39 protein-coding genes are annotated in these 50,834 nt (G+C 59.7%); 19 read left to right on the forward strand and 20 right to left on the reverse strand.

Features of this window, described 5'->3' with window-relative positions:
• The 4 genes from ONB25_07425 to ONB25_07440 all read left to right on the forward strand — a co-directional run.
• A partial coding sequence (locus ONB25_07425) for a MoxR family ATPase (protein ID MDZ7392704.1) occupies positions 1–458 on the forward strand: 458 nt, incomplete at its 5' end.
• A gap of 6 nt (positions 459–464) precedes the next feature.
• Positions 465–1,373 (forward strand): DUF58 domain-containing protein, encoded by a 909-nt coding sequence (locus ONB25_07430; protein ID MDZ7392705.1) that lies wholly within the window; start codon positions 465–467, stop codon positions 1,371–1,373.
• A 46-nt stretch (positions 1,374–1,419) separates the two neighbouring features.
• Positions 1,420–4,359, forward strand: coding sequence for an ATP-dependent helicase (locus tag ONB25_07435; protein ID MDZ7392706.1), 2,940 nt, complete (start codon positions 1,420–1,422; stop codon positions 4,357–4,359).
• A 4-nt stretch (positions 4,360–4,363) separates the two neighbouring features.
• Positions 4,364–5,401, forward strand: a complete 1,038-nt coding sequence (locus ONB25_07440; GenBank protein ID MDZ7392707.1) for a DNA recombination protein RmuC — start codon at positions 4,364–4,366, stop codon at positions 5,399–5,401.
• Positions 5,402–5,496: 95 nt separating this feature from the next.
• Here the strand turns inward: ONB25_07440 and ONB25_07445 are convergent, their stop codons facing one another.
• On the reverse strand, positions 5,497–5,907 hold the full coding sequence (locus ONB25_07445) for a hypothetical protein (protein MDZ7392708.1): 411 nt from the start codon (positions 5,905–5,907) through the stop codon (positions 5,497–5,499).
• A 185-nt stretch (positions 5,908–6,092) separates the two neighbouring features.
• On the opposite strand from ONB25_07445, the gene ONB25_07450 reads away from it, so the two are divergent.
• The 3 genes from ONB25_07450 (at position 6,093) to ONB25_07460 (ending at position 9,292) form a co-directional block, all read left to right on the forward strand.
• Entirely contained in the window at positions 6,093–6,950 is an 858-nt protein-coding gene (locus ONB25_07450) for an RNA polymerase sigma factor RpoD/SigA (GenBank protein MDZ7392709.1), read from the forward strand.
• A gap of 221 nt (positions 6,951–7,171) precedes the next feature.
• On the forward strand, positions 7,172–8,092 hold the full coding sequence (locus tag ONB25_07455; protein MDZ7392710.1) for a M23 family metallopeptidase: 921 nt from the start codon (positions 7,172–7,174) through the stop codon (positions 8,090–8,092).
• A 90-nt stretch (positions 8,093–8,182) separates the two neighbouring features.
• Entirely contained in the window at positions 8,183–9,292 is a 1,110-nt protein-coding gene (locus ONB25_07460; protein MDZ7392711.1) for a hypothetical protein, read from the forward strand.
• A gap of 18 nt (positions 9,293–9,310) precedes the next feature.
• Here the strand turns inward: ONB25_07460 and ONB25_07465 are convergent, their stop codons facing one another.
• The 12 genes from ONB25_07465 to ONB25_07520 form a co-directional block, all read right to left on the reverse strand.
• A complete protein-coding gene (locus tag ONB25_07465) occupies positions 9,311–9,682 on the reverse strand; it encodes a hypothetical protein (protein MDZ7392712.1) in 372 nt (123 codons plus the stop codon).
• Positions 9,683–9,730: 48 nt separating this feature from the next.
• The gene (locus ONB25_07470; protein MDZ7392713.1) at positions 9,731–10,630 is read right to left on the reverse strand and encodes an isoaspartyl peptidase/L-asparaginase; all 900 of its coding nucleotides are present in this window, start codon (positions 10,628–10,630) and stop codon (positions 9,731–9,733) included.
• 148 nt (positions 10,631–10,778) lie between these two features.
• Positions 10,779–11,141 carry a hypothetical protein gene (locus ONB25_07475; GenBank protein ID MDZ7392714.1) on the reverse strand — a complete coding sequence of 121 codons (363 nt, stop codon included), beginning with the start codon at positions 11,139–11,141 and terminating at the stop codon, positions 10,779–10,781.
• Positions 11,142–11,189: 48 nt separating this feature from the next.
• Positions 11,190–12,665: a sodium:solute symporter family protein gene (locus tag ONB25_07480; GenBank protein ID MDZ7392715.1), complete on the reverse strand. Its 1,476-nt coding sequence runs from the start codon at positions 12,663–12,665 to the stop codon at positions 11,190–11,192.
• A gap of 51 nt (positions 12,666–12,716) precedes the next feature.
• The gene (locus tag ONB25_07485) at positions 12,717–15,203 is read right to left on the reverse strand and encodes a phosphodiester glycosidase family protein (protein MDZ7392716.1); all 2,487 of its coding nucleotides are present in this window, start codon (positions 15,201–15,203) and stop codon (positions 12,717–12,719) included.
• Positions 15,204–15,237: 34 nt separating this feature from the next.
• Entirely contained in the window at positions 15,238–17,646 is a 2,409-nt protein-coding gene (locus ONB25_07490) for a DUF5686 and carboxypeptidase regulatory-like domain-containing protein (GenBank protein ID MDZ7392717.1), read from the reverse strand.
• A 102-nt stretch (positions 17,647–17,748) separates the two neighbouring features.
• Positions 17,749–18,129, reverse strand: coding sequence for a four helix bundle protein (locus tag ONB25_07495; GenBank protein ID MDZ7392718.1), 381 nt, complete (start codon positions 18,127–18,129; stop codon positions 17,749–17,751).
• A 42-nt stretch (positions 18,130–18,171) separates the two neighbouring features.
• A complete protein-coding gene (locus ONB25_07500; GenBank protein MDZ7392719.1) occupies positions 18,172–20,184 on the reverse strand; it encodes a dipeptidyl peptidase 3 in 2,013 nt (670 codons plus the stop codon).
• 432 nt (positions 20,185–20,616) lie between these two features.
• On the reverse strand, positions 20,617–21,681 hold the full coding sequence (locus ONB25_07505) for a DUF4340 domain-containing protein (GenBank protein ID MDZ7392720.1): 1,065 nt from the start codon (positions 21,679–21,681) through the stop codon (positions 20,617–20,619).
• A gap of 25 nt (positions 21,682–21,706) precedes the next feature.
• A complete protein-coding gene (locus tag ONB25_07510) occupies positions 21,707–23,482 on the reverse strand; it encodes a GldG family protein (GenBank protein ID MDZ7392721.1) in 1,776 nt (591 codons plus the stop codon).
• A 2-nt stretch (positions 23,483–23,484) separates the two neighbouring features.
• Positions 23,485–24,213, reverse strand: coding sequence for an ABC transporter permease subunit (locus ONB25_07515; GenBank protein ID MDZ7392722.1), 729 nt, complete (start codon positions 24,211–24,213; stop codon positions 23,485–23,487).
• A 15-nt stretch (positions 24,214–24,228) separates the two neighbouring features.
• The gene (locus ONB25_07520) at positions 24,229–25,203 is read right to left on the reverse strand and encodes an ABC transporter ATP-binding protein (protein MDZ7392723.1); all 975 of its coding nucleotides are present in this window, start codon (positions 25,201–25,203) and stop codon (positions 24,229–24,231) included.
• A gap of 321 nt (positions 25,204–25,524) precedes the next feature.
• Here ONB25_07520 and ONB25_07525 point away from each other — a divergent pair, with 321 nt between their 5' ends.
• On the forward strand, positions 25,525–26,514 hold the full coding sequence (locus ONB25_07525; GenBank protein MDZ7392724.1) for a hypothetical protein: 990 nt from the start codon (positions 25,525–25,527) through the stop codon (positions 26,512–26,514).
• Positions 26,515–26,547: 33 nt separating this feature from the next.
• Here ONB25_07525 and ONB25_07530 read toward each other — a convergent pair whose 3' ends face one another.
• From ONB25_07530 to ONB25_07560, 7 genes are all read right to left on the reverse strand, one after another.
• Positions 26,548–27,948, reverse strand: coding sequence for a hypothetical protein (locus tag ONB25_07530; protein MDZ7392725.1), 1,401 nt, complete (start codon positions 27,946–27,948; stop codon positions 26,548–26,550).
• A 22-nt stretch (positions 27,949–27,970) separates the two neighbouring features.
• Positions 27,971–29,095, reverse strand: coding sequence for a hypothetical protein (locus ONB25_07535; GenBank protein MDZ7392726.1), 1,125 nt, complete (start codon positions 29,093–29,095; stop codon positions 27,971–27,973).
• A 22-nt stretch (positions 29,096–29,117) separates the two neighbouring features.
• Positions 29,118–30,431 (reverse strand): hypothetical protein, encoded by a 1,314-nt coding sequence (locus ONB25_07540; protein MDZ7392727.1) that lies wholly within the window; start codon positions 30,429–30,431, stop codon positions 29,118–29,120.
• 35 nt (positions 30,432–30,466) lie between these two features.
• On the reverse strand, positions 30,467–31,168 hold the full coding sequence (locus tag ONB25_07545; protein MDZ7392728.1) for a CsgG/HfaB family protein: 702 nt from the start codon (positions 31,166–31,168) through the stop codon (positions 30,467–30,469).
• A 303-nt stretch (positions 31,169–31,471) separates the two neighbouring features.
• Positions 31,472–32,800, reverse strand: coding sequence for a type I glutamate--ammonia ligase (gene glnA, locus ONB25_07550; protein MDZ7392729.1), 1,329 nt, complete (start codon positions 32,798–32,800; stop codon positions 31,472–31,474).
• Positions 32,801–33,195: 395 nt separating this feature from the next.
• The gene (locus ONB25_07555) at positions 33,196–34,245 is read right to left on the reverse strand and encodes an LD-carboxypeptidase (GenBank protein ID MDZ7392730.1); all 1,050 of its coding nucleotides are present in this window, start codon (positions 34,243–34,245) and stop codon (positions 33,196–33,198) included.
• A complete protein-coding gene (locus tag ONB25_07560; protein MDZ7392731.1) occupies positions 34,242–35,384 on the reverse strand; it encodes a phosphodiester glycosidase family protein in 1,143 nt (380 codons plus the stop codon). The genes ONB25_07555 and ONB25_07560 overlap by 4 nt, the downstream gene beginning before the upstream one ends.
• A gap of 158 nt (positions 35,385–35,542) precedes the next feature.
• Between ONB25_07560 and ONB25_07565 the strand changes: the two genes are divergently transcribed.
• The 11 genes from ONB25_07565 to ONB25_07615 all read left to right on the forward strand — a co-directional run.
• Entirely contained in the window at positions 35,543–37,270 is a 1,728-nt protein-coding gene (locus tag ONB25_07565; GenBank protein ID MDZ7392732.1) for an Ig-like domain-containing protein, read from the forward strand.
• A 1-nt stretch (position 37,271) separates the two neighbouring features.
• Positions 37,272–38,513 (forward strand): diaminopimelate decarboxylase, encoded by a 1,242-nt coding sequence (lysA, locus tag ONB25_07570; protein MDZ7392733.1) that lies wholly within the window; start codon positions 37,272–37,274, stop codon positions 38,511–38,513.
• Positions 38,514–38,662: 149 nt separating this feature from the next.
• Entirely contained in the window at positions 38,663–39,460 is a 798-nt protein-coding gene (dapF, locus tag ONB25_07575; GenBank protein ID MDZ7392734.1) for a diaminopimelate epimerase, read from the forward strand.
• 140 nt (positions 39,461–39,600) lie between these two features.
• Positions 39,601–41,772 carry an adenylate/guanylate cyclase domain-containing protein gene (locus ONB25_07580; GenBank protein MDZ7392735.1) on the forward strand — a complete coding sequence of 724 codons (2,172 nt, stop codon included), beginning with the start codon at positions 39,601–39,603 and terminating at the stop codon, positions 41,770–41,772.
• A gap of 5 nt (positions 41,773–41,777) precedes the next feature.
• The gene (locus ONB25_07585; protein ID MDZ7392736.1) at positions 41,778–43,295 is read left to right on the forward strand and encodes a DUF488 family protein; all 1,518 of its coding nucleotides are present in this window, start codon (positions 41,778–41,780) and stop codon (positions 43,293–43,295) included.
• Entirely contained in the window at positions 43,270–43,782 is a 513-nt protein-coding gene (locus ONB25_07590; protein ID MDZ7392737.1) for an NYN domain-containing protein, read from the forward strand. The genes ONB25_07585 and ONB25_07590 overlap by 26 nt, the downstream gene beginning before the upstream one ends.
• Positions 43,779–45,125, forward strand: a complete 1,347-nt coding sequence (locus tag ONB25_07595; GenBank protein ID MDZ7392738.1) for an ATP-binding protein — start codon at positions 43,779–43,781, stop codon at positions 45,123–45,125. The genes ONB25_07590 and ONB25_07595 overlap by 4 nt, the downstream gene beginning before the upstream one ends.
• A gap of 138 nt (positions 45,126–45,263) precedes the next feature.
• Entirely contained in the window at positions 45,264–48,182 is a 2,919-nt protein-coding gene (locus ONB25_07600) for a hypothetical protein (GenBank protein MDZ7392739.1), read from the forward strand.
• A 25-nt stretch (positions 48,183–48,207) separates the two neighbouring features.
• Positions 48,208–49,323 carry a PQQ-binding-like beta-propeller repeat protein gene (locus ONB25_07605; GenBank protein ID MDZ7392740.1) on the forward strand — a complete coding sequence of 372 codons (1,116 nt, stop codon included), beginning with the start codon at positions 48,208–48,210 and terminating at the stop codon, positions 49,321–49,323.
• Between the two features lie 311 nt (positions 49,324–49,634).
• Complete coding sequence (locus ONB25_07610) at positions 49,635–49,892, forward strand: hypothetical protein (GenBank protein ID MDZ7392741.1); 258 nt, start codon at positions 49,635–49,637, stop codon at positions 49,890–49,892.
• A 338-nt stretch (positions 49,893–50,230) separates the two neighbouring features.
• On the forward strand, positions 50,231–50,834 hold a 604-nt coding region (locus tag ONB25_07615), incomplete at its 3' end, for a trimethylamine methyltransferase family protein (GenBank protein MDZ7392742.1).

Below are 50,834 nucleotides of genomic sequence, written 5' to 3' on the forward strand. Positions count from 1 at the left end.
TCATGTTCAGTCTTTGGGTGGATTATCCCGCTGCAGACGAGGAAGTACAAATCGTCCGGTCAACGACCAGCGCCTACAGTGCTGACCTAAGCAAGGTATTGAACGCGGCGGAGATTGTGGCCCTCCAGGACCTGGTGCGGCGCGTGCCAGTGGCCGATGCGGTGATTCGCTACGCCGTGGAGCTAGTGCGGAAGACGCGCCCAAACCATGACGGGGCACCCAAGTTCATTCGGGACTGGATAAGTTGGGGTGCCGGCCCCCGCGCCTCGCAGTACCTCATCCTCGGCGCCAAGACGCGAGCCATTTTGGACGGCCGCCCCACGCCCGACATCGCCGATGTGCGGGCAGTGACCCTGCCAGTCCTCCGGCATCGGCTGGTTACCAACTTCAATGCAGAAGCAGACGGCGTGGGCACCGAGGAGATCGTGCGCCGACTCCTAGACAGCACTGAAGCATGACCCGCCATGCCCAAGGCATCCCAAGACTATCGCCGGTTCCTGCAGCCGGAAGTCGTCTCCAAGTTGGCCACCATGGACCTGCGCGCCAGGCTCGTGGTGGAGGGCTTTATCGCCGGTTTGCACCGAAGCCCTTACCACGGCTTCAGCGTCGAGTTTGCCGAGTATCGGCAGTACATGCCCGGCGACGAGATCAAGCACATCGATTGGAAGGTCTACGGCCGCACCGACCGCTTCTACGTCAAAGAGTTTGAGGAAGAGACCAACCTCAAGTGCTACCTGCTGCTGGATGCCTCTGGTTCCATGGGCTTCACCTCCGGTGAGCTCACCAAGCTCCAGTATGCCTCCTACCTTGCGGCTGCGCTCACGTACCTGATGCTTCAGCAGCGGGATGCGGTAGGCTTAGTGACCTTTGACCAGAAGATTCGTACGTTTCTGCCGCCGCGCTCGGTGTCCAGCTACCTGCATGTTATCCTGCGGGAGCTGGACCGTGCGCGCAGTCGCAGTAAAACAAACGTCGCGGCCACCTTTCACGAACTTGCCGAGCGCATCAAGCGTCGTGGGCTGATCGTCATCTTTTCGGACCTGTTTGACGACCCGAGCAGCGTGCTGGCGGGGCTGCAACACTTCCGCCACCGCAAGCACGAGGTCATCGTCTTCCACGTCCTCGATCCACTGGAGCGCAGCTTCAGCTTCCGGCAGGACGCGCAGTTCAAAGACATGGAGACGGGCGAGACCATCAGCACCCAGCCGTGGCACATTCGGGGCGAATACAGGACCCTGGTGGAGCAGTTCGTCGACGCGTACCGAAGAGGCTGTCGGGAGCATCAGATCGATTATGTGCTGATAGACACCGCAGCGCCGTACGACCGGGCGTTGTTGGAGTATCTGCTCAAACGCCAGCGTATCGGCGGATAGGCGCACACCGTCGCAACGGAGGAAGGTCGTCACAAGGAGCCAAGCAATGCGCACCATGAGTGAGGAGGCCATCCTGGATCGACTCAACCCTGAGCAGCGGGAAGCGGTCACCTTTGGCGAAGGGCCGCTGATGGTCGTGGCCGGCGCCGGTACCGGCAAGACGCGCGTCATTACGCACCGCATCGCTTACCTCATTGCCACCAAAAAGGCTCGGCCCGAAGAGATCCTGGCCCTCACCTTCACCGACAAGGCCGCCGCCGAAATGGAAGAACGGGTGGACGTGCTGGTACCCTACGGTTTTGCCAACGTGTGGATCGGCACCTTTCATTCCTTTGGCGACCATCTGCTGCGCCAGTACGCATTCGAGCTCGGCCTGACTCCAGATTTTCAGGTGCTGGCCGAGGCCGAGCAGAACATCTTCTTCCGCCAGCACCTCTTTGCCTACCCCCTGGACTTTTATCGGCCCCTGGGGAACCCAACTCGTTTTATCTCCGCATTGCTCACGCTCTTCAGCCGCGCCAAGGACGAGGATGTGAGTCCGGAAGAGTACTTGGCCTTTGCGCAACGCCTAGCCAAAGAGGCGGAGGAACACCCAGAGGACAAGGAATTGCAGGAGCGCGCGGCCAGACAGATGGAGTTGGCGCGCACCTATGCCTGCCACCAACGGCTTTTGGCCGAGGCGGGAATGGTGGACTTTGGCGATCAGGTGGCTCTGGCGCTCAAGCTCCTCCGCGAACATCCGTCTGTGCTGCAGGACCTCCGCCAACGTTACCGGTACATTCTGGTGGACGAGTTTCAAGACACCAATTATGCCCAGTTCGTGCTGGTGAGCCTTTTGGCGGGTGCCAACGGCAACATCACTGTGGTGGCGGACGACGATCAGTCGATCTACAAGTTCCGCGGTGCGGCGATCAGCAACGTGATCAACTTTCTCAAGTCCTATCCACAGGCGCGTCTGGTGGTTCTGACTGAAAACTACCGTTCCACGCAGCAAATTCTGGATGCCGCCTACCGGCTGATCCGGCACAACGATCCCGAACGCCTAGAGGTGCAGCGAAGCATCAGCAAACAGTTGCGGGCCCAGCGCACCGATGGGGCACCGGTTATGCACCGGCACTTCGACACCTTGTCCAGCGAGGCAGACGCGGTAGCTTCTATCATCGAGCAAAAAATGAAGGCCGGCGGTTACTGCTACCGCGACTTTGCCATCCTCGTTCGGGCCAATAACCACGCCGACCCCTTCTTGCGCTCGCTCAACATGCGCGGCATCCCATTCCAGTTTAGCGGAAGCCGTGGCCTCTATAGCCGCGAGGAAGTGCGCTTGCTGGTCAACTTTTTGCGCACGTTGAGCAATCCGGATGACTCGGTGAGCCTTTTCCACCTTGCCCAATCGGAGGTCTACCAATTCCCGCCCCTTGACCTTGCGCGGTGCACTGCTTATGCCAAGTTGCGCAACATCTCGCTGTTCCAGGTCTTTGAGGCGCTGCCGCAGCTCCCGGACCTCGTCGTATCGGCGGAGGCACAGGCCACAGCGGCCCGAATCGTCGAGAACACACGCAAATTCTTGGAAGTGGCGCGCACCAACAATGCCGGTGTAGTCCTCTATCGCTTTCTGACCGAGAGTGGCCTATTGAAGCGCCTTACTAGCGCGCAGACCGTGGAAGCGGAAGTGCAAATCCTTAACATCGCCCGCTTTTTTGACATCGTGCGCGAGTTTTGTGCCATGGCCACCGAGGACCGCGTGCAGGAGTTTGTGGCCCATTTGGATGCGCTCATCGAGGCGGGCGACGATCCGCCCACGGCCCAGGCCGACACCGATCTCGATGCCGTTAACGTGCTGACGGTGCACAAGGCCAAGGGGCTAGAGTTCCGCGTTGTCTTCATGGTGAGCCTGGTGGAGGATCACTTTCCCTCTCGCGCCCGCGGGGAGGCGCTCTCCCTGCCACCGGAGTTGGTCAAAGACATCGTGCCCCCTGGCGACACGCACTTGCAAGAGGAGCGGCGTCTCTTTTTTGTGGGCATGACGCGGGCCAAAGAGGAACTCTACCTGACCAGCGGTCGCGACTACGGTGGAAAGCGACCGCGGAAAGTCAGCCGCTTCGTGCTGGAGGCCCTGGACACCGTGCGCGCCGACGAAAGCTACGAGCGCGCCTCTGCGCTGGAGGTCATCCATCGCCATGCGCCACCGGCAGAGGCGGCACCGGATCTGTCGGCGCCCATCCCCGCACACCAAATCCTCACCATCAGTCATCGGCAGGTGGACGACTACCTGACCTGTCCCCTCAAGTACAAGTACATCCACGTGCTGCGCGTGCCCCTCCTGCCGCACCACACCATCGTCTACGGCAATGCTATCCACAAGGCGCTGGAGGAATACCATCGCCGCAAGCTTGCAGGACAGGACGTGAGCGTCGACCATCTGCACGAGGCCTTTCGCCGCGCCTGGAGTAGCGAGGGCTTCCTGTCGCGGGAGCACGAGGAACAGCGCTTCGCGGCCGGCCTTAAGGCGTTGGAGCTTTATTTTGCACAAGAGGAACAGAGCGGGCTGGTCCCTGCACTGGTGGAGGAAGAGTTCAGCTTCGTCCTGGATAATGATCGCGTCACCGGTCGTTGGGACCGAGTGGACGTGAGGGACGGCGCGGTCTACGTGGTCGATTTCAAGTCCTCGGCGGTAGCGGACCAGGAGAAAGCCAACAAGGAGGCCAGGGATAGCCGGCAACTCTCCATCTACGCCCTGGCCTATCTGCAGGTCCACGGGCGGGCACCTGACTTTGTGGAACTGCGCTACGTCGAAAGTGGAGTCACGGGGCGCGCGGCCGTGAGCGAGAAACTCCTTGCTAGAGCCCAAGCGGACATCAAGAAGGCAGCACAAGGGATTCGCCTGCGGAAGTACGCCGCCACGCCGGACGAATACAATGCGTGCCCCTACTGCGCCTACAACCAGATCTGTCCGGCGACTTCCACCAACCACCCAGCTGCGGAGTGAGCACGTGTCTGCGGTCTCCCTTCTTGTCCTTGCCTGCGCCGTAGTTTTGGTGCTCGGGGCGCTGTGGGTCGTGAATGCGCGCCAGGAACGGCGCTGGCGGGAGCTCGAAAAACGCCAGCCGGACGCCTCCGCGCTCGCCATCGTTACCCAGTGGCTCCAGGACATGCGCGGGAGCTTGGAACGGAGCACCAGCCTCATGCAGCAACAGATGCAGGCGACGCAGCGCAGCATCGCCGAGCGACTCGAGGCGGCGGCACAGGCCTTGAGCATGGTGCACCACGAACTAGGACAGATGCAAGAGATCGGCCGTCAGATGCGCGAGTTCCAGGATTTCTTCCGCTCCCCCAAGCTGCGAGGAAACATCGGTGAGCAGGTCCTGCGCGACCTGCTGGAGCAAGTGCTGCCCAGGACGTGCTTTCGCCTGCAGCACCGCTTTGCCAACGGCCAGGTGGTGGACGCGGTTATCGTCAGCGACAAAGGGCTCATTCCTATCGATGCGAAGTTTCCCCTGGAGGACTATCGCCAGATCCGCGCCGCGCGCAGCGAGGAGGAAAGGGCCACGTACCTGCGCGCCTTCGTGCGCACCATCAAGCGCCACATCGAAAGCATCGCCGAAAAGTACATCGTGCCCGCCGAGGGAACAGTGGATTTTGCCCTCATGTACGTGCCCTCAGAGGCAGTCTACTACGAGATCATCGCGGGCGAACATGGGCTACTCGCTCATGCCCAGGATCGACACGTCGTGGTAGTCTCTCCCAATAGCTTCTACTTTTTCTTGCGCGTGGTGCTCATGGGGCTGGAGGGACAACGAATCGAGGATACAGCGCGACGCATCTTGCAGGCCATTGAAGGGCTGCGGCAGGATGCTGGCCGGTTAGGCGAGAGCCTACGACTGCTGAACACGCACCTCAACAACGCCCGCAGCGCCCTGGAGCGAGCCAACACCGACTTCCTCCATCTGACCGGGAAGATGGAGGCGATGCGCCAGCTCCAGGCCGCTCAGGAAATGGACCGAACTGCCCTTCCGCCACAGGAGCAATAGAGATACGTTGGGGATTGGCGGAGGGGAAAAATCCTGCCCGAAAACAAAAAAGCCCACTGATCACAGCGGGCTCATTCTCTGCAAAGCGACAATTCTTACCGAAACATAGCCTTTATGCTCCCCCACGTGTGCCGTACATTGGAGATCTGCGGGGTCACTGAGACGACTTTGTCGTAGTAGACAAAGCTCCCGTCAAAGTCGACGAGCTTCAGACGATAGTAGAAAACGTGACCCGTGGACTTGAACACCGTCCGGTCCTCGTAAACATAGTCCCGGGGCGCAGAAGAATTGCCCGCTGCCTCTACCAGGGCGACAAACTGGAAGGTCTTGCCGTCAAAGCCCCGTTCTACCTCAAAGCCCTTCAGATTGGACTCCACTGCGGTAGTCCACCGAAGTGTGACCTTGTTGAGACCGGGCTCCGCCTCGAAGCGGGAAATGACCGCGCCTCCAAAGAGCACCCCAGCAAGGACAATCGACGCTAAGGCAAGGACTACTGCAGCACGCATACGAACTCCCACGCTCGTTTATCACTGCCCTAAGATAATCATTTTCGCGAAAAAAGCAAGCACTTTTTTGACTTTTTCGCCTCTGTTGAGGGAGCGCGCCCCCAGGGAGCGAATTCGATTGACAGACTACCGCAGATTGTCTATATTTATGTTGGGCTGCAATGAAAGGCTAATGGACGGCCAGAATGCCTTCTCCTCGAAAACTGCGAATGGGCGGAGAGGCCCATTCGCTGGAACGCTATCTTCGTGAGATCGGACAAGAGCCGCTCCTTTCTCCCAACGAAGAGGTGGAGCTTGCCCGAAGGGCACGGGAGGGAGACTCGGCTGCGTTGGAACGACTCACAAGAGCCAACCTGCGTTTTGTCGTGTCCGTGGCCAAGCAATTCCAGAACCAAGGCCTTTCACTCGGCGATCTCATCAATGAAGGCAACCTGGGGCTCATCAAGGCGGCCACTCGTTTTGACGAGACCAGGGGTTTCAAGTTCATTTCTTACGCGGTGTGGTGGATACGACAATCCATCCTCCAGGCCCTGGCTGAGCAGTCTCGCATTGTTCGGCTCCCCCTGAATCGGGTAGGTGCCCTCATGCGCATTGGGAAGACTTTTTCTTTGCTGGAACAGCAGTTTGAACGTGAGCCCACGGCTCAGGAAGTGGCCGGCGTCCTGGAGCTCAACCCGTTGGACGTCACCGACGTGCTCCAATTGGGTGCCCCGCACGTCTCGCTCACGGCTCCATTCTTCCCCGACGAGGAAGGCTCTCTTGAAGACGTCATAGCGAGCCACGATATCCCCGCACCCGATTCGCCTCTCATGGCCCAGTCTCTGCGCGAAGAAATCCAGGCGGCCCTCAACGCCCTTTCGCCGCGCGAGGCCGAGGTCATCCGCCTCTACTACGGCTTTGACCAGGAGAGGGCACTGACCTTGGAGGAGATCGGAGCCAGACTGGGCCTGACGCGCGAACGTGTCCGACAGATCAAGGAGAAGGCGCTCCGCCGCCTCAGGCGCCTGGCAAAAGGGCGGGGGCTGCGCTCCTACCTGGGGTGAGCCGCTTGCCGGTAGCGATCACTGGCCATGACACAAACTGAGAAACAGACCAAAAATTTTACAGAGCCGAAATTTTTTTCTTGACAAATGAGCATTTCTTTATTAAATTGCCACGCACCCTTGCTTCAGAAACGTGCTCTCACCCATAGGAAACGCCTGGCGGAGCGCGCCAAGAGCCCCGTCCGGGCAGAGGAAGTGACAGGAGACCGAAGGAAGCACAGATGCGCGGAAAATCGATCAAGTTGATCTTCTTCTCCCTCGGGGGATCGGAGGTGAAGGAGATCAACCTCGGATGGAGACACGCAGTGCTCCTGGGGGTTTCTGCTGTTGCTCTGATGGGGCTGTTGGTGGCGGGTGTGTTGGCGGTGTTCACCGACTTTTTCCACGACGCGCGGCTCAGGAGTCTTGCCAGCGCTAACATGGCCCTCAACATCAAACTGGCCGAGATGGGGGAGCAGATCGACCGAATTCAATCCAAGATTGTCGAGCTGGAAAAAACCGACAACGAAATGCGCCTGTTCGTCGACCTAGACACTCTGGGCCGTGGTGTAAGGGCTGCGGGTGTGGGAGGATTTGCCACCGGACTTGAGTACCTCACGCCCTCGAAGGATACACCCTTGGCCACAGCTGAGGCTTCGAAAGAGCTGCTGGATGAGCTGGAGCGCCGAATGCAGCTCCTTAAGACCAGCCGCGAACAGATTGAAGCCAAGTGGCAGAGCAAGCAAGACCTTTACAATCACACCCCGTCGATCGCGCCAGTGGAAAACTATCGCGTCACTGACGTGTTTGGCATGCGACGCCACCCCTTTACCGGACGATGGGGGATGCATGAAGGGATGGACTTCGCTGCCCACCGCGGCGAACCTGTCTACGCTACTGCCGACGGGGTAGTGGTCTCTGTCATTAACGTCTACCGGCCCAACAGTGGCTATGGGAAGGAGGTTGTAATCGATCACGGCTACGGCAAGCAGACACGCTACGCGCACCTGTCCAAAACCTTGGTCGTGGAAGGGCAGCGCGTTTTCCGCTGGGACGTCATTGGTCTTTTGGGGGACACCGGACAAGCTACAGGTCCCCACGTGCATTATGAAGTGATAGTGGACGGAAAGCCGACAAATCCCAGGGACTTTATCCTCGAATAGCCATCGGCCAGCTATTTGGCAGAAACCCTTAAGGCCCACCGCACAGTGGGCCTTTTTGCTGAAAGCTGCTTCGCGCGCGACGAATCAAAGATGAAGAGCGAAAAAGAGGAATCCACCGCTGCGCGCCTTAATCCTGGCGCGCGTGAGTTTGTGAGGGACTCATCGCGGGCCTTGTGGACCCTGGCGCTGGGTGCGATGCTATGCATTTCCGCCGCATGGGCCCGCTCATCCCCTTTGGACACCTCGCATACTAACGCGCTGGTGCGGCGGGGTATCGCCTTCACGGTCATCCACCACTACCAGCAGGCCCAGGCCTGCTTCGACTCGCTGGCGACAGCCTTCCCAACCGACCCGGCAGGCCCATTCTTCCAGGCAGCGCTCTTGCACAGCCGCATGTTAGACTATGAGACAGACGAAGGACGCACCGCCTTCGCGGGACTGACCCTCAAGACCATCCGTTTGGCGTCGCAACGCATTGGCAGCAACCCTATGGACGCCTGGTCCCACTTCTTCCGAGGCGCCGCTTATGGCTATCGGGCCTTCCACGCAGCGCGGGAGGGGAGGTATCTGGCAGCCTGGCAGGACGGACAATCATGCCTCCGGGATCTTGAAACGGCCGTGCGCCTGGACTCCTCGCTCGCCGACGCCTACCTGGGTATAGGCAGTTACAAGTACTGGCGCGGGAAGCTGCTGCGCTACCTCAGTTGGCTCCCGTTCGTCCCCGAAGAGCGCGAAGAAGGGATTCGCTTAGTCCGCACGGCTATTGAAAGGGGACGCTACTCACGCCTCACTGGTCTCAGTGACCTTGCCTGGATACTGATGGACGCCGGCCACCTGGATGGTGCTCTGGCCTGCGCCCATGAAGGGCTCGCACTGGCTCCGCAAAGCCGTTTCTTCCTCTGGCCGTTGGCAGAGGCCTATTACAGAAAGAGGGACTACCGCAACGCTGTGCACTGGTACGAACAATTGCTCGCGTCGTTGCTCCAGGAGTCGGAAAACAACCATTACAACGAAATCGTCTGTCGCCTCAAACTCGCCGAAGCCTACACTGCACTGGGCGAAGAGGGGATGGCACGTCTCCACGCCCAGGCCATGCTCAACCTCCCATTAGATGAGGGAATCCGTCGCAGGGCAGGCAAGAGGTTGGCGCGAGCCCGAGCACTCTTAGAACGCTGCTCGGTCTCCGGCGATCCTCGGTAGCCTAGACGAAAAAGCGGTTCAGAAGCTGTAACGCACCCCGATTTGGTTGATGGGCTTGCCCACGAGGGTGCCATGTACTCGCTGGTAATTCACGGCCAACCTGCGCAACACATACTTCAGGACACCTGCCTCAAGGTAGTAATCGCTCACATGGCCGGGATTGAGGTGACGGTTGAAATCTGCGGTGAACTCGACCTGAAACCACCATTTGAGTTTGATCTGATTGATGGAGATAACCTGCAGGGTGTGCCCCCCGCTTGCACCCGAGTCGAAGAAGTTCTTGTACGCTGAGACATCATTCACCAGGGCACGAAAGTCGAAGGTGCGGTCTCCTGCTCCTACACGTCCAACTACGAGAAAAGAAAGCAGCACGGCGATTAGGTTGCGCATCGGTTCCTCCAGAGGGCACATCCAGTTGCTGCAGGGACGAGGTTGCGGTCAGATGCCGGTTACGATTTCGCCGCCATGGATCATGTAGGCATAGGCCATCCTGGGGGTATTAAACCCCCACCCCACTTGTCCGCGGGAGTTGATGGCGATGGCGCCGCCCAGGCCCTGCACCTTCCTGCCCAGAATGGCAATACCCTCGCGCACGGCCTCCCGGCTATCGAAGCCGGCGCCCATCAGGTCGCAGATGGTCTTGGCCAACACCACGCGCATGATCGTCTCGCCCCAGCCACTAGCCGAGACTGCTCCTGTGGCGTCGTCGGCGTAGGTACCGCAGCCTATGAGAGCAGAATCTCCTACCCTTCCCGGGGCCTTGAGAGGGGTGCCACCCGTCGAGGTCGCGGCGGCCACGTGGCCGTGCCAATCGATGGCCACTGCCCCGACTGTGCCTCGAGGTGGACGTTCGAAGAAGCTTCTGGTAGGTTGGTGCCTTTGGCGACGCAAGCTTCGGTAACGTTGCAGTTCCCGCTCCACCACCAGCTCCTCAGGCGCGCAGAGGGCGATGCCCTGGCGGGCGGCGAACTGCCAGGCACCTTCCCCCACGAGCATAGCATGGGAGCCCTGCTCCATGACGGCACGGGCAAGGACTATGGGGTTACGGACAAAACGGACGGCGGCCACTGCCCCCGCCCGCAACGTCGCACCGTCCATGAGCATGGCATCTAACTCCACCTCGCCTGCGGCATTGAGGGTCGCGCCATATCCGGCATCAAAGGTGGGGTCATTTTCCATGACCGTTACCGCGGCCTGCACCGCATCCAGGGCGCTCCCCCCTTCATCCAGCACTTCCCAACCGGCCGCAACAGCCTTGCGACATCCCTCCCGATGCGCCTTCACCTCCTCATCGGGGATGTCCCATGCACCTCCATGTACAATGATCGCAGGTTTCACCACACGCTCCTCACGGCGGCATCATGCCTCTGACTAACTCTAATCACAGTCACTCGCTCAGGCTCGGCTTTTCTCCTCCTCCACAAGCTCAGGCCCACGCGAGCCGGATTCTCCACCCGAGCCAATCCATCAGTACTCTTGTGCCCTTTCAAGGCCCCGCCTGTGGCCCCACCTTGAAAATGAACGTGGCAATCGCCTCGATGAGCAGCGCGTACACGATGCCCATCACCACAAAGGCGAAGGCGGTTCCCGCGCCCAGTGCCGGGGCATCTAAGAAAGGAACAGCCAGAGGAAGGCTGAAAATGAGCCCCATGACTAGGGCATGCAGCCACCATGGTATCCGCAACCCGCTGCCTCCTAAGGCCCACCCCATGGCTGTTCTACTCAAGATTACACCGAGACCCAGTCCCGTGCTGAGCAATGGGTATTTGGTGCTCAGCATACCCCAACAAACAACCCCAAAGACGCCCCCCAACACTGTGCAAAGCACAAGGCGCTTCTTGCTCACCATGACTACAAACTCCTGCAAAGTCCTTTCTGCATCGTGCCTGGAGCCGGCTTACTTTTGCTTCGGGAAAAGCTTAGCAAGGCTTTCCTCGCTCGGGGGAGGGGTAAGTAGGCTCCCCACTATCAGGCCCAGCAGCGAAGCAAGAAATGCCGGATAGATGCTGGGAATCCCCCAAGGGTCACCTCCTCGAAGTACAGATGGGAAGGCGTATGGCACCACCACCTCCAGAGCCAAGGCAACGACCGCGCCAGCAACGATGGAAGCGACGCCACCCGCTTTGTTTGCGCGCCGCCAGGCCAGCGCAGCAACCAGTGCGGGGGTGATGGCAACTCCGTACATGGTGTAGGCAAAGTACGAGTACTTCAACACAGAGATGGGTAAATGCAATACCGTGGGGACGAAGATCATCAGAAAAGCGCATAGGCCCAAGATGACGATGAATGTCTTTTGCAGCGCCACCATGCGCGCCTGGGGCGCATGCGGGTTGACAAAGCGCTGGTAGATGTCGCGCATAATGCTCGTCGTGGGCGAGAGGAGGTAGTTCATGCCTGTGGAGATGACCACTGCGCACGCAGCAGCCAGCAGCAGCAACCCCACCGGCGCCGGCACCATGTGTCTCGCTGCCTGCAACACTACCGACGCCGGATCGATGTTCTTGCCCCAGAAGTAAGTCGCCCCATAGATGGCGATTACTACCACGACGGTCTCTACCACGATGGTGCCGAGAATCCAGAAGATGACCGCCTTGCGCGCCTCCCGCGCGCTCCCTGCGCTGTAGAACTTTTGGTACATGCTCTGAACCCCCAGCAGAAGGAGCATCGTGGCTAGACAGTAGCTGATTGCCTTCAGCGCCGGATATTGCCCAAAGTCCGGGGAAAAAACTGCCATGTGGCCTGGTGGGAGGGTCTGGGCCGCACTGGACCACCCCCCTGCGGCCGCCACCGTAAACGGCGTGGCCACGCAGCAGGCCACAACGATGATAATCCCGTTGGGCAGGTCTGTATGCGCCACGGCAACCATTCCCCCAAGGCCGACGAAGAGGATTACAAAACCCGCGGCGAGGGCCTGTCCCACCTCCACACTCACCCTGCCATCGGTCACTACGTTCAGGATATAGCCGCCCGCCCTAAACTGGTAGGAGACGATCGTGGTAAAGGCAATGATCAGCGCAATCGCCCCAAAGAGTCGCGCAAACTTGCCATAGCGCTCCTCGAGAATATCGCCCACCGTGTACTGGCCAAAGGTGCGAATCTTGCCGGCCAAAAAGTAGATGATGGCGATTCCGACCCAGGCCCCTGCGGGGAGCCAAAGGGAGCTCCACCCTGCTTTGTAGGCATACTCGGCGCCGGCAATGAACGTGCCTGAGCCGATCCAGGTGCAGACGAGGGTGAAGACCATTTTGGTGGTGTTCAGGCTCCGCCCCGCCACCATCATGTCCTCCTGCGTCTTCACCCTTCCTGCCCGATAGAAGTTGAGCACCGTTAGGACAATGAGATACCCAAGGATGACGTACAGATACCAGACCATTCCGTGCCCTCCAATTGGTGTGCACTGCTTTCCAGGTGGCCAAGTCTTCCCTTAGCGAATGAGAATCATCTTTCGGTTTTGCATCTCACCGGCACCGATAAGCCGATAAAGATACACTCCGCCGGCCAGATTGCTCCCGTCGAAGCAGACCCGGTGCTGCCCAGGTGCCAATTGCTGGTCCAAGAGGGTGCATACTCTTGCCCCCAGAGGATTGATTACTTCCAATCTTACCCGGCCCTCGCGTGGCACGTCGAAACAGATTTCTGTGCTCGGGTTGAAAGGATTGGGGAAATTCTGGTACAGCCGAAAGCTCTGGGGCAACGCCCCGCCACGGGGTGGCTCCACCGCCGTCTCCAGGTAGTGAGCGGTAAAGTCATCGAAGTAGAGGACACCGCTATCCTTGCGGCTGTCATTGGTTTCGGCCAGGTAGATACGCTTCCAGGTGATGGGAAACGTGAGCACAGCAGCCGGATTCCCCCAGTGGACGATGACGCTGTCCATGGACACGCGCAAGTAGCGCCAGGTTCCTGCCCAATCGATGCCAGGGGTGGCCTCTGTGAAGTTAACCAGGAATTTCTCACCATCGGCGTCGGTGAATTCGCCCCGCAACCAGTGGCCTTTGCCGTCACCGAAGACATGGATTCCCACGGCGATGGGCGTGCCAGATAGCGGAATCGAGCACTCCATGTAGAGGGCGCTTGTCCCGCCGGTGCTCAGCTGGTAGGAGAGGCGCGCGGAGGTGGGTGGCGAAAAGGCCACCGCACTATCCAAGGCAAGACTACATGCCGGAAGATTAACGCGCACGCCGGTCAAGTTCCACCGTGCCAAAGAGCTAAAGTCTTCTACAATCACGTCCGTGGGCAGACCCACGTACACATGAGCGGTACCCACCACACTGCCGTACGCCGCCCTTATTTCCCCCTCCCCCTGCTTGGTGGCTGTGAACACACCTCCTTGAGTGATTGTGCCCACATCCCCTACCACTGACCACTGATAGTCGCTAGCCTGGAGACTGACCGGGTTTCCGAAACTGTCTGTGGCGCGCGGGGTCATCGTCTGCTTCTGCCCCACGCGCAACACCACCGGATTGGGAGTCAACGTTATCTGCGCGACCCTGGTGATATGCACCCGTGCCGAATCCCGTACCCCGCCTGCGCTTGCGTACACGTACCCCACCGTGTCGTAGAGCCCAGCCACAAACTGCCCCTGTGCATCGATGGCACCAATCCATGGGTCGCAGCTCCAGTTGACTGTGCCTGCCGGCAAGGAAACAGGGTTGTAGTACTCATCAAAGCCTTCCACTGTGAAGCGAAGTGTACCTTCCGAAAGGAGAAAGGCTTCGGGCGGCGAGATGCGCAAAAGATGCAAAGGTCCGGTTGGCGCGCTGCTGACCACCAGCAGCGCGTTGGCTACCGGCCGTTCGCTGCCGTCCGATGGACTGTTCACCACACGCCCACGGACCACCATCGTGGTGGAGCCGCCGCCGTCCAGGTTGACCGCCTCATGAATTCCCCATTCGCGCATGTACTCAGCAAGTTCATAGAGCGACATGCCCACGCTGTACCCTGCCTGCCGCCCATCCACGGTGACAAAGAATAGCCTGGTCGAGTCAGCCGAAAAGCCGACTGCCGTGCGGGGATGACGGTCGGTGGCGAAACTCCTATTCGTAAGACCCTCCTCACTCCACTCGACCGACACGGCGCCATTACGAATAATACGGGGCACTCCCCCTACCAGCTCAATGATCCTTTGGCGCGTGGGCGGCAGGCGGAGGACCACCGCCACCGTGTCCCCGACAAACACGTGAGCGTTGAGAAAGGCTGCCGCCTGCCCGTGCCCTGAGAGCACTACACCGTTACGCGGAATGGGTGCATTGCCATGGCCCGCAGCCATCACGCTATCCTTGGCCGTCGCCACGAGCCAAACCGTATCGTTCACCGCGCAGCTGAGGCTGAGGTACTGAGCGACCACCTCAGTTCCCCAGTAGTTGGTACCCGTGGTGCTTCCGCGGAAAGAATTGTACACGATAAGCTCGTCGGTGTCCCTGCTTTCGTTCACTCCGTGAATAACCTGCTGTTGGCCTTTCGCGACCAACGTCCCGGTGAAGGAGACCACGTCAATGAGTGGTCGGCGCTGGTCTGTGTAGGCGAACACGGAGCGGCTTACCGGTCGCTTGACCAGCACACCCTTCACCACTTGTGCCCCGACAGGTGTGCCATCGGTCTGCCAAAAGTCGGCATTCATGGCTCCCACTACCCGGTGAGCCTCGCGGTCATTGCGGGCAGCCATGGCGGAGGTCAGCTCCCTCCCCCCAGGCAAGAGGTCGTTGGACTTGATGCTCTCAATGCTGACCCAGGGGTTGGTCAGATCGATTTCCAGCACGTGAAAGTGCCATGGGCCAGCGGAACGGAATTCGTGGTGATGTACCACCCCAGGCCCAACCGGCGTGCTCTCCTTCCAGTCCGCACGCGCACTGCCGGCCAGTACTGCCACTGCGACCATAAAGATCGTCACACGCGTTGTGTCATGCATCCGCATAGACCTGCACCTCACTGTTGTATTTTTGCTTTCCTTAGTACAGGCGCGCCAACCCCAGGCCGATGCTCCACCCGCGCTGATCGAGCCTCCAACTCACGTCACACCGCCCCACGCCCAGCAGTCCCGTGAGCGACAGGCCGATTTCCTGATGAAACCTGGCCGGGACGCGCGACTGCGTCTGTGGAAACTCTGACATTCCCGCACCCCATGTCCTGGCCGTAGCCCCGTGCAGTACGACGCCCACGCCTTGCACCACGAGCCACCTCAAACCCACTAGTTCGAAGGGCAAAGTGCGGAAATTGTGCTCCCAGAAAAGCCCCAAATACTTCCTGCCATGGTACCAGCCCTCCAGCGTGCGCAGCACGCCAAAGGGAGCGAGAAAGGCCATCCGTCCTTCAACCGTCCCCAATCGTTGCACCGGGGCATGCCCTTGGATGAGGCCCCCCAGGACCACGATATCAAGGCGATTGGGAAGCATGCGCCGGCGCAGGAAAGTGGGCGTCCCAAACACTGCCCGAAAACGATAGCTGACGAACGAAAAATCGCTGCCGAAGAACCCTTGTCTGCACTGTTCCATCTCCACTTCGGCGCCGCGCTGCGCGATGATGCCCCACGCCGAACTGGGATCTCCAACCCGCAGGTTTAGGCGAAGCAGTCCCAGTCGACCCTCTTGTACCGGCGGATTTAGGGTTGCCTCCTCCCTCCTTCGGAACAGCGAAAACCCTGTACACGCGCGAGCCGACCGATCCCTTTCGGCACCGATACCCACTTGCATGCGCAAATGCCACCGAGGGACGCGGCTCTCCAGCGAAATCCCCGTCTTGGAAAGCCAAAAGTAATCAAAGTACTCCCGCGGCCCCATGATACTGAGAACGGAATGGAGCACCTGCGGGTACACGCTCAGCCCTGGTCTTGAGACCACATCGTGCATATGCTGCACGGACAGACGATGGTTCTTGGCCAGCTGCACTCCAAGACCAAGTGCGTATGACCACTTGTGTGGCCCAGTCTTGTACCCGGCCGCAGTCTGCGCTTCCCATCGCTTTGCCAGGCGAAGAGCGTACCTCGCACCCAGATGGAGCGCCTCTACACGATTGAACCGTAGGTCCGGGGCGAAATGGATGAGCCTCCTTTTGCTGCCCCCACTCTGGGCTTCTGCAGGGCGGGCGCCATCATCTTCCACCCGCACCGAGGTCTTGACCAGCCTGGCCAGTGGCCCCTTGGGACGATACATACGCGACAGCGTCCAGGTGCTGTCCACGCGCTCGTAGGCGACCAGTTCAGGTTCAGTGAGTGGGACAGCCCGTACACCATGGGCCAGAAGCGTATCCTGGCGCACGGCTACCGAGTCCACCGATACAACGCGGGGCCTGGCATAAAGGGTATCAGGCAGGGGTACATTGATTTGGTAGTCGGCCAGTCCCACGAGCCGCTCATACATTATGTCTGGAAGGTAGAGTCCGGGCACTCCCACGCGCAGCGTTCCCCGCTCATAAGCGTCCACGGGGAGCCAAAATTCCCGCTCGAAACTACCAAAGTGTTGCTGATGCCGCACCGCCCATTCCTGCACCGGGAAGGGCAACGGCAAGGTACCCAGAGGCCGGAGATCCACCGCAATCAGCGCATACACGGAGTCCAGGACCGAAATCGTTCCCTCAAAACACGGCTGCAATTGGCCTTTAGGCTTCACGGCAATGTCGAACACCACCAAACGATCCACCCCCCTCGTGCCCTGCAGGTGGAACTGGTAGTAGTCCAGGGCATCAGGGTGGGTCACGCCCACAAACCTGTTTCCCAGCACTTCCACGTCGTCGTCATAGAAGTTGGGGAAACCCATGGCGAAGATCGTTGCCGGCGCCGGCACGTTCTTTGTCTGGCGCCGCGAGCGGACAATTTCCCGCACGCCCCGATCTCGGTCCCAAAACAGGCGGGAGGTGCTTTCCATCACCATCACCACCGCCGTATCATTAGCCACGGACAGGCGTGAATAGGCTTCGGCGGCGAAAGTGCGCACCTGGCTGCGCCAGTGCTGTTTGCGGCGGATCACCTCGCGCATGATGGCCACCGCCGGGTCCTCGCCCGTCACCACCACCGGCGGCAATTCCACAAGTACCGGCTCCAGATCAAAATTCACCTGCTCCCCGGTGTGGGCGGTCACCGCCAGGCCCTGGGAGCGATAGCCGATGTAGCGTACCCTGAGCGTGGCTGGCACAGACGGGATCTCAAGCACGTACTCGCCCTGAGAGTTAGTGGTAGTGCCGCGGTAAGTCCCTTCGACCCAGATGTTTGCCAGGGCCAATGGCTGTCCAGTGCGCGCATCACGCACGGTGCCGTGAACCCTTGCCCCCTGCGCGCTCACGCGCGATACCACGTTCGACTCGAGCAGGAGCACCAGCCACAACGCTGCCCACCGCTCGACAAACCATCCTCTGCGACCCACCACGATGACCTCGGAACGGCTGTGACCACAGAAACTGACTTGATCAGCCCCATCAAGAAGATGCCCAGCTCCGGCTCAGGCGTTGAGAAAGAGAGGTTCGTGGCCTTACTGACCACGGTTTTGCTGGGAACGGGCCGATCGGGCGAGACGGCCTAACATTCTCCCCACCTCCTCCGCCAAATTCCACAACGCTTCATAGTCTTTCAGAAACCCGAGGTCACGGGTCAAAATCAGGTAGTAGCGAGTACGCTCCAATGCCGCAAGGCTCTGGTTGTACAGGTGGAACTTCTCCGGTTGAACCCGGCTGCGAAACCCCGCAGCGATGTTTGCAGGTACCTCAGCAGCCGCATGCCGCAGCGTTGCGCCAAGGGCATCACGCTCCTCTTTGGGGAACTTTTTTGTGGCCCTGTACACGTCCATCGCGAGCTGATGGCTCTTTTGCCAGACAACGAGGTCCTGAAACGTGAGTCGTTTCTCTTGTTCCATAGCCGCCACCTTCAGGTTAGGGTGCGCGCCGCATTGGGCCTCCTACCGCGTCACGTATCCGGCATAGCCCAACATCTGGCGCTGCAGATCACAGGGATAGGTCACCAACACGTCGATGGGATTGCCTTGTGCGTCGGTGACCAGGGACAACTCAGGATTGACGTAGGCCGTGTAGGTAGGAAGGTCTAACGTGGTGCATCGCGCCACCACTTCGTCACGCAGGGTGGGGTCAAAGACGCTCCCGTAGGTCGTCACAAGCTCTTTTGCAGCTGCATAGTCCCCTTGCGCCTTGATCCGCATGATCTCCGCCAACAGACGCCCCACTCCCGCGCGCATCGCCTGGTAGTCAGCAACCCGCTGGTAGCTCCTCCCCCCCTTTCGGACCAGGAGCACTGCCCCAGTCGTTTGCCGCAGGTAGCTCACAATGAGATGCGCGGCTCGATCGTGGTCTTCCTCGATTGTGGTGGCGTACGGGTAGAGGCGAAGCAGGATCAAGTCATCGCGCACATAGTCGTCATAGGCGGCCTTGCCCACCTCCTGACTATCGGAGACCATGCCGATTTCCACCAACTTGGGATCGAAAATGTTCCACAGGGCCATCAAGTCAGCGCGAGCTTCCTCTAGGGTTGAGTAGTATTCGCGCAAATAATCAGAAGGGTCGCCGGCCAGTTTCGGGTCAACCTTGCCGCTCCCATGGCCGACGATTTCGTGCAGGGCCAAAACGGCATCTGCCGCTTCGTCCCCGTAACGCTTGGCCCGTACAAGCTCTGCCCGCGTGGCGCAGAACTCGCGTAGCAACGCATCCGACTGTGCCTTGCGCCGTGCCGCTATCAGGTTTTGCAGGGTGATGCTTTTGCTCCCATGCTGTTCTCGAATCCACTGCTCATTAGGCAAGTTAATCCCAGCCCACCCTATCGGCCCTTGATCCCCAGTCTGGGTCAGCACTTTGATCGCATTCGCCACAGGCGGCTGCACGCCCTGCTTCTTGTAGGCGTCCTCCCACGGGGCCCGATCCTCGAAATACTGCGCGGAGGCAGCCAGTGCATGCATTCTGGCCGTGGTCTGTTCATCGACAAAAAACACAATCCCTTCCCAAGCCCCCTTCACGGAGCGCGGGTCCAAATAGGTCTCCACAAAACCGTTGATGGTGTCCACCAAGGGGTTGTCGCGAACCCAAATGAGGTAGAAATTGTGAAACTGGCGCAGGTCGCCGGTGCGGTAGTAAGAGATCAGGTGCCGGAGTGCCTGCTGTTGGGCGCCCTCCGCCACTGCTGCCGCCCGCTCCAAATTCTCGACTACCGCCGCCAACTGACTGGCGTAACGTCCCGGAGGAATACTGTCAGTGCCGATGCGGTAAACCTCTTCGATAAGTCTGCCGTCCCTTTTGACCAAGCGCGAGTTTAGGGGATACCGCTCTTCGAAGCTTTCCACCTCAGCCAGTGTCACTCCTTCATAAAGATTGTTCGCGCTCGCCGTTAAGATGTCTTGCCCTTGGGGAGGCGTCTTGTTGGTCTTGTAAGGCTCGTACTGAGGGTCAAACATGGAGGCGCGAAGACGGGCAAGGAGACTGTCCACTGACTCGCCCTCCCTGCATGGAAGCGAGCCGCCGTTGCGCACCGCGATCTCCGCCGCGTGCCGAAGTTGCTCAGGCGTAAAGTCAGGCACAAACTTGACAAAAGACCTGGAGTAGTAGTGACCGTTGTTGATCCAAACCAGCTTGGCATAATGCACAATCTTTGCCAGCAGGTCTCGGTCGATCCCCTCGGCGTGGGTGATGATCTCCTCCATCAGGCGGCGAATTGCCAGGGCGTGGCGGTGATTCTGGTCATACATGATGTCCCTGCCGGCAATGGCGGCTTGACAAAGATAATAGGCAAGTAGCTTTTGCCGCAAGGGGAGACGCTCAAAGCCATCCGCGTACATTTGCACAACCTGCGTGTTGCCCACCCGTTCGAGAAAGTAGCGACGCTCCTGGCTTCCGCACGCCAAGAGACACGCAGCGAGCGACACAAACCCAAGCCAACCTATCCGCGCGGTAGCCATTCTCCTTCCCATGTGCATCCCTTCCACGTCTTGCCGACTAAGTGGAACGATGCCGCAAAGCTCGCCTCTCATGAGTCGCACGCCACAGAGAGGAGCTCATCGGCCCCCCAGCCCGAATGAGACGAATGGACGTTTTCGCATTCACGTCACAGTGACCTGCAGAGTTGCTGTGCCATGAGATAGCCTATGCCGACGATGGCAACTTTGCGCTGCGTAAGATACGCAATCCTGCCTGCAAATGCAACTGGTTTTTGTTTCCCCATTCCTTGTGATCTTTCCCGAAAGGTTAGACAGAGGTGGCCTTGAACCCAGCCCCGTGGGTCGTCCCTCCCGCGGGCCGCTGAACGAGGGCCTCGCAACCCGGTCTGACCAATTGGCGGGGGCGACACCAAAAAAAACGCCCTCCCATGCTATGTGCTGGGAGGGCTTTGGCAACCGAATCTGTCAAGCCTTAGCGACTTTCTTTGGCAACTCGTCGATCCACTTCAGCAAAGCGTCGTACTTGGTCTTGGCCACCTTGTACACCAGGTGATCATACTGAACGTACATGAAATACCCTTTGTCCTTCTCGAACTCGCGTCCGAACAACACGTTGTACCGCGAGGGATCGTTCTGTTTCATGAACACCATGAACATGCGCGGGCGGTCCACCTGGTAGCGACTCTGCTTGCCCAAGTCGGCAAGGGTGTTGCCAATGTTGTCGACCACCTCCTGAGCGTAGATGTAAGTCACATCCCCTAAGAAGCGGTCTACCTCTTTTTGATCCAGCTTCACCCGCCGACCTACACGCTCGAGCACCCACTCGTACTCTTTCTTGGCCGCTGCCGAGTCGGAACTCGTCGTTGCGGATGCCTTTTCCACGCGGCGGATGACCAGCTCCTTGCCGCTGCTCACCAATGCCACCAGCTCGAGTTCCTTCTTGTCCAGCTTCACCGCAGTCAGGTCAACAAACGAGTTGTCGTTGAACCGAGACAGAGTGTCGAGCTCCCCATACACGGCCAGGGAAGACAGCAGGTTCTTGTCCACCGCATAGACCTTTTCTCGGTCGGCAAAACGCACGAAACCGCTGTTGTAGTCTTCCCCCCTCTTGCCGACGATCAAATTGGCTAGAGGCTTCTGTGCCGCGTCCTTGAGGATGACGTGGACGCCCTGGTCATCGCCAACCTGGAATGTGGCAAAGTGCTTGGGGTCAGAGGTACGCACCCTCCCCGTCATCTCTATCATGTCGTCGATAATGCGGTGGACGCTGTATTCCCGCGCCTTGGCATTGAAGCGAGTAGGAATGTACCATTGCTTGTCCTTCTTGACGAACTCCATGCGGATCTCGCCCCCCTGGGTCTGCTTGTAGACCTCAATGGCGGCCACGTCGTCCCGGCTGACGCCGATGACCACGTTTTGTTGGAGCTCGTCCACATTGACTGTCTTCATGCGCGGCTTGGTCACGAAGAAGAGGAGCAGGAGCGCGCAGAAGACCCCGCCAAGCACGTACAATTGCTTCTCTTTCATCATATCCATTCCCTCGTTGCTTTCCCGCTCACTTCATCTTACGTCTCATGGTCAGGAACACCCCAAGGGCCACAAACCCCAGTGCAGGGAACCAGACGACAAAGAACTTGGCCAGTGACTTGCCAAAGGCACTGGTCTCTTTAATGCGGCGCGCCTCGATGTTCTTTGCCCTGATGTGAATGAGCTCGTCACCCAGGGTGAGCGCGTCCACGCTGTTGAGGAGCAACGCCTTGTGACTGTCCACAGCCCTGAGCACGTCGTCTTTGAACATATTGCTGCACCCGTAGGCGATGATCTTGTTCGGGGTTCCGGGCCCGGTGATGAGCGGCGCCGCGCTGCTATCCACGCCAGAGCCTTCGCTGGGCCACTTGGGCGGCGGCTGCTCCGCATAGCGCGAAGAGAATGTCCCTTCGATGAGTACTCCCAACGGTTGCCGCCGCAGGAAGTCACCAGAGGCAGGCTCTGAGGTGTCCACAGGCCGGTAACCGAGGCTCTCGGTGGTCCAGCTATGGTTACTGGAGGTGAAGAGCACCGTTGCCTTGAGATTGTCTTTCTTCAGAATCTCGTCGAACAGATTGAGCTTAGTTCCGTACATGTAGAATAGCTCGGTGATCTTGTTTGCCACGGAAACGCGGTCGTTGATGTTCTCCTGGTTCACCTTGATGATCACCGGTTTGCTCACCGGCTCGTACCGCTGCTCTTGGATCTGGAAAATGCCCATGCGTCGGGTGCGATAGGTGGGCACTTGGACGAACGCGGCACTCCGGTCCATGAAAATCTTGCTGTCAATCTCAAAACCGTAGTTCTTCACTAACCCATTGATGTTGATGCGCGTAGGCATGGCCTGGACGTCGAACGAGCCTGGCGCCCCGCCACGCGAGGGGTAGATCTGGTAGTTGTACATTTGTCCTGCCAACACCAGCCGCACCCCTTTGTGCACAAGGCGGTCGATCTCGTAGAGCTGACGCTCGGTGAGCGGCTCGTCCACCATCAGCACCATCGTCTGGATCCCGCCCGGGATGGTGTCGTCCTTGGTAATGTTGGTGCGCACCACGTCGTAGCCTGCATTCCTCAGGAGTTCCACCGCCATGTTGTAGGGGTCAGGAGGAGCCTGCTGGAATTGGCGATACTGCTCCGGGTACTCAGGCTGGCTGGGGAAGAATCCCACCTTTGGGCGCTTGGTGGCGATGAGCTTGAAAATTCGCGACACGATCTCATACTCTAGGCTGCCGAACATTTCGGGCCGTACCTCCTCGATCACGTCTTCCTTGCGGTCGAGGTAGGAGAGCACGAGTGAGGAGTAGATGCGTTTCACGGCAAATTCGTCGCGCTCCGCGCTCTGCACACCGAACGGGACTACCCCTTTTTCCGCGAGGCGCTCCGCGATACGCTTTCGCTGCACTGGCTTGGCTGCCTCACCCTTTTCCTCCTTCTCCTTGGCGCGACGCTCCTCGAAGGCCTCCCGTTCTTCTTCTGCCGAGGGGTCAAATACCTTGTAGGTCACTCGTCCCTTGGAGGCAAGCTTCAGCTCCTCGAGCTTGTCGATCACGTCGCGCTCCAAGTTTTTCCACTTGGTCGGCATCTTCTCGGAGGAGGAGACGTAATAGGTAATCTCGATAGGCGCCTCCAGGCGCGAGAGTATCTTCTCCACTGACGGAGAGAGCTTGTACACCTGCTCCGCAGTCAAATCGAATCGACCCAAGTTGAGGTTGTCAAAGACCATAATGACCAGGAGGGCGATACCCACCAGCAGTGCCGACCCGATGAGAAAGGTCCTGATGAACAGTTTGCGTAGGTTCTTCATGGCTAGTACTTTCTCCCATCAAGGTACTTAATGTTCAGAACGATGAACAGGGCACTCAAGGAGAGGAAGTAGACAATGCTCCTAATGTCGATAACCCCACGCGCGATGTCATTGAAGTGGCGTGTCACACCCACGTAGCTATACAGGAAGTCGCCAAGACCTGGGAGCCACCCGTCAATGACCATCGGCACGTACTGCCAGCCTATGAGGGCGAAGAAGCCACACACCAAGCTGGTGATGATCAGAGAAACGATCTGGTCGGCAAAGAAGCCGGAAATGAAGATGCCAATCGCAAGGTAAAAAGCGCCGAGCAGCACCGAGCCAAAATAGCCGCCAATGATGGGTCCAAAGTCTGGTTTGCCCAAGAACAGGAGCATGATGGGGATGGCCAGAGTGCCAGCCAGTGCCACCAGGTAGAAGGCCAGCCCGGCCAAGTACTTGCCCAGCACCACATGCTCGGCCTTCATGGGCAAGGTGAGCAACAGCTCGATGGTGCCCAGCTTCTTCTCCTCTGACCACAGGCGCATGGAAATGGCAGGGATAAAGATCAGCGCCAGGGTGACCGGCAAAGCGGAAAAGAAAGCCCGCATGTCCGCATTGCCGAAAAAGAAGAAATGAAACATGTACAGTCCGCAATTGAGGATGATGAAGATGATGCTAAAGACATAGGCGATGGGTGAGTAGAAGTAGGCGGCGAATTCGCGCTTGAAGATAATCCAGACGTCTCTCATGCTTCGCCTCCCTTGTTATGCCTGGGCCTGGGAGGGGCGCTGCTCGGCCCAATCTTCAGCAGAGCCCTGCGTCAGGCGGATGAATGAATCCTCCAACGACAGCTTTTCTGGATGGAACTCCACGATGTCCCATTTCGCCTCGCGGAGGATGCGATTGAGATCTGCCACCAAGTCGCGACCCGGATCGTGGTACAGGGTGCAACTGGTCACGCCGCGATCTTTGCTGTCCGAAAACTTCACCTCCAAAAGGCCATCCACGTGCTTCAGTTGTTGCTCCACTTCCTTGCGCGGCGCTTTCACCGACAGAACAAAGGCAGCACGCGTGGTCACCTGCTTGCGCAGGTCCTCGAAGCTGCCATCGGCCACCAGCTTGCCCTGGTTGATGACTAAGACGCGATCGGCAACCGTGGCCACTTCAGGCAAAATGTGCGTGCTGAGGATAATGGTCTTCTCGTGCGCCAGCTGCTTGATCAGGTTGCGGATACCGATGATCTGGAGCGGGTCCAGGCCGGAAGTGGGCTCATCCAGAATGAGCACGTCCGGGTCGTGGATTAAGGCTTGCGCCAGACAGGTGCGCTGCCGGAAGCCTTTGGACAAGACGCCGATTTTGCGCTTGAGCACCGGCTGCAGCCCACAAGCCTCAATGACCCACGCCATGCGCTCATGCAGTTTGCCGTTCAGATGGCGCGCCTCGCCGATGAAGCGAAGGTACTCCGCGACCAGCATGTCCGCGTACAGCGGCACCGTCTCCGGTAGGTAGCCGATGATGCGTCGCACGTCGTAGGGGCTCTCTAGAACGTCGTAGCCGCCAACCCGTGCCGTCCCCGAGGTGGGGGCCGTGTAGGTGGTGATGATCTTCATCGCCGTGGTCTTACCGGCGCCGTTCGGCCCCACAAAGCCGACGATCTCCCCCTTGTTGATCGTACAGGTCACATCCTCGAGGGCAGTGGTCATGCCGTACCGCTTGGTCAAATGTTGTAGTTCGATCATAGCGATCCCTCTGTTTTGACCTCCATTCTGCCCACGTCGACACAATTCGCGATTTTGAACGTCAACAAATTGCTTGGAGTTCCACCCAATTTTGCGTATTTTCACGAGAGAGTTATATACAAAATTCAGGCCTTTCCGTCAATAGGAAATTTAGCCGCACGGGGAGAAGAGAGAGTGGTCGCATGCAGGAGCGCAGCCCAGCGGCAGTATGGGGTCTGCCGCTTCGGCAGCACACCCGGACCATTCACCCTTGTTCCTCGGCTCCTTGAGAAAACAGTGGGTAATGACGGTCCAGCACACCCTTGTCAATGGAGAAGGCAGATGAACACGCGATTGCCGGCACTGCTGTCCCTGCTCGGGTGCCTATTGTTCCCGCTGAAAACTCTTCCCCAAGGGTGGGGCGCCGGCGGCATGGTGGCCGGGTTTGAGTATGGGACCACCCTGTCCCTGGGCGCCTACGAAACCTACGCAAGCGCCTTCTTCAACCTCGCCAGAAAACAGAGTACACCGGTTTTCCTCCCTGGGCAGGAAGCAGCTCTTTACCGCTATCTGGGAAGACGGTTTTTCCGCCCTCGGTACGTGCTCTGCCAGGGGACCTTTTACCCCCTCGCCACCCTGAGCAGCTTTATGGAGACGTACCATCGCCAGCAGTTTGACCGCCTCGAGGTATGCGGGTTTAACGTGCTCCGTTCTCTCGGCTCGGGCACCGAAGAACCCTACGCGCTGTCGTTTCTCTTGGGCAACTTGGTCTTCTTGGGGTACTACGAGCCAGCAGATTCCGGCAAGGCAAAGGTGAAACCCGCGGGCTCTGCTCTGGCAGGACTGCTTATCTCCACCGGACATCGTCACATTCAGGATAACATCGTCGTGAACGAACGCTGGTGGCAGGTAGAGTTCATTCTCACAGGCACAAGCCGCAAAGCACGGGCCCACAAACTCACTTGGAACTTTCGCGCCGGTCTTAAAAGCCACTCCACAGAGCTCGCACCGGACGTCGCGGTCGTGAGCCTTTACCGAGACCACACCATGTGGCAAGGAAAAGGGCCGCTGCTACTGGCTAACAGCCGCATGCGGTACGAAGGGCACTTTCGATGGAGGCACCAGGAGCGGGAAACGCCCTTTGCGGTACGGCAACTGTTGGCATATGGGAAAAAAATCCCATTGCAAGTAGTTGGCAGACCAGTGGTGCTACGTTTGGGAGGAGGCGTACTTTGGGAATGGGTCCGGCGCTACGACCGTGAGGCCCGCGCCTTCATGGCAGCGGGCGAAGGCCACTGGGTGTTGCTCATCCAACCGAGCGTAGAGTTTTGACTCGATGTTCTTCCTGGGCAACCGCTCCCCGGGTCAAGGCTTGGTCACGCGAATGTCATCGTAGTACTGCACAGAGGTGCCTGCGGCAAAATCTTGGGCCGCCAAAACCAGCGCGTCCCAAGGCTGTCCGGAGGGATAGGACATATAGGCCTTTAGCTCACCGTTCACATACACATTGGCATAGGGGTATCCCAACTCGACGCGCACTGTGTACCAGGTAAGCGGCTCGTACGGCTGCAGCTGTAAGCGATCCTCTTGTCTTGCCGCGTAGATATTGCCGTCTGCGGAGAACTCAATCCAGTTCACGAAGGCGCCACCAGGAGGGGCTTGGCGATCGTACAGACCCAGCACGGCTCCACCGCCGGCTTCCTGCACCAGTACGCTCACCTGGAATGTAAGGCTGTCGCCGCGGCTCAGAGGGAGGAGGTCCCGCCTGGTGTGCCCAGGAGACGATTCTTGCCTAAAACTCTGCGCACCACTGAAGGCATAGGTCCTGCTCACGCTGCCGCTCACCCCTGCAGATAACGCCTCCCAGCCCCCGCTGGTGGGATAGGCGCCCACGGCATAGGTCTCAAAATCCTCCGCCAAAACCAAGGTGGCAGCCGAAACAGTCACTTGCGACTGGGCGCTATCATCTTCGAAGAAGGCCATGACTGTTTCTTCACCTGTCGCCTGCAGGCCGGCAACAAAGAGGCCCGTCTGGTCAACAGCCCCTGCGATGCCAGGGCGTACAGACCAGCGAGCCAAACTGGTCACATCAACCTCCCGGCCATCGCTGTAATAGGCCATGCAGCGGAAACGCTGGGTCAATCCATTCTTGAGCGCCACCCTGTACGGCTGCAACTCCAGAAAGTACAGCACTGGCCCCAAGTCCCACACCTGAATAGGGGCATGGGCGTGCTCACCCTCCCGCACCTTGACTTCACCTTCACCCCAGAAGCGGATGGTGTCGGCCTCGATACCCGCTACGCACAGATAGTTTAGACCGACCACCCCGGTCACAGTGCCCCTCGCGACGTCTCCTTCTATGTGCAGTGCCTGGTCAGCAACCACGCGGAAAAAGTCCCCAAGGAGTTTCCGCCACTCGGCCCAGCGTCGCAAGTCGCCTGGCCAGTTGTCGCGCGCATGCTCGAACTGCCGAAAGTCGTCAGATTGAAAGTACTGCCAGGAGGTGTCGAAAGCCGAGAAATCCAGTACCATCACCCTTACCATCTCCACTTCACCCTTCCCTGCGGCCCTGAAGAGGGGCCCCGCCGGTTGCTGCGCGCGGTCGGGGAGCTTGCCGATGCGCGGGAGGCTCTGGGCGCCGGAAACAAAGGTTAACTCGATGGAGACCCCCTGATTGGCGGACGTTGGCCCTTTATCACAGCCGGCAAGAAGCGTCAGGGATAGACCAACAAGCAGGAGCGGCCACGCCGGGAGCTTGTTCCTCATCTGGGGCAACCTCACTGATACCTCATAGGTAGAAACGCGCCATTGCGTCAACCACCAGGCCCGAGAGGGCTACCGCCTTGGGACCGCTCTTGATCGACCCCATGTAGTAGCGCAGGTTTGTGTCAACTTCCATCCTGCCCGAAAGCCGCAGCAGGGCGCCTCCTCCCAACCCCAAGAGTGTCGCCGAGCCGGTGCCGTACTGATTATCTCCATACAGTTTCACGTCTATGAGCACCTTGGGTCTTGTCCCCTGCGGAGCACCAAACAGCAGCTGACTACCAAGCTCAAGCTCATTGCCATTGCTGTTTTTGCGCTCCTCGGCAAACACATCGCCGATGCCCGTCTTGTTCCGCCCTTTCATTCGCTCCCGCACCATCACGAGCAGGTCGAATGCACCGGGTCGTGCCAATACCGCACCTTGGATGAGCAATCGGTCACCGCTTTTGAAGACCGTCTCCCCTGCCCCCTTGTCTTCGCCGTACATGGAGTAGACCACATCAGTGGTCAGGCGAGCATCGTTGCCGAAGAGCACCAGGGTTCTGTCAATGCCTAACGACAGATTCATCTCACCGCCCGGTTTGTACTCATAATCCGCGCCATAAAACGGGCGAAACGCGCCCCTGGCCAGGTAGCTGATACCTGCCCCGAGGACAAAGTCACCCACCTCCCAAGCCGAGGCAGCCCCAAGGTGGAAATCGAGTCCCTGCCCCATAGTGGGCACGCGGAAGGCAAGGGCATGCACTGCCAGCACGTTGGCGACGTTGAATTCCTCCGGGGTAAGAGCGTGTTTTCCAGTCGGGAGGTTGGCGCCGAACGTGAGCAGGAAGCGGTCATCGGGCGTCCAGTAGTGGCCGCTTATGCGCACATCGGAAAGACCGTTGAGCTCCTGGGCGCCCACTGCAACCAGGCGCGAGAAGGCTGGCGCCGTGGCCACCACCAGTTGCAATCGCTCGCCCACCGGATAGACAAAGTTCACTGGCATGGCGATCTGGCTAACCTTGTTCTTCCCTGCGGTCCACCACTGCCCACTGACCCCGGCGCCCACGCTGGTCGGCCCTTGGAGCCGGGTCAACATAGGCTGGCTGCGAGCTATACTGCCTATCAGCAAGGAAGTCAGGGCAAGCAAAGGCACGACCCGTCGCATCATGCTGAGACCTCCCGCAGTGGGCTCACTTGGGGATTCTCACTTCCACTTCGATGTTGGCGGCTGAGCCAAAGCTGGATTGGCTCTGCTCCTGCAGGGGCTGGCGTGCGTCGACCCCGGGCACAAAACCGGCGCTCAACTGCTGCTGCGTCTGCTGTAGTCGGTCGAGTTTGGAGGCCTGCAGCGCATCGGCTGTAGCCGGAGGCGGCTCAATAGCCTTGCGCAGCTCCTGCAAATCCTGGCTGCCGGCACGCATGACTTCCGCCTGAGTCACCGCGGCCTTGGCGGCACTGAAGCGCGGGTCCAGCTGCGCCGCGCGGGCGTAGGCGGTGCGGGCCAGCTCGAACATCCCACGGTCCTCATAGTCCAGTCCCTGGCAATAAGCCAGAAAGGCAAGGATATTCTCCGTTGGCACGACCAGGATAGCATCGCGCTCTTCCTGGCTAAGAGGCACCCCCATTTCGCTCAGGATGCGGAAGACCAGGGCCTTTTCCATGCGGAAAAAGTCCTGAAGGGCTCCGCTGACGCGCCGCGGGCCACTCAGCGTGCGGCTCCTGGTATCCACGAGCGCCGCCTCGATGCGCAGCTGCTCGCCCTCCAGCCCCAAGAAGCCGCCCTGGACCACCTTGGCCACTCCCAGGAGGCGCCCCAGCCGAGGGGCGGTTGCCTCATCCACCAAGCCGGTCATCCCCAGGCCGATTTCTTCGAGCAGAGCCTGCATTCGCGCCCTTTCCACCACACGCAACGCCTTCGCTTTTGAAAGATCGGTGATGAGCATCTCGGCAATGCCCTTTTCCAGAGGGCTCAATTCTTCTGGCCCGCCGAGGCGCGCGAAGTTGAGCACCGCCACCGCATTGCCTGGAATGCGGACGGTGTCCAGGGCGGCCTCATTGGCCAGCGCCTCTCTGGCCTGCTCGACCAGGCGGCGACGCAGCAATACTTGAAGCCTGCCCTCCAATGCCCGCCGCATCTGGCTCATGCGTCCCACCCGCGTGTAGCGTCGGTACATGTCGATGGCCCCGTCCAAATCCCCGGTGATCTCGTAAGCCGAGCCGAGGTAAAAGAGCGTCCGTGCATCGGTGGAATCCAGCGCAAAGGCCTTGGACAAGGCGCGAATCGCCGCCGCATACTCCTCCTTGCCGTACAAGGCTATGCCCACATCGCGCAACACCTGGGGGTCAGTGGGTTGTTCCTCAAGGGCCAACACCAGATGGCGGAGCGCCAGGTCATAATCGTGACGACGCAGCGCGGTCTTGGCCCGACCGTGGTAAGATGTGGCACATCCCATCACCCAACAGCCGGCCGCCACAATGAGGGCAACAATGAGCTTTCTGCGCACGTGTAGGTTCCTCGTTCACCTTGAGGATGAGGTGCTCACTTGAGATGGACCTGCACCGCCATCAGGCGCTGTTTGGCCTGCGCAAAGGACGGGCTCACCGCGAGCGCCTTCCGATACATCTTATACGCCTCGAGCGGCTGCCCCCTGTCCTCCAGCTCCAAGCCTTTGGCGTAGAGAAGCGCCGCCTCCAAAGTGGCCTCACCCCCTGCCTCCAAGCGCACCCGGTCTTCTCTGGTTAGCGCTACATCCAAATCGCGCACAATCTTCTCGGTGAGACGTTTGACCATGTCAAAGAGCTTATCCACCTTGCCCGTCTCTTCCTCGGCCTTGATGGTGAGGCCTGTCTCCACCTCCACAATGCGCGCATCAATTCGCATCTTGCCGCCGAACATGTGCACAAAGCTGCCCAATAGGAGGTGTTTTGCACCCAAAAGTCGACCCACCTGGACCGCGCTCTTTTCGTCGATAAGACCAGCCTGGGCCAACTTCATCTCCTCCAAGAGCTGCTGCAACTGCGCGCGCTCAATGACGCGCAAAGCCTGCACCTTGGAGAGCTCAGTGATGAACATGTCGGCCAGCCCCTTGCTCAATGCGGCCACCTCATCCTTTTGTGCTAAGCTGTTGTTCTGGAAGTAAAGGACGGCGAGAGTTCTCTCCTGTTGGCCCCAAACATGCTGCCCGACGCAGCTGAGCAAAGCAATTAATACAGGGGTGAGGCTTTTTACCGCGATGCGCATAGTCTTACTCCCTTTGATCCCTGCAAACGGATGGCAACACAATTCCGGAAGGCGAGATCATCTCCGACCTTACGCTCACCTCGTGCCGGGGCTTACCTACTCATGGTGAATGGTACGTAACTTTGGGGAGAAAAGCAAGTGTTTTCAACAAAAATTCTAACCGAGCCCGCTTCTGGCTTGTTCGCCACCGCCCCCTGAATCACTGTCTGCTTCAACCTACAGCCTCATGACCCCTCCGCGCAAAAGGAAGCAGGCGCGACCGCCAAGCGACGCGCCTGCAACCTCCCTATCGCGTGAGCGGGCTCAGAAAAGCTGTAGGTACTTCTCCACCTCCCACGGTGTGACCTGAACCCTAAACTCTTCCCACTCGCGCGACTTGATGTCCAGGTAACGATCGAAAAGGTGCTGGCCCAGGACCTTGAGGGAGAGTTCGTCTTTCTGCAGCTCCTGTAGTGCCTCGTACAGCGAGCTGGGCAGAAGACCGATGTTCTTTGCCTTCAAACCTTGCTCATCGAAGAGATAAACATTCTCCTCAACAGGCTCTGGGGGCTGGAGCTTGTTGCGGATTCCGTCCAGACCAGCCTGGAGCATGAACGCCAGGGCCAAATAGGGGTTACAGCTTGGGTCCGGACAGCGCAGCTCGATGCGCGCCGACTGCTTGCGGTCGTGGAACCACTTGGGCACGCGAATGAGCGCTGACCGATTGATCCGTGCCCACGTCACATAGACCGGAGCCTCATACCCGGACACCAAACGCTTGTAGGAATTCACCGTAGGACAGAGCACAGCACACATGGCACGAATATGCTTGATGATGCCGGCCATGAAATGATAGGCAAGCTGAGACAGATTGTAGGGATCATCTGCGTCGTAGAAAGCATTCTGCCTCGACTTGAGGTCGAAGAGGCTTTGGTGCGTGTGCATGCCGTTGCCCGGGGCACCAAACACGGGCTTGGGCATGAAGGTCGCGTCCAAATTATGACGCTGGGCGATCTTCTTGACCGTGTACTTCAAGGTGAGGATGCGATCGGCGGTCTCCAATGCGTTGCCATAGAGAAAGTCGATCTCGTATTGCCCGCTGCCCACTTCATGGTGGGAAGCTTCCACCGGGATGCCAAAACTGTGCAAGGCACCGAGGATTTCCCGCATCACAAAGTAACCTTCGTGCGAGGAGAAGTCAAAGTAGCTCCCTTCGTCAATGGGGCGGTGACCCTGGCCTTCCGGTTTGCGGAAGAGGTAGAACTCCATCTCCGGGCCCACGTTGAACTGGAAACCCATCTCCTTCGCTTCCGCCAGGGCCTTTTTGAGCACGTAGCGGGGGTCACCCTCGTAAGGACTGCCATCCCGCCCAAAGATGTCGCAAATCAGACGTGCGGTTCTGCCGTTTTCCAGCAGCCACGGCACCAGTGAGTAGGTGGAAAGGTCCGGCTTCAGGAAAAGATCGCTCTCCTGAATCCTGGCAAAGCCCTCCACGGAGGAGCCGTCGAACCAAACGCCGAATTCGGTGGCGTCTTTGAGCTGGCGCACCGGGATGATGACTTCCTTGACCACCCCGAGTAAGTCGGTAAACTGCAGACTTATGAACTTGACTTCGTCCTCTTCGACGCGCTGAAGGAGCTGCGTCTTCTCCATTGAGCTACCTCCTCGTCTTGGCGGTTTTGAATGCCGCCAATATACAAAAATTCAGGGGCAATATCAATAAGTATTCCTGCTGGTCGGCTGCTCTCGCAAGGTGTTGTGGTGGCCCCTGGAAGTTGCCCGTGCGACATACCCGCCAAATAGACTCGCTCTCTGGCCGCACTTCTAGCATGCCCCGCGGCCATGAGGTCGGGCCAGTGGGGGAACGAGGCTGAACGACCATCCCGCGACGCATAAAGGCGTTGCCCTCTGGCCATACCCTACGCGGGTGGGGCAGGGTCCCAGGGCGAGGCACACCGCAGCAGGGCAGGGTGCACCGTCCGCAGGCGATGCCAGTTCCCCCCTTGCAGTGCACTCAGGTATTACGTTCGAGTAACCCCCTTTGCGACTCAGCTGACCGCCGGCTCGTCAATTGACAACCTGCCCTTACCTACATCCAGGGTAGCCATCACCCCCAGCGGCAGCGTGGGCTTGTCGGGCGCGTGACCCAGGGAGAGCCCAAACACCACCGGCACGCGCAACTGGCCAAGGCGATCGCTGATGACCTCCTCGACGCTCAGCGTCGTGGGAAAAGCCGGCTGGTAATCCCGTGGGCCGCAGCGCTGCAGGCGATCGACGGCGATGCCGGCGCACTGCTGCAGTTTGCCCGCCATCAGCAAATGCGTCAAGTGCCGGTCCAGGTCATAGGGTTCCTCTCCCACCTCCTCGAAGAAGAGCAGACGCCCCTCGGTGTCTAGTTCATAAGGAGTGCCCACCGAGGCAGCCAGCAGGGTCAAATTGCCCCCCACCAGTCTGCCCCTGGCCCGACCAGACAACCCATTAACCCCGATGGGAAGGGCACTCGGCGGCTCGTCAATCTCGCCCGCCGGCTCGTTTTTCATCAGTACACGCTGGAGCAGATCCACCGTGTAAGGTGAAAAGGTGGATAGGGCCACTGGGCCGTGGAAGGTCACCAGGCCGGTCATCTGGTGCACCGCCACAAGTAGGATCGTGATGTCGCTGTATCCCAACAGGATTTTCGGATGAGTACGAATGTGCTCATAGTCAAGCAGATTGAGGATGCGCAGACACCCGTAGCCGCCGCGAACGGCAATGACGGCCTTGACCTGCGGGTCGTCGAACATCTCCTGCACATCGGTGGCGCGCTCCGCGTCGGTACCGCCCAGGTAGCCGTACTTCTTGCCTACGTTCCTGCCCACTTTGACCTTGAAGCCCAGCTTTTCCATGGCCAGTTTTGCTTCGCGGATCGCGGAGGGCTCAAAGGGGGCGCTTGCCGGGCAGACCAGCCCCACTGTGTCGCCCGGGCGCAACCGCGGCGGCTTGATGATAGGCTTCTCCCGCCTTCCTGCTCGCAGCGCTCCTGCGCCTGCCACTCCTACCGCACTCAAGGCAGCCATCTCCCCCATAAACTCCCTGCGCGTCACTCCCTTGCGTGTCATGGCTCCTCCCAAGCTTTGTAGCGGACAACAAGTGCGTTGGAGACCGGTCGTTCCTGGCCGTCGCCTGCCGGCCGATTGACCACCTTGCCTTGGATGACCATTGTGGTGCTGCCGCCCCCATCGAAATTGATAGCCAGAAATGCACCCAAATCCACCAAGAACTCTGCCAGTTCTACCAGGCTCATCCCTTCGCTGTATCCGGGCTGCCTGCCGTCCACCGTGACCAGATAGGCCGTGCTACGGTCGGCGGAAAGCCCAGCGGCAGTACGCGGATGCCGCCCAAGGGCAAAGCCCCCATTGCCCCAGGAGGCAATTTCCTCAAAAGCCACGCGTCCCTCGCGCAGCAGTAGAGGACCGCCGCTAACGAGCCACCGCACGGTCCCTTTCGCCGAGGACAGTGCCACCGATAGACGTAGGGTATCCTGCACCCTGCAAGCCTGTCGCAAAGCCTGGCCAGCGCGCCCATGGCCAGACAGAACCATCCCGCCCGGAGGGATAATGGAGTTGCCCACGGTGTCAACCCTGGTGACCACTGTCAGGAGGGGGCCGCTTCCCTGCGGCGACACGAGCGCGGCGAGGGTCACCTCGACGCCCCATCTGTTGGTGCGGGTCGTCCTTCCGAACCAGCGGTTGAACACAATGAGTTCATCGGTGCTGCGTGCGCGGTTGAAGCCGCTCACCTGCATCACCTCGCCTCTTGGGAACTGGACGTCCGCTTGCAGTCGATCCACCGTAAGGAAAATTTCGCCAGAACTGGTCATGCCTATCACCGGTCTTGTGGGCCCGCTCTTCACCACGTCGCCATCACAGACATGTGGCCCAATGGGAGCACCGACCTCAGAAAAAAAGTCGCCGTTAACCCCGGCAATGACCCTCTGCCCTGCCGCCTTGAGCATTTCGCTGAGCGGGGCACACGAGGTGAGGCGAATTCCCGGTTTGACCGCCGCGAGCTCTACCGTACCCTTAAGGCTCACCTCAAGCACATGGACCACCGCGCGCGGAGCCGATAACCGATAGATCCTGTACACCACATCCGGAGTGACACGGACTGTTCGCTCCGGTTGCGGGAGAGTGCCTGCCAGCCCGCGCGCTGCAATAGTGGCGAACAATCCGACAATAACCCATCGCGTCCTGCGCATCTCTCTTGCTCCTTTCGCTCTGCAAAGATATGAAATTCGCCTGGAAAAACCACCTCTTTTCTCGGTGCGATAAGAGTACAACAACGCCGTGGCGGCAAGTTTGACTACGAAAACAAAATGGTTGTATTTCTGCCCGCATTTGGCTATTTTATGGAGTCATGCGGAGTCGATGTGGTACTGCCATCCAGAGTCTTATGATGAGCCTCCTCTTGGGGCTGGGCTGTGCGCGCCAGGGATTTCCCCCTGGCGGGCCTGAAGACAAGACGCCGCCGGAGGTGGTCTCCACGTCTCCGTTGCCTGGCGCCGTGCACGTGCCGCCTACGACCAAGGTGATGCTCACGTTTAGCGAGAGGGTCCAGCGCCAGTCCGTGGAGCAGGCGCTGTTCATCACACCCCGGCCCGCAGGCAAGCCATCGCTGCGCTGGCGCCGGCGGACGCTGGTTATCACCTTCAGTGAGCCACTGCGCGTGGAGCGCACTTATGTAGTCACGGTGGGCACCGAGGCGCGAGACCTGCGCAACAACCGGCTCAGACAGGCGTTCTCCCTGGCCTTTTCCACGGGCGACTCTTTGGACAGTTGTGCCGTGGAGGGAAGAGTCTATGGCGAAGGCGGGCTTGCAGGGACAGCGATTTGGGCTTATGACCTGGCGGTAGCAAAGGAGCCGAACCCCTCTTTGGCGCCGGCCGACTATGTCACGCAATGCGACGCCACCGGGGCCTTTGCACTTCGGGCGATGGCCCCTGGCAGCTACCGGGTCTTTGCTGTGCGCGACCGCGACGCCAACGGCCGCTACGATCCGGAATACGATGCGCTGGGCGTGGCACCTGGGGATGTGCAATTGAGTGCCCTTTCGCCTGTGTTCACTGGCTGTCACATGCGCGTGGCGGTACGCGATACTACCCCACCGCGCTTAGAGTCGGCCGGTGCCTCAGACAATCGCCACCTCCACCTCCGTTTCAGCGAGCCGGTGCTCCCCCGGCCGGTAAGCATCCCAGACAATTTCACAATCGTGGCACTAGAGACCACGGACACGGTGCGGGTCCTGACTGCCTACCTCGATGCCGAACGCCGGAGTTTTGTCCACTTGCTGACTTCAGGCCTGCGCGGGGACCGCTACAAGGTGACGGTGCACGAGGTCCGAGACGAACACGGGCTGCCCGCGCTGGGGCTCAGTGCGGAGTTTTCCGGCAACACCTCTCCGGACACGCTGCGCCCAGCAGTGGTAAAAACCGTGCCCGCAGATAGCGCACGAGCGGTGCCGTGCGCGCTCAGTTTAGACATCCTCTTCAGCGAAGCGATGGACACAAGTCGCACCACTACGGCCATCTCCTTCGTCGACAGCGCTGGTTCCTCGATCCCTGGCGCGCTGCAGTGGTCCACCCCTGCGCACTGCATCTTCAGCCCCTTGCTGCCACTCGCCAGTCGACGCCAGTACCGGGTAAGGATCGTCGGCGCCCTGGCGCGCGACATGAGCGGTTTGCCGCTCAGGCAGGACAGTGTGCGGATCACGCTCTGGACCATGAATTGCGACACGCTCTCCTCTATTGCTGGCACAGTCAATGACGAGGAGAGCGAGGCAACGGGGCCAGTCGTGATTGCGGCGGTGCAAGTGCGCCCGCAGGGCGTGCGCCGCGAGGTCACGATTGCAGGCCCAGGACCCTACGAAATTGGTGGCCTATTGCCAGGAGTCTACCAGCTGGAATGCTATAGGGACGAAGACCACAACGGCCGCTACTCGCTGGGCTCGGCTGTACCTTTCGTGCCGGCAGAGCGGTTCGTGGTGCTCCCCGACTCCATTCAAGTACGCTCCAGGTGGCCCAATGTAGGCAATGACATCGGGCTCCCGCGCTGGAAATGGCGCACGATGCCCCAAGTCGAGAGGTGACATGCAACCAACGATTCCCTTCTCTTACCAGGATGGAGTGCTTCGCTGTGAGGGGGTCAGTTTGGAGGACCTGGGGGAACGCTACGGCACGCCCCTGTATGTCTACAGCCAGAACGGTATGCTTAGCGCCTTCGCGGCGATTGAGGGCGCCTTTGCAGGCATCCCGCACACGGTCTGCTATGCCCTGAAGGCGAATGCAAACCCCCATGTGCTGCGCATGCTGGCCGCGGCAGGCGCAGGAGCGGACGTGGTGTCCGGCGGCGAGCTTCAGCTTGCGCAGCAAACTGGCTTTCCCATGCATAAAACGGTTTTTGCTGGCGTTGGCAAGACCAACCCGGAAATTACCGCCGCCATAAGCGCGGGCATTGCCGCCCTCAACGTTGAATCACGCCAGGAACTGGAGGTGACTGCGGAGTTGGCGCGGACGCTGGGGAAACCAGCGCCTGTTGCTATCCGCATCAACCCGGACGTGGATATTGAAGGGCACCCCTACTTGACCACCGGCAGGAAAGTCAACAAATTCGGCATCCCGCTCGAGGAGGCTTACGAGTGCTGCCTGTGGACCGCAGCTCAACCCAATCTGAGGTTGGTGGGAGTGCACGCGCATGTAGGTTCGATGATCAAGAAGACGCTGCCCTTCCGCAAGAACGCCGAAGCGCTGGCCGGCTTTGTCAATCAATTGCGGGCGCAAGGGCTCCATGTGGCTCACATCGACATCGGCGGCGGTATTGGCGTCGACTATACGCGCGTGCTCGCCGAGCAGGGCGGACCGCTGTGCATAGACCCGGAGGAGATAGCTGCCGAAGTGGTGCCTATAGTCGCCCCCACGGGGTGCGAGCTTTTCATCGAGCCCGGGCGGGCCATTGTCGGCCCCAATGGCGCCTTGCTGACGCGCGTGCTTTACACCAAGGAGAGTCGGGGCAAGCACTTTGTAGTCGTCGATGCGGCGATGAACGACTTGATCAGGCCCGCGCTGTACGGCGCACATCACGAGGTCCTACCGGTGTTGCGGCGCGGGGGTGACACGGTGGTGGCGGACGTCGTGGGACCAGTGTGCGAATCCGGGGACTTTTTCGCCAAGGACCGCCAAGTGCCACGCCTGCAGCGAGGAGATCTGGTGGCCATCATGACCGCAGGTGCATATGGGTACGTGTTGGCCAGCACCTACAACCAGCGCATGAAACCTGCCGAGGTGCTGGTGAACGGCGTAGCTCACGAACTGATTCGCCAACGCCAGTGGTAGAAAGAAACCAGGGCCGGGCAATCCCCGCCAAGCACCAACAACGCTGCGGCCGGTACTCTGGCTCCCATTGACAGTGTGCACGCAACATGAAGAGAGGCCAAACAAACCACTCACGGTCGACGGCGAAGCGTCCCTCGGCGGCTTTCCCCTTGCGCTTCGTAAAGATCTCCGCCACAGGCAATGACTTTGTCGTTTTCGACAATCGCAACGGGCACGTGGACGTTGTCCGCCACCTTCAATGGTGCAGCTGGCTATGTCAACGCCGCGTCGGTGTGGGGGCAGACGGTGTGATCCTGGTTCAGCGGAGCGCCACTGCCGACTTTTGCTATGTGCACATCAACTCTGACGGCAGTATTGCGGAGATGTGCGGGAATGGCTCCCGCGCCGTGGCCTTTTTCGCGCATGTCGAGGGGATTGCCCAATCGCCGGTGCGCTTCGAGATCGGTGGCAAAGTCTACACCGCAAGGGTGGATGGCTCACGGGTCACCACGTACTTTGTGCCACCTGCGCCGCCTCGGTTTGCGCTCTGCCTGCCCGAGGAACATTTTCTGGATGAAGGCGGGTTTATCGACACGGGGGTGCCGCACTACGTGCTTTTCGCCCAGGACGTGCAGGGGCTCGACGTCGTGGGTCTTGGGCGGAAATACCGGCACCACCCCGCCTTTGCCCCCCGGGGGGCGAACGTGGATTTTGTGCAAGTTCTGGACCGAAACACCCTCCGCATGCGCACCTATGAGCGTGGAGTAGAAGACGAGACCCTCGCGTGCGGTACGGGCGCGGTTGCGGCTTCCATAGTGGCACATCTGCGCCGTGGCTGCGTTTCACCCCTTGCGGTAGAGGTTCCAGGCGGGGTGCTGCAGGTGAGCTTTGACAGGACCCTGCAGGAAGTAACCCTCACCGGGGACGTAGAGGTAGTCTTCGAGGGCTTTGTACGGGCGCCAGCGTAAACAGGGTGACCCTTTCGTGCTGGGCATGGTGCGCTGCGAATCGGGCACATCTTTAGGCAAGGTTGGCCATATGCCATGGACGCCGCACGCGTGCCCGCCCAGGTAGCGGGCACCATTGACCACATTTCATCGACGAGACGATGAAAGGGACGTTCCCCAAGACAGTAATCGCTTGTTTGCTCGGGCTGGTGGCTGCGGGAGCTACAGGCCTGGTAACCGAGCTCCCCCTAAAGCGCATTTTCGAGGGTTTCGAAGCTAAGACGCTTGATTGGCGTTATGCCCAGCGGTTGAGCCGATTGGCTTCCCAGAGGGCAGGTGCGGCACTGGAAGACATTGTGATCGTGGACATTGACGACCGCAGCCTGGAAAAACTCGGCCCTTTTAGCCAGTGGCCGCGCACCTACCACGCGAAGGTCATCGACTATCTCACCTCTGGCAAAGCGTTGGCCATAGGCTTTGACGTCCTGTTCATGGAGCCAAGCCGCGATCCTATGGTTGACGACTCCCTTACGGCCGCCACCTCACGTGCGGATGTGGTGTACCATGCCATGGCCTTTTCCGCCGCAGACCCTGACATCTTCCTTTATGCCATGGATGCCCCGCCCCCTGGCTTCCAGGCCGAGCGGTTCTCCTTTGCCTTCCCGCCCCGCACGACTACCCGCCTTCCCTCGGCGGAACGGATGGATGGCAAGATCGTTCGCCTATACAACGCAGCTGCTGGCATCGGCTTTGTCAATTTCACCCCAGACGACGACAGCGTGATTCGGCGCATGCCGATGTTCATCACCTTTGCAGGCAGGCAATATCCGGCCCTCTCGTTGGCCATCATTCGCGGCCTGCTCAACCTTTCGCCTGAGCACATCAGATTGGAGCCTGGCAAGCGCATCGTACTCTCCCCACCCCAGTCACCTGGTCAGCGCGTGGTGCTTCCGGTGGACAGCCGCGGCCGCATGCTTATCAACTACCTGGGTACAATGGGGACCTTCCGGTACGTTTCCTACTATGATGTGCTCATGGAGCGCGTGCCAGCTGAGATTTTTGAAGGGCGCATAGTGCTGGTCGGGACTTCAGCGGCCGGTTTAGCGGACATCCGGCCAGTGCCGTTTCAAGGGGCATTCCCGGGCGTAGAGATCCACGCGACCATCATTCACAACATCCTGCACCAGCAGTTCATCAACCGCCCCGGCAAAGTGGCTATCTACCTGCTGGCGGCGGTGCTGGCAGTGGCCGTGGCAATGATGGCCATGTATCTGCGGCCCTGGCTGAGTGGACCACTCGTGCTCCTGCTTGGCGCCGCTTTCCTCGTCGTGAACTTCCAGCTCTTTGCGCGCTCCGCCATCTGGGTGGAAATGGTTCGGCCCATGCTCACTCTGCTGTTCAGTTACCTTGGGGTCTTTATCTTCCGCTACGTGGAAGAGGAACGGAGCAAGCGCAAGATCAAAGGCATGTTCCAATACTACCTTTCCGCCTCCGTGGTGGATGAGCTCATCAAGAACCCGCAAATGTTGAAACTTGGGGGCGAACGGCGCATGGCCACGGCCTTTTTCTCCGACATCAAGGATTTCACTTCTGTGTCGGAGGGGCTGAGCCCTGAGGAGCTGGTGGCGCACCTCAACGAGTACCTGTCGGCGATGACCGCGATTGTGTTTGCCCATCAGGGATTCCTGGACAAGTACGAGGGCGATGCCATCATGGCCGTGTTTGGCGTGCCGGTGCCCATAGACGGTCACGCCGTCTTTGCCTGTCGCGCCGCGTTGGAGATGCAGCGGCGGCTCAGTGAGCTGCGCCCAAAGTGGCAGGCAGAGGGCAAGCCGCAATTTCACGCGCGCATCGGCATCAATTCCGGGCCGATGATTGCCGGTAACATCGGCGGCGAGCAGCGCTTTGACTACACCGTGATCGGCGACAGCGTGAACCTCGCCTCGCGGCTTGAAGGCGCCAATAAGGCATACGGGACCAGCATCATGATCAGCGCCTTTACGCACGAACTCTTGAACGGACAATTTGTAACCCGCGAACTCGACTTCATCCGCGTCAAGGGCAAGGCGCTGCCAGTGCGCGTATATGAGCTGGTGGCAGAGCACGAGGACGAGCTGTGCGCCACGCGCCACCAGGCCTTGCAGCTCTTTGCCGAGGGACTCCAGGCCTACCGCGATCGGCGTTGGGACGAGGCCCTCGCCCTTTTCCAGGCGGCTCTGGCGTTGGAGCCGGAGGATGGTCCCGCACAGGTGTATTGTCAGCGGTGCACGTTGTTTCGACAGAATCCACCTCCGCCCGACTGGGACGGGGTGTTTGAGATGAAGACCAAGTAGAACCCTTGAGCGCACACCAGTTCCAACGCATTCTGGTCAGCCGATTGCGGTTCATGGGCGACATCGTGCTGACTACTCCCCTGCTGCGGGCGCTGCGGCGGGCGTTCCCTCAGGCAAGGATTTCTTACCTCGCCGAGGCCCCTTTTGTGCAGGTCTTAGCCCACCATCCGGATGTGGACGAGCTCATTGAGCTCGAACGCCAAGGCACCTTAGGCGCGCAGATCGGCCTGGTACGCTCGCTTCGTTGTCAGCACTTTGACCTCGCCATCGACCTTTTGGGCAATCCACGCTCGGCTCTTCTGCTTTGGCTAAGCGGCGCAGCTCAGCGAGTAGGTTTTGACTACCGCGGCCGCCGCCTCCTCTACACCACGGTGGTGAGACGCGAGCCGCGCCCCATGACCGCCATCGAGTTTCACCTGCAGGTGCTCGGCGCGCTGGGTCTGTCTGTGGCCGGCATGCAGACCTGCCTGGTTACTTCGGCAGAAGAGGACCACTGGGCCAAGGAGTTCTTGAAAGCAAAAGGGATCGCCCCCGGCGAACGTCTCCTCGTTATGCACCCCGGAGCATCATGGCCTGCGAAACGCTGGTTTCCAGATCGATTCGGAGAGCTGGCCCGACGCCTCGTGAAGGAGCTTGGCATACGGGTGCTGATCACCGTGGGCCCAGGCGAAGAGGAGCTTGCTCAAGGTGTTGCCTCCATCGCACGGGAAGCTATCGTGCTCGGGGTAATGCCCATCCGCCACGTAATGGCCGTCGTCAAGCGCGCCCAGGTCCTTGTGGCAAATGACTGTGGCGTGCTGCACCTGGGGCCAGCCCTGGGCGTGCCTACAGTGGGCGTATTCGGCCCTGGTGAACCGGAAATCTGGTTTCCTTACGCCGAGGAGGCCGGGCACCGGGTTGTGCACAAGGAGCTCGCCTGCAGCCGCTGCCACCGCGACTTTTGCGCAGAGCTCCGCTGCATGGAGGCGATTCAGGTGGAGGATGTCTTCACCGCAGTCGTGCAGGCTTTGGCCCACAAGCAGGCAGAAATGCCCACCATCTACACCATCGGCCACTCCACGCTCAGCAGCGAGGAGTTTCTGGCTCGCCTGCGGGCGCATGGCATCGCACGGGTGGTGGATGTGCGCCGCTTTCCCACCTCGCGCAGATACCCGCACTTCTGCCGGGAAGAACTTGCCTCTGCGCTCAAGGGCCAAGGCATCGACTATCGGTGGCTCGGAGATACCCTCGGGGGATTCAGGAGCGGGGGCTACGAGGGTTACATGCACACCGCGCCCTTTTTGGCCGGGCTGAACACCCTGATGGAGTTGGCCCGGGGGATGCCCACGGCCGTAGTGTGCTCCGAAGCCCTCTTTTTCCGCTGCCACCGTCGCTTCATCGCCGACGAGTTAGTGCGGCACCAGTGGCGCGTCCTCCACATTCTGGATGGACGCCGCACCCAGGAACACCGCCTCCGCCACGAGACGACCGGTCATGAGACAAATGGAGGGGTTGAGCATGACCATGCCCAGGATAGTGGTTGATGGCTACAATGTGATCCATGCATCCCAGGAGCTCGCTGCGCTGTTGGCTCACGAGCTGGAAGCGGCGCGGCAGGCGCTGCTCCACCGTCTGGCAGCGTACCTGAACACCCACAAGGTCGAGATCGTAGTGGTGTTTGATGGCGCTGAGGTGCATCCCTCCAGCACTGGCACGGCGCTGTTGCCACGCCTGCGCCTTGTCTTCTCCCACCCCCCGGAGTCCGGGGATGCAGTCATCGAGAAGCTGCTTAGGGCAGATGCCCACCCTCGGAGCGTGACGCTGGTCACGGCGGACAAGCGGCTGGCAGCAGTGGCAAGGGAACGCGGTGCTTCGGTTCTCTCCCCGCGCCGGTTCCTCCAGCTGGTGACCAAGAGCAGGCAAGCCGATGACCTGGTTGACAACAAGTTCAACGGGGAGATGAGCGAGGCGGAACTGGCTGAATGGCTGGCTCTCTTCGGGGAAAAAACGGAGCGGTCGCGCAGAGCATGAACGAGAGCGGTGCGGAACTGCGTGCATCCATTCGCCGGCGGCGCGTGTTTGTGGGGGCGGTGTTAGGCGCAGTGGTAGTAGTGCTCGCGGCTCTCAATGCCATCAACTGGCTCTTTGTGAGTCGCATGCGCCACTACCTAGATGCTGAACTGGGCCGGCGTCTGGAAACAATTGCCCGTACTTCTGCGCGCACTCTTGACCGAGAGGGCTTGGACTACCTCAGAGGCGAAGACCGCACGTTGCTGGCACTGGAGCTACTGCGCCTTTCCCGTGATGCCCAACTCCAGGCTGTGCACATTGTGGACGCAGGGTATCGCATCGTGGCCAGCTCGCAGGGTTACGTGGGTCCTGGCGAGCCTCTCCACTACCTAGAGGCTGACAGCACCTCCGTGGAGCGTGCGTGGTCGGGCTCTGTCACAGCCGGGCCCCTTCGCCAGCTGGGGGGCCACCGATTCAAGTTAGCTTACGCGCCTCTCCACGACTCCTCTGGCGAGACGGTCGCCCTGTTGGTGGTCGAGGCCAGTGCGGGGTTCTTCGAAGTGCTGCGCGGATACGAGCGTGCGCGTCTCCTAGGCCTTCTCGCCAGCGCTCTGCTCCTCTTTGTGCTGAGCGCCTTCCTCCTCTGGGCTTTAGCACTCTTCTTGCACACTGAAGCCTCACTCCGTCAGGCCGAGCGGCTGGCCACCATCGGACAGATGGCCGCCACAGTTGCGCACGAGATCCGCAATCCGTTGGGAATAATCAAAAGCACCGCCGATGTGCTCAAGCAGCGCTACAGCACTGCCGGCGGGCATGATGAGCTTTTTGACTTCATCCCCCAGGAAGTGGCCCGACTGAACCGAATGGTGGACGACCTTTTGGTCCTGTCGAGAGGGCCGCGGCTGGTTCTGGAGCGCCGTTCAGCCTCGGAGGTGATCGCCAGCACCATTGCCAGGTTGCAGCCGCAATTCTCCGCGGCGGGCGTGACCCTGCAGAGCCACCTTGATGAAAACCTCCCCCCTTTTGCCTTTGATCAGGATGCATTGCATCAGGTGCTCCTTAATGTGCTTCTAAACGCGCTGCAGGCCACTCCCGCGGGCGGGAGGGTGGAACTCAAGGCCACCACCACCGCAACTCGGCGTGGTCCCGCCGTGCGTATTGAGGTTCGCGATACTGGCCATGGCATTAGCGGAGACCCGCGACGAGTGTTTGAGCCCTTCTACACCACCAAGCCCACGGGAAGCGGCCTCGGTTTGACCGTGACTCAGAAACTGGTACAGGGCCACGGCGGCTGGATCGATGTGGAGAGCACACCGGGCAAGGGGAGCACCTTCACCCTGTACTTCCCGCTCCGTGACCACTAGAACCCTCGCGTCTGCCCCCATACCCCAACCTGCACGTGAACTCGCTTGGTTCATCTTTTTGTTTGACTGGAAACGGCTTTTTTTGTACATTGACAATACCCCATAAAGAGCAAAGGACAAGATTTTGCGACGGAGAACATGCGACATCTTGTCAACAAGATCTCCTTTGCGGTCCTTCTCGGCGTGTGCCTCATGTCGCTCACTGATGAGCTCAGTGGGCAATACTACTTTGGCCGCAACAAGGTACAGTACGACAACTTTCGTTGGCTCGTGCTGCAAACAGAGCATTTCGACATCTACTTCTATCCGGAGATGCGGCAACTGGCCGAAATCGGCGCAGCCTATGCCGAAGAGTCATACCGGGTGCTGGAAGAAAAGTTTGACCACAACATCAACCGCCGGATCCCCCTGATTTTCTACGCCAGTCATGCTCACTTTCAGCAGACCAACACCACGCCGTACCTCGTGCCGGAGGGCGTAGGTGGCTTTTTTGAGTTCCTCAAAGGGAGGGTGGTGGTGCCGGCGAACGGCTCCATCACCGAGTTCAAGCACGTGATCCGCCACGAGCTGGTACACGTGTTCACCTACAGCAAGCTGACAAGTGTGTTCAAGGAACGCGGCAAGATCACGCCCCCGGACCTGCCCCTATGGTTTGTCGAGGGCCTGGCTGAGTACTGGTCAACTGGCTGGGACTCCCAGGCAGAGATGTTCATCCGTGACGGCGTACTGAATGGATATCTTGTTCCCCTCGGCCAAATCTACCAAATCTACGGCTCGTTCCTCATGTACAAGGAGGGGCAGGCGATCATCAAGTACATCGATGAGACCTTCGGCCAAGAGAAGATTATCCGCCTCATCGAGAATAGCTGGAAGGAAGAGCGCTTTGCTGATGTGTTGAAGGTCACGCTGGGTGTGGATGTACAGCAGTTCGACAAACAGTGGCTCTACGCGCTCAAAAAGCGGACCTACCCCCTGCTGGAACGCCTGGACTCTCCGGAGATGGCTACCACGATGGTCACACGGGAGGGGATCGACACCAAGCCGGTATTTTACCGCCGGGCCGACTGTGGATGGGTACTGTTTGTGTCTAATCGGATGGGCTATTCGAATATTTACTTACAGAAACTCACCGGTGGTGAGGCGCCGGCCAAGGCGGAGGTGTTGATCAAGGGTGAGCGCACATCAGAGTTCGAGAGCTTTCATGTGCTGCAGAGCAAGATCGACGTCACCTCGGACGGCCTGCTCGCCTTTGTCAGCCGGAGCGGGGCAACCGATGTGCTCAACATTTACGACATCGAGCATCGGGCGATGGTAAAGCAGGTCCGGTTCGACTCGCTGGTTTCGCTCTACTCCCCCTCCTGGTCACCAGATGGCAAACAGATTGTCCTCACGGGATTGAACTTCGGCGGGCAAAGTGACCTCTACCTTGTTGATGTAGAACGCGAGGTCGCTGAGCAGTTGACGGACGATCTGTTCGACGATCGCGACCCCGCGTGGTCGCCAGACGGCAGAGTTATCGCATTTAGCAGCGATCGTTCGCCGTTTGGAGAGCAGGGTTTTTACAATCTCTTTCTGCTGGACGTACAGGCGGGGACTATCGAGCCCGCCACGTGCGCTCCCCATAATGACCTTGCGCCCGCCTGGTCGCCGGATGGTCGCTATCTGAGCTTTACCTCGGATCGCGATGGGGCCTACAACATTTGGGTGGTACGCGCAGGCGGAAGGGAAACGAAAAGGCTTCTGGCCGAGGCCACCATCTCAACGAGGGTGGAACAAGACCTTTCCCGCACCAATCAGTTGGACGAGCTGCGGCAGTTGACCTTCTTCACTACCGGCGCCTTCGACCCCACATGGACCGATGCCGGGCAGGTCATATTCTCGGCATTTGAAAACTTTAGCTTTCGCCTACGCCTGCTGGAGGATGTGCTGAGAAAGTTGGAAGCATGTACTGCGGTGGCTGCAGATAGCGTCCCGTGTTCTACCTCGCCGTGGATCGCCCAGCAGGTGCGCGGCGACATCACCAGCAAAGCGGTCAAGTACCGCCCCAAATTCGACCTGGACGTGGCACAAAGCGCCGTGACGCAGGACCCCATCTACGGCACTGCGGGTGGGGCACAGTTAGCGATTACAGACATGCTGGGTAATTCACAGTACTACTTTCTCATCTACAACAACGCCCGGACACGCGACGAGTTTTTGGAAAGTTTCAACATAGCGGTTACAAGACTTGACCTCACCCATCGTACCAACTTTGCCGTAGGGCTCTATCACTTTGCCGGCCGTTACTACTCGCTGTATGACTTTTACTTTTGGGAGCGGCGAGCCGGTGGTTTCGCGGCGGTGAGCTACCCCTTCTCGGTCTTTCAGCGTTTCGAGGCGAGTCTCAACGTGCGCTACTCGGACAAGGACTGGTATATCTTCGGTCGCCGACGGAAAGCGGTGCTGGTCTCCAATATCGTGTCGTTCGTGAAAGACAACTCCCTCTGGGGCCCCACCGGCCCGGTGGACGGCGAGCGCTACAACATTACCTTGGGCAATACCTTGGACGTGTACCGCTCGAAGGTGAACTTTCTCACTGTCATCGTGGACTACCGCCGGTACTTCCGCATCAGCCGCAGCGTGACCCATGCAGTGCGTCTGATGACGATGATGAACACCGGCAGAGAGGCCACGCCCTTCTTCATGGGCGGCAGTTGGGACCTACGCGGCTATCCTTTGTGGCGCATCTGGGGAACCAAGCTGGCGTTAGTGAGCAACGAGCTCCGCTTCCCCTTCATCGATCGTTTCTTTGTCAAGTTCCCCATCGGAGGGCTGGCGCTCAATGCCATCCGGGGTGCCATGTTCCTCGACGTGGGCAACGGTTGGGACGAGGAGTTTGACGGCCTTTTGGGAAGTGCCGGGTTTGGCGTGCGCTGGCGCATCGGCGGTGTGCTGGTCTTGCGTCTGGATGGGGGGCGCAAATTCACTGTGCGCGACCTGTCGCACATTCGCAGTTTCAAGGACATCGATGTTGACGACCACTGGTTCACACAATTTTTCTTCGGTTGGGACTTTTAGGCGCGGCTGGGCAGTTATCCGCCCTATGCTTGTGGTTGCGGCCGTGGCAGCAGGCGGCTGCGCGCGCCTGGTGCTGCCAGAGTTTGTCGCCCGAGGCGAGGCCTCCTGGCTACAGTTCGGTGGCACACCGCAGCGGACCAATCTTGCCCCAGCCGGAGTCGCCCCTCCGCTGGAACTCGTCTGGCAAAAGAAGGGAACCGCAAGCGCCGGCAAGACGCTCCTTAGCGCAGGCCAATACGTCGTCTGTCCCACTCGCGACGGACATGTGGTCATTCTGGACGCGGTCTCTGGGAAAAATCGGGCACGAAAGAAGTTCCGACCTGGCTATGAGATAACATGCGCCCTCTGCGAAGACGTGTTAGTCGTCGCAAGGCGCCATGGGGCTCCGAGTCTGAGCGTGCACAACCTCAGAGATGGCTCTGTGCTCTGGTCAGCAACTCCCGGTAGCATCGAGACGGAACCGCTCATTGCCGACGGTCGCCTGATCGTGGCGGCCGAGGAGAAGCGGCTGGTTGCCTATGAGCTGCGCACCGGCACCACGTTGTGGACTTTGCAATGCGAGGACCGCCTTCGCGCAACACCTGCCTACGGCGACGAAAAAATCGTGCTCGGCGGCGATGACGGCAGGGTGCGCGCCGTGGATGTCCGCACCGGCCATGTGCTCTGGCAATACCGGACCGGAGCGGCGGTGGTGGCACCGGCAGCAGTGGGCCACGGAATGGTATTCGTAGGCTCAACGGACCGGACCTTCTATGCGCTCTCGCTGGACTCAGGTCTGGTCCGTTGGGTGTTCCCCACAGCAGGCGCCATCAGGGAAGGCGCCTGCGTTACTGACTCCACGGTGCTTTTCGGAAGCAGCGACCACTTTCTCTATTGCGTGATGCTCCGCAGTGGCGTGGAGCGCTGGCGTTTCCAGGCCAAGAGCATCATTAGCACGCCTCCGGTGGTGGCAGGCTCCGTGGTGTTCGTGGGCTCTCTGGATCAGCACATCTACGCGATTGACGTGGAAACGGGCCGCGAGCTGTGGAAGTACGACACGGGCGGTCGGGTGCGAACGTCCCCTCTGGTGACCGGCAAGACATTGGTGGTAGCCGCCGAGGGGAGTCGCGTCTTGGCCTTTCGCAAAAAGATCTCCCCATGAGTGTCTTCCGCTTTCGCTTACACTCGTCCCGGCCAGCAATGGTGTGCGCCGTTGCGATGATTGTGGCCTGTAGCCACCCATTGAGCGGTACGCCGCGACCGTTTCAGGGAACACAGTGTCAGGACAGCATGTCGGCTTTACATCCCCTTGCCCGCCCTGTCGTCTTTCTTCCAGAGAGTCTGTATCCCTGCCCGCCCACAGAGGATTCACTGACTCCGAGCTTCTGGTCATCGGCAGCCAAAGGGCGCGAGCACAGTCTACTGCCGGCAGCAGGCGACACGCTCCGCCGTGCAATCAGGGTGAGAAAACGAGTGGTACCCCACAAGAAGAGGGATGCCACGCTTTCATGGGTCTTTCTCGGCACTGCGGTAACATCTGGCGCTGCCTCCATGTACTTCAAGAACACGGCTGACGAGCGGTACGAATCCTACCTGCGCGCCAGTTCGCCAAAAGAGATGAATCGTTACTACGATGAGGCCTGTCGTTTTGACCGCTACGCCGCGATAGCCTATGGTGGATTTCAGGTGAGCTTCGTAGCGTGGGTATTTTTCTTTTTGCGCTCGCGGTGAGAAGCTTCCGAAATAGACACGGGCAACCGCTGCGCATTCCGCGAATACAGAAATGGCTTCGATCGCACGAGTCTCACTGAGCAAAGCCGCACGTGTTCTGGAGACGCCTGTTTGTCCGGGTAGAATGGAGCCGCAACGCAGCTCCACAGTCACCAGAAAGGCGTCGTTACGGCTTCTGCGGGCCAGTGTCATCTTCTCCAACGGAACTCCAGGGAAACCGTCTTCGGCGAAAACACTCGACGATAGGGTCTCCATGGCGGCGCCTCTGCGTGGGCAGTGTACTCTGCGCGCTCTCACGTGCTTCCAGGAAAACGGTTCGCTCCTAGGAAACAACAGGAATGCAACAAACACGAGGGGCTGACAACATGGAACAGCGTCCATTCATTTCGATCATCAGCGAGCAGCTTGTCAGGCGCGTGATTGATGAGGCGATGGATGTGCTGGAGAAAGTGGGGGTGATGGTGGAGCACGAAGAGGGGAGGCGCCTGCTCACGGACGCGGGCGCAAGAAGCGAACCGGGCTCTTCGCAAATCAAGATTCCTCGGGGTCTGGTGGAACAATCCATTGCTTCAGCGCCAAAGGCAATCACCATCTACGACCGCGCGGGCGAGCCGGCCATGCAGCTTGAAGCTGATCGCGTGCACTTTGACCCGGGCTCGGCGGCTTTGACCATCCTGGACTGGAAGACGCAAAAGGAGCGCACGCCGGTCACTGCCGACCTCGTGGCCCTGGCGCGCCTCACCGACAGTCTGCCGCACCTTGCGGCGCAAAGCACTGGCCTCATTCCCGGGGACGTGCCTGGAGCCATTGCTGACCGCTACCGGCTGTATATCGCCCTGTTGCACGGGCGCAAGCCCATCGTCACCGGCACCTTCGCGGTGGACGCGTTCGAGGTGATGTGGGACATGCTGGTGGCCGTCCGTGGCAGTCGTGAGGAGCTCC

This window comes from candidate division KSB1 bacterium (assembly GCA_034506335.1).
Classification (GTDB): Bacteria; Zhuqueibacterota; Zhuqueibacteria; order JANLFK01; family Oleimicrobiaceae; genus Oleimicrobium.

Coding starts and splice junctions, on each gene's coding strand:
- ONB25_07430 (MDZ7392705.1), top strand. CDS start 465: ATGCCCAAGGCATCCCAAGACTATCGCCGGTTCCTGCAGCCGGAAGTC.
- ONB25_07435 (MDZ7392706.1), top strand. CDS start 1,420: ATGCGCACCATGAGTGAGGAGGCCATCCTGGATCGACTCAACCCTGAG.
- ONB25_07445 (MDZ7392708.1), bottom strand. CDS start 5,907: ATGCGTGCTGCAGTAGTCCTTGCCTTAGCGTCGATTGTCCTTGCTGGG.
- ONB25_07450 (MDZ7392709.1), top strand. CDS start 6,093: ATGCCTTCTCCTCGAAAACTGCGAATGGGCGGAGAGGCCCATTCGCTG.
- ONB25_07455 (MDZ7392710.1), top strand. CDS start 7,172: ATGCGCGGAAAATCGATCAAGTTGATCTTCTTCTCCCTCGGGGGATCG.
- ONB25_07460 (MDZ7392711.1), top strand. CDS start 8,183: ATGAAGAGCGAAAAAGAGGAATCCACCGCTGCGCGCCTTAATCCTGGC.
- ONB25_07465 (MDZ7392712.1), bottom strand. CDS start 9,682: ATGCGCAACCTAATCGCCGTGCTGCTTTCTTTTCTCGTAGTTGGACGT.
- ONB25_07475 (MDZ7392714.1), bottom strand. CDS start 11,141: ATGGTGAGCAAGAAGCGCCTTGTGCTTTGCACAGTGTTGGGGGGCGTC.
- ONB25_07480 (MDZ7392715.1), bottom strand. CDS start 12,665: ATGGTCTGGTATCTGTACGTCATCCTTGGGTATCTCATTGTCCTAACG.
- ONB25_07485 (MDZ7392716.1), bottom strand. CDS start 15,203: ATGCGGATGCATGACACAACGCGTGTGACGATCTTTATGGTCGCAGTG.
- ONB25_07495 (MDZ7392718.1), bottom strand. CDS start 18,129: ATGGAACAAGAGAAACGACTCACGTTTCAGGACCTCGTTGTCTGGCAA.
- ONB25_07500 (MDZ7392719.1), bottom strand. CDS start 20,184: ATGGGAAGGAGAATGGCTACCGCGCGGATAGGTTGGCTTGGGTTTGTG.
- ONB25_07505 (MDZ7392720.1), bottom strand. CDS start 21,681: ATGATGAAAGAGAAGCAATTGTACGTGCTTGGCGGGGTCTTCTGCGCG.
- ONB25_07510 (MDZ7392721.1), bottom strand. CDS start 23,482: ATGAAGAACCTACGCAAACTGTTCATCAGGACCTTTCTCATCGGGTCG.
- ONB25_07515 (MDZ7392722.1), bottom strand. CDS start 24,213: ATGAGAGACGTCTGGATTATCTTCAAGCGCGAATTCGCCGCCTACTTC.
- ONB25_07520 (MDZ7392723.1), bottom strand. CDS start 25,203: ATGATCGAACTACAACATTTGACCAAGCGGTACGGCATGACCACTGCC.
- ONB25_07525 (MDZ7392724.1), top strand. CDS start 25,525: ATGAACACGCGATTGCCGGCACTGCTGTCCCTGCTCGGGTGCCTATTG.
- ONB25_07530 (MDZ7392725.1), bottom strand. CDS start 27,948: ATGAGGAACAAGCTCCCGGCGTGGCCGCTCCTGCTTGTTGGTCTATCC.
- ONB25_07535 (MDZ7392726.1), bottom strand. CDS start 29,095: ATGATGCGACGGGTCGTGCCTTTGCTTGCCCTGACTTCCTTGCTGATA.
- ONB25_07545 (MDZ7392728.1), bottom strand. CDS start 31,168: ATGCGCATCGCGGTAAAAAGCCTCACCCCTGTATTAATTGCTTTGCTC.
- glnA (MDZ7392729.1), bottom strand. CDS start 32,800: ATGGAGAAGACGCAGCTCCTTCAGCGCGTCGAAGAGGACGAAGTCAAG.
- ONB25_07555 (MDZ7392730.1), bottom strand. CDS start 34,245: ATGACACGCAAGGGAGTGACGCGCAGGGAGTTTATGGGGGAGATGGCT.
- ONB25_07560 (MDZ7392731.1), bottom strand. CDS start 35,384: ATGCGCAGGACGCGATGGGTTATTGTCGGATTGTTCGCCACTATTGCA.
- ONB25_07565 (MDZ7392732.1), top strand. CDS start 35,543: ATGCGGAGTCGATGTGGTACTGCCATCCAGAGTCTTATGATGAGCCTC.
- lysA (MDZ7392733.1), top strand. CDS start 37,272: ATGCAACCAACGATTCCCTTCTCTTACCAGGATGGAGTGCTTCGCTGT.
- ONB25_07580 (MDZ7392735.1), top strand. CDS start 39,601: ATGAAAGGGACGTTCCCCAAGACAGTAATCGCTTGTTTGCTCGGGCTG.
- ONB25_07590 (MDZ7392737.1), top strand. CDS start 43,270: ATGACCATGCCCAGGATAGTGGTTGATGGCTACAATGTGATCCATGCA.
- ONB25_07595 (MDZ7392738.1), top strand. CDS start 43,779: ATGAACGAGAGCGGTGCGGAACTGCGTGCATCCATTCGCCGGCGGCGC.
- ONB25_07600 (MDZ7392739.1), top strand. CDS start 45,264: ATGCGACATCTTGTCAACAAGATCTCCTTTGCGGTCCTTCTCGGCGTG.
- ONB25_07605 (MDZ7392740.1), top strand. CDS start 48,208: ATGCTTGTGGTTGCGGCCGTGGCAGCAGGCGGCTGCGCGCGCCTGGTG.